The sequence below is a fragment of the Streptomyces sp. NPDC007991 genome, assembly GCF_042958445.1.
Classification (GTDB): Bacteria; Actinomycetota; Actinomycetes; order Streptomycetales; family Streptomycetaceae; genus Streptomyces.
Window position 1 is genome coordinate 169,595 of sequence record NZ_JBIBJD010000010.1, and the last position, 57,553, is coordinate 227,147.

The 57,553-nt window shown below is 71.4% G+C and carries 50 protein-coding genes and 1 pseudogene (1 of these 51 only partly in view); 39 read left to right on the forward strand and 12 right to left on the reverse strand.

Annotated features, from left to right (window positions below):
• Window positions 1-1,509: the 3' portion of an ABC transporter substrate-binding protein gene (locus tag ACFZDA_RS28245; RefSeq protein ID WP_391086781.1), read on the forward strand. 75 nt of this gene lie to the left of the window's left edge; only the last 1,509 of its 1,584 coding nucleotides appear in the window; its start codon lies off the left edge, out of view; it ends in the stop codon at window positions 1,507-1,509.
• 94 nt (window positions 1,510-1,603) lie between these two features.
• Here ACFZDA_RS28245 and ACFZDA_RS28250 read toward each other — a convergent pair whose 3' ends face one another.
• Window positions 1,604-2,275 carry a response regulator transcription factor gene (locus tag ACFZDA_RS28250; RefSeq protein ID WP_010045368.1) on the reverse strand — a complete coding sequence of 224 codons (672 nt, stop codon included), beginning with the start codon at window positions 2,273-2,275 and terminating at the stop codon, window positions 1,604-1,606.
• Between the two features lie 14 nt (window positions 2,276-2,289).
• A pseudogene (locus ACFZDA_RS28255) lies at window positions 2,290-3,325 on the reverse strand (RecB family exonuclease).
• Between the two features lie 632 nt (window positions 3,326-3,957).
• Here ACFZDA_RS28255 and ACFZDA_RS28260 point away from each other — a divergent pair.
• The 3 genes from ACFZDA_RS28260 (at window position 3,958) to ACFZDA_RS28270 (ending at window position 7,537) form a co-directional block, all read left to right on the forward strand.
• Window positions 3,958-5,667: a site-2 protease family protein gene (locus ACFZDA_RS28260; RefSeq protein WP_391087236.1), complete on the forward strand. Its 1,710-nt coding sequence runs from the start codon at window positions 3,958-3,960 to the stop codon at window positions 5,665-5,667.
• A gap of 49 nt (window positions 5,668-5,716) precedes the next feature.
• Window positions 5,717-6,619 carry a tRNA (adenine-N1)-methyltransferase gene (locus ACFZDA_RS28265; protein WP_010045361.1) on the forward strand — a complete coding sequence of 301 codons (903 nt, stop codon included), beginning with the start codon at window positions 5,717-5,719 and terminating at the stop codon, window positions 6,617-6,619.
• 339 nt (window positions 6,620-6,958) lie between these two features.
• A complete protein-coding gene (locus ACFZDA_RS28270; protein WP_391086784.1) occupies window positions 6,959-7,537 on the forward strand; it encodes a hypothetical protein in 579 nt (192 codons plus the stop codon).
• A 59-nt stretch (window positions 7,538-7,596) separates the two neighbouring features.
• Here ACFZDA_RS28270 and ACFZDA_RS28275 read toward each other — a convergent pair whose 3' ends face one another.
• A complete protein-coding gene (locus ACFZDA_RS28275; RefSeq protein ID WP_391086785.1) occupies window positions 7,597-7,902 on the reverse strand; it encodes a ferredoxin in 306 nt (101 codons plus the stop codon).
• Window positions 7,903-8,148: 246 nt separating this feature from the next.
• On the opposite strand from ACFZDA_RS28275, the gene arc reads away from it, so the two are divergent.
• The 5 genes from arc (at window position 8,149) to prcA (ending at window position 14,069) form a co-directional block, all read left to right on the forward strand.
• Window positions 8,149-9,915, forward strand: coding sequence for a proteasome ATPase (gene arc, locus ACFZDA_RS28280; protein WP_356925541.1), 1,767 nt, complete (start codon window positions 8,149-8,151; stop codon window positions 9,913-9,915).
• 234 nt (window positions 9,916-10,149) lie between these two features.
• Complete coding sequence (gene dop / locus ACFZDA_RS28285; RefSeq protein ID WP_355848667.1) at window positions 10,150-11,661, forward strand: depupylase/deamidase Dop; 1,512 nt, start codon at window positions 10,150-10,152, stop codon at window positions 11,659-11,661.
• Between the two features lie 178 nt (window positions 11,662-11,839).
• Complete coding sequence (locus ACFZDA_RS28290; RefSeq protein ID WP_010045349.1) at window positions 11,840-12,058, forward strand: ubiquitin-like protein Pup; 219 nt, start codon at window positions 11,840-11,842, stop codon at window positions 12,056-12,058.
• A gap of 335 nt (window positions 12,059-12,393) precedes the next feature.
• The gene (gene prcB, locus ACFZDA_RS28295) at window positions 12,394-13,239 is read left to right on the forward strand and encodes a proteasome subunit beta (protein WP_086564245.1); all 846 of its coding nucleotides are present in this window, start codon (window positions 12,394-12,396) and stop codon (window positions 13,237-13,239) included.
• Between the two features lie 68 nt (window positions 13,240-13,307).
• Window positions 13,308-14,069 (forward strand): proteasome subunit alpha, encoded by a 762-nt coding sequence (prcA, locus tag ACFZDA_RS28300; RefSeq protein WP_391086789.1) that lies wholly within the window; start codon window positions 13,308-13,310, stop codon window positions 14,067-14,069.
• 316 nt (window positions 14,070-14,385) lie between these two features.
• On the opposite strand, the gene ACFZDA_RS28305 is transcribed toward prcA, so the two are convergent.
• Window positions 14,386-15,402, reverse strand: a complete 1,017-nt coding sequence (locus ACFZDA_RS28305) for a substrate-binding domain-containing protein (RefSeq protein ID WP_391086791.1) — start codon at window positions 15,400-15,402, stop codon at window positions 14,386-14,388.
• A gap of 88 nt (window positions 15,403-15,490) precedes the next feature.
• On the opposite strand from ACFZDA_RS28305, the gene ACFZDA_RS28310 reads away from it, so the two are divergent.
• The 17 genes from ACFZDA_RS28310 (at window position 15,491) to ACFZDA_RS28390 (ending at window position 32,844) form a co-directional block, all read left to right on the forward strand.
• Entirely contained in the window at window positions 15,491-16,750 is a 1,260-nt protein-coding gene (locus ACFZDA_RS28310) for an MFS transporter (protein WP_391086793.1), read from the forward strand.
• Between the two features lie 9 nt (window positions 16,751-16,759).
• Entirely contained in the window at window positions 16,760-18,121 is a 1,362-nt protein-coding gene (gene pafA / locus ACFZDA_RS28315; protein WP_086564699.1) for a Pup--protein ligase, read from the forward strand.
• A 130-nt stretch (window positions 18,122-18,251) separates the two neighbouring features.
• On the forward strand, window positions 18,252-19,253 hold the full coding sequence (locus ACFZDA_RS28320) for an FKBP-type peptidyl-prolyl cis-trans isomerase (RefSeq protein WP_391086795.1): 1,002 nt from the start codon (window positions 18,252-18,254) through the stop codon (window positions 19,251-19,253).
• Window positions 19,254-19,314: 61 nt separating this feature from the next.
• Window positions 19,315-19,686 (forward strand): FKBP-type peptidyl-prolyl cis-trans isomerase, encoded by a 372-nt coding sequence (locus tag ACFZDA_RS28325; protein WP_391086797.1) that lies wholly within the window; start codon window positions 19,315-19,317, stop codon window positions 19,684-19,686.
• 129 nt (window positions 19,687-19,815) lie between these two features.
• A complete protein-coding gene (locus tag ACFZDA_RS28330) occupies window positions 19,816-20,793 on the forward strand; it encodes a WYL domain-containing protein (RefSeq protein ID WP_391086799.1) in 978 nt (325 codons plus the stop codon).
• Window positions 20,794-20,811: 18 nt separating this feature from the next.
• A complete protein-coding gene (locus tag ACFZDA_RS28335) occupies window positions 20,812-21,891 on the forward strand; it encodes a WYL domain-containing protein (protein ID WP_391086801.1) in 1,080 nt (359 codons plus the stop codon).
• 100 nt (window positions 21,892-21,991) lie between these two features.
• Window positions 21,992-22,285 (forward strand): hypothetical protein, encoded by a 294-nt coding sequence (locus tag ACFZDA_RS28340; RefSeq protein ID WP_391086803.1) that lies wholly within the window; start codon window positions 21,992-21,994, stop codon window positions 22,283-22,285.
• Between the two features lie 45 nt (window positions 22,286-22,330).
• Window positions 22,331-22,525 carry a hypothetical protein gene (locus tag ACFZDA_RS28345; RefSeq protein ID WP_059419435.1) on the forward strand — a complete coding sequence of 65 codons (195 nt, stop codon included), beginning with the start codon at window positions 22,331-22,333 and terminating at the stop codon, window positions 22,523-22,525.
• 259 nt (window positions 22,526-22,784) lie between these two features.
• Window positions 22,785-23,066 carry a Sec-independent protein translocase subunit TatA gene (tatA, locus tag ACFZDA_RS28350; RefSeq protein WP_020271424.1) on the forward strand — a complete coding sequence of 94 codons (282 nt, stop codon included), beginning with the start codon at window positions 22,785-22,787 and terminating at the stop codon, window positions 23,064-23,066.
• A gap of 47 nt (window positions 23,067-23,113) precedes the next feature.
• Window positions 23,114-24,076: a twin-arginine translocase subunit TatC gene (tatC, locus tag ACFZDA_RS28355; protein WP_391086806.1), complete on the forward strand. Its 963-nt coding sequence runs from the start codon at window positions 23,114-23,116 to the stop codon at window positions 24,074-24,076.
• Between the two features lie 31 nt (window positions 24,077-24,107).
• Window positions 24,108-24,998 carry a diacylglycerol kinase gene (locus tag ACFZDA_RS28360; protein ID WP_391086808.1) on the forward strand — a complete coding sequence of 297 codons (891 nt, stop codon included), beginning with the start codon at window positions 24,108-24,110 and terminating at the stop codon, window positions 24,996-24,998.
• A gap of 56 nt (window positions 24,999-25,054) precedes the next feature.
• Window positions 25,055-27,901 (forward strand): DEAD/DEAH box helicase, encoded by a 2,847-nt coding sequence (locus ACFZDA_RS28365; RefSeq protein WP_391086810.1) that lies wholly within the window; start codon window positions 25,055-25,057, stop codon window positions 27,899-27,901.
• 331 nt (window positions 27,902-28,232) lie between these two features.
• A complete protein-coding gene (locus ACFZDA_RS28370; protein ID WP_391086812.1) occupies window positions 28,233-29,873 on the forward strand; it encodes an ATP-binding protein in 1,641 nt (546 codons plus the stop codon).
• Entirely contained in the window at window positions 29,870-30,277 is a 408-nt protein-coding gene (locus ACFZDA_RS28375; RefSeq protein WP_086564691.1) for a roadblock/LC7 domain-containing protein, read from the forward strand. The genes ACFZDA_RS28370 and ACFZDA_RS28375 overlap by 4 nt, the downstream gene beginning before the upstream one ends.
• Window positions 30,274-30,666, forward strand: coding sequence for a DUF742 domain-containing protein (locus ACFZDA_RS28380; RefSeq protein WP_391086815.1), 393 nt, complete (start codon window positions 30,274-30,276; stop codon window positions 30,664-30,666). Before ACFZDA_RS28375 ends, ACFZDA_RS28380 begins: the two co-directional genes overlap by 4 nt.
• Entirely contained in the window at window positions 30,647-31,267 is a 621-nt protein-coding gene (locus tag ACFZDA_RS28385; RefSeq protein WP_391086817.1) for an ATP/GTP-binding protein, read from the forward strand. The genes ACFZDA_RS28380 and ACFZDA_RS28385 overlap by 20 nt, the downstream gene beginning before the upstream one ends.
• Window positions 31,268-31,329: 62 nt before the next feature.
• Window positions 31,330-32,844 carry a cytochrome P450 gene (locus ACFZDA_RS28390; RefSeq protein WP_391086819.1) on the forward strand — a complete coding sequence of 505 codons (1,515 nt, stop codon included), beginning with the start codon at window positions 31,330-31,332 and terminating at the stop codon, window positions 32,842-32,844.
• Here ACFZDA_RS28390 and ACFZDA_RS28395 read toward each other — a convergent pair.
• From ACFZDA_RS28395 to ACFZDA_RS28405, 3 genes are all read right to left on the reverse strand, one after another.
• Window positions 32,838-33,824, reverse strand: a complete 987-nt coding sequence (locus tag ACFZDA_RS28395) for a pseudouridine synthase (RefSeq protein ID WP_391086821.1) — start codon at window positions 33,822-33,824, stop codon at window positions 32,838-32,840. The two genes, ACFZDA_RS28390 and ACFZDA_RS28395, sit on opposite strands and share 7 nt — an antisense overlap.
• A gap of 72 nt (window positions 33,825-33,896) precedes the next feature.
• On the reverse strand, window positions 33,897-34,739 hold the full coding sequence (locus ACFZDA_RS28400; protein ID WP_391086823.1) for a siderophore-interacting protein: 843 nt from the start codon (window positions 34,737-34,739) through the stop codon (window positions 33,897-33,899).
• A gap of 125 nt (window positions 34,740-34,864) precedes the next feature.
• Complete coding sequence (locus ACFZDA_RS28405) at window positions 34,865-35,794, reverse strand: 5'-3' exonuclease H3TH domain-containing protein (protein WP_391087239.1); 930 nt, start codon at window positions 35,792-35,794, stop codon at window positions 34,865-34,867.
• Between the two features lie 169 nt (window positions 35,795-35,963).
• On the opposite strand from ACFZDA_RS28405, the gene ACFZDA_RS28410 reads away from it, so the two are divergent.
• The 5 genes from ACFZDA_RS28410 (at window position 35,964) to ACFZDA_RS28430 (ending at window position 42,290) form a co-directional block, all read left to right on the forward strand.
• Window positions 35,964-37,055 (forward strand): betaine/proline/choline family ABC transporter ATP-binding protein, encoded by a 1,092-nt coding sequence (locus ACFZDA_RS28410; protein ID WP_391086825.1) that lies wholly within the window; start codon window positions 35,964-35,966, stop codon window positions 37,053-37,055.
• Window positions 37,048-39,660, forward strand: coding sequence for a glycine betaine ABC transporter substrate-binding protein (locus tag ACFZDA_RS28415; protein WP_391086827.1), 2,613 nt, complete (start codon window positions 37,048-37,050; stop codon window positions 39,658-39,660). Before ACFZDA_RS28410 ends, ACFZDA_RS28415 begins: the two co-directional genes overlap by 8 nt.
• Window positions 39,661-40,031: 371 nt before the next feature.
• Entirely contained in the window at window positions 40,032-40,601 is a 570-nt protein-coding gene (locus tag ACFZDA_RS28420; protein ID WP_391086829.1) for a helix-turn-helix domain-containing protein, read from the forward strand.
• A complete protein-coding gene (locus ACFZDA_RS28425; protein ID WP_391086831.1) occupies window positions 40,598-41,317 on the forward strand; it encodes a helical backbone metal receptor in 720 nt (239 codons plus the stop codon). Before ACFZDA_RS28420 ends, ACFZDA_RS28425 begins: the two co-directional genes overlap by 4 nt.
• 43 nt (window positions 41,318-41,360) lie before the next feature.
• Window positions 41,361-42,290 carry a LysR substrate-binding domain-containing protein gene (locus ACFZDA_RS28430; RefSeq protein ID WP_391086833.1) on the forward strand — a complete coding sequence of 310 codons (930 nt, stop codon included), beginning with the start codon at window positions 41,361-41,363 and terminating at the stop codon, window positions 42,288-42,290.
• A gap of 678 nt (window positions 42,291-42,968) precedes the next feature.
• Here the strand turns inward: ACFZDA_RS28430 and ACFZDA_RS28435 are convergent.
• The 3 genes from ACFZDA_RS28435 to ACFZDA_RS28445 all read right to left on the reverse strand — a co-directional run bounded on the left by ACFZDA_RS28435 (window position 42,969) and on the right by ACFZDA_RS28445 (window position 46,017).
• Window positions 42,969-43,670, reverse strand: a complete 702-nt coding sequence (locus ACFZDA_RS28435) for a gamma-glutamyl-gamma-aminobutyrate hydrolase family protein (RefSeq protein WP_391086835.1) — start codon at window positions 43,668-43,670, stop codon at window positions 42,969-42,971.
• Between the two features lie 22 nt (window positions 43,671-43,692).
• On the reverse strand, window positions 43,693-45,138 hold the full coding sequence (gene eat, locus ACFZDA_RS28440) for an ethanolamine permease (RefSeq protein WP_391086837.1): 1,446 nt from the start codon (window positions 45,136-45,138) through the stop codon (window positions 43,693-43,695).
• Between the two features lie 144 nt (window positions 45,139-45,282).
• Window positions 45,283-46,017 (reverse strand): FCD domain-containing protein, encoded by a 735-nt coding sequence (locus tag ACFZDA_RS28445; protein WP_391086839.1) that lies wholly within the window; start codon window positions 46,015-46,017, stop codon window positions 45,283-45,285.
• Window positions 46,018-46,101: 84 nt separating this feature from the next.
• Between ACFZDA_RS28445 and ACFZDA_RS28450 the strand changes: the two genes are divergently transcribed.
• The 4 genes from ACFZDA_RS28450 to ACFZDA_RS28465 are packed head-to-tail and all read left to right on the forward strand — an operon-like array spanning window position 46,102 to window position 50,591.
• Window positions 46,102-47,466, forward strand: a complete 1,365-nt coding sequence (locus tag ACFZDA_RS28450) for a glutamine synthetase family protein (RefSeq protein WP_391086841.1) — start codon at window positions 46,102-46,104, stop codon at window positions 47,464-47,466.
• A 26-nt stretch (window positions 47,467-47,492) separates the two neighbouring features.
• Window positions 47,493-48,848 (forward strand): aldehyde dehydrogenase family protein, encoded by a 1,356-nt coding sequence (locus ACFZDA_RS28455; RefSeq protein ID WP_391086842.1) that lies wholly within the window; start codon window positions 47,493-47,495, stop codon window positions 48,846-48,848.
• Window positions 48,845-49,630: a 3-oxoacyl-ACP reductase gene (locus ACFZDA_RS28460; protein ID WP_391086845.1), complete on the forward strand. Its 786-nt coding sequence runs from the start codon at window positions 48,845-48,847 to the stop codon at window positions 49,628-49,630. The genes ACFZDA_RS28455 and ACFZDA_RS28460 overlap by 4 nt, the downstream gene beginning before the upstream one ends.
• Window positions 49,631-49,679: 49 nt before the next feature.
• On the forward strand, window positions 49,680-50,591 hold the full coding sequence (locus tag ACFZDA_RS28465) for a DUF2510 domain-containing protein (protein WP_391087242.1): 912 nt from the start codon (window positions 49,680-49,682) through the stop codon (window positions 50,589-50,591).
• 11 nt (window positions 50,592-50,602) lie between these two features.
• Here ACFZDA_RS28465 and ACFZDA_RS28470 read toward each other — a convergent pair whose 3' ends face one another.
• The gene (locus tag ACFZDA_RS28470; protein ID WP_391086847.1) at window positions 50,603-51,805 is read right to left on the reverse strand and encodes an alanine racemase; all 1,203 of its coding nucleotides are present in this window, start codon (window positions 51,803-51,805) and stop codon (window positions 50,603-50,605) included.
• 1,516 nt (window positions 51,806-53,321) lie between these two features.
• Here ACFZDA_RS28470 and ACFZDA_RS28475 point away from each other — a divergent pair.
• The 3 genes from ACFZDA_RS28475 to ACFZDA_RS28485 all read left to right on the forward strand — a co-directional run bounded on the left by ACFZDA_RS28475 (window position 53,322) and on the right by ACFZDA_RS28485 (window position 56,110).
• Entirely contained in the window at window positions 53,322-54,134 is an 813-nt protein-coding gene (locus ACFZDA_RS28475; protein ID WP_391087245.1) for a hypothetical protein, read from the forward strand.
• 8 nt (window positions 54,135-54,142) lie between these two features.
• Window positions 54,143-55,309, forward strand: a complete 1,167-nt coding sequence (gene mycP, locus ACFZDA_RS28480; protein WP_391087248.1) for a type VII secretion-associated serine protease mycosin — start codon at window positions 54,143-54,145, stop codon at window positions 55,307-55,309.
• Between the two features lie 72 nt (window positions 55,310-55,381).
• Window positions 55,382-56,110: an SseB family protein gene (locus ACFZDA_RS28485; RefSeq protein ID WP_391086849.1), complete on the forward strand. Its 729-nt coding sequence runs from the start codon at window positions 55,382-55,384 to the stop codon at window positions 56,108-56,110.
• Between the two features lie 34 nt (window positions 56,111-56,144).
• Here the strand turns inward: ACFZDA_RS28485 and ACFZDA_RS28490 are convergent, their stop codons facing one another.
• Window positions 56,145-56,501 (reverse strand): DUF1844 domain-containing protein, encoded by a 357-nt coding sequence (locus tag ACFZDA_RS28490; protein ID WP_082319848.1) that lies wholly within the window; start codon window positions 56,499-56,501, stop codon window positions 56,145-56,147.
• Between the two features lie 396 nt (window positions 56,502-56,897).
• On the opposite strand from ACFZDA_RS28490, the gene infC reads away from it, so the two are divergent.
• On the forward strand, window positions 56,898-57,536 hold the full coding sequence (gene infC, locus ACFZDA_RS28495; RefSeq protein ID WP_107118544.1) for a translation initiation factor IF-3: 639 nt from the start codon (window positions 56,898-56,900) through the stop codon (window positions 57,534-57,536).
• Window positions 57,537-57,553: the final 17 nt, after the last annotated feature.

The window sequence follows — 57,553 nt, forward strand, 5'->3', positions numbered from 1 at the left end:
ACGGAGACCGGAGACTCCGCGGGGGACGGCTCCAACGTGGTGGTGGGGATGTCCGACGACGTCCTGGCCACCGACCCGGCCTCCGGCTACGACCCAGGCTCCTGGCTGTTGTTCAACAACGTCTTCCAGTCGCTGCTCAGCTTCCCCAAGGGCGCAACGGAACCCCAGCCGGAGGCCGCCGAGAGCTGCGCCTTCAGCGACACGCAGACCACGGTCTTCAAGTGCACGCTGAAGGACGGCCTGAAGTTCAGCAACGGCGACGCGCTCACCTCCGAGGACGTCAAGTTCTCCTTCGACCGCATGCTGAAGATCAACGACCCCGACGGGCCCGCGATCATGTTCCCCACGCTGGAGAAGGTCCAGACGCCGGACGAGAAGACGGTCGTCTTCCGGCTCAACACGGCCGACGCCACCTTCCCGAGCAAGATCGCCTCCGGCGCCGGCTCCATCGTCGACCACCGCCAGTACGACGCGGACGGGCTGCGCAAGGACGGCAAGGCCGTCGGCTCCGGCCCCTACCGACTCGACTCGTTCGACGACAAGCAGGCCGTCTTCTCCGTCAACGAGAACTACAAGGGCACCGCCAAGGTGAAGAACGCCGGCGTGACCCTCAAGTTCTTCGACGGCGACCAGACCGCCCTGAAGCAGGCGATCCAGGCCGGGGACGTCGACATCGCCTACCGCGGCCTGACCGCCGGCGACATCGCGGACATGGAGAAGGCCGACGACGGCACCGGCGTCGAGGTCGTCGAGGGCAGCAGCGCCGAGGTCCAGCACCTGGTGTTCAACATGAACGACCCGGTCGCCGGAAAGGCCGGCGTACGCAAGGCCATCGCCCACCTGATCGACCGCGAAGCCCTCATCAAGAACGTCTACCAGGGCACCGCGACCCCGCTGTACTCGATCATCCCGGCCGGTATCGCTGGCCACAACACGGCCTTCTTCGACACCTACGGCGCCCGCCCCTCCCAGTCCAAGGCGGCCGACGCGCTGCGCGCCGACGGCATCACCGGCAAGGTCAAGCTGACCCTCTGGTCGACTCCGTCCCGCTACGGCCCCGCCACCGACCAGGAGCTGAACGCCATCGCCGGCCAGCTCAACGCGAGCGGCCTGTTCGACGCCACCGTCAAGTCCGTCCCCTTCGGCCAGTACGAGAAGGACATCGCCGCCGGCAAGTACGGCGTCTACGTGAAGGGCTGGGTGCCCGACTACCCGGACGCCGACAACTTCACGGCCCCCTTCTTCGGCAAGGGCAACGTGCTGGGCAACAACTACGACAACAGCACCATCACCGGCACGCTCATCCCGCGCACCGCCGCCGTGACCAACCGCGCCGCCACGGACCAGGAGTTCGGCGAGCTCCAGGACATCGTCGCCGACGAACTGCCCGTCCTGCCGGTGTGGCAGGCCAAGCAGTACGCGGTCGTCCGCGACGGCGTCTACGGACTGGAGTACTGCCTCGACGCGTCCACCGTGTTCCGCTTCTGGGAGCTGAGCAAGGACGCCTGACGCACCCGCGCGCGTGATGCAAGAGGGCGCGTGACGGAAGAGGGCGCTCCCTGCTGGGCAGGGGGCGCCCTCTGTGCGTCCGGTGCGCGGGTGGCTACTGCGCGCCGGGGCGCACCAGCCCGCTCTCGTACGCGTACACCGCGGCCTGTACGCGGTCGCGCAGGCCCAGCTTGGTGAGCACATGCCCGACGTGTGTCTTGACGGTGGTCTCGCTGACGAACAGGTCCGCGGCGATCTCCGCGTTGGACAGCCCGCGCGCCACCAGCTTCAGCACCTCCACCTCGCGGTCGGTGAGCGTGTGCAGGGTGTCCGGCACCGGCTCCTCGCCCGACGGCAGATGCGTGGCGTACTTGTCGAGGAGCCGCCTGGTGATGCTCGGCGCGAGCATCGCCTCGCCCGCGGCCACGACCCGGATCGCCTGCACCAACTCGTTGGCCGGGGCGTCCTTCAGCAGGAAGCCGCTGGCACCGGCCCGCAGGGCCTCCACCACGTACTCGTCGAGATCGAAGGTGGTCAGCACCAGGACCTTCGCCGGACCGTCCCGCCCGGGGCCGGTGATCTGACGGGTCGCCTCCACGCCGTCCATCCGCGGCATGCGGATGTCCATCAGGACCACGTCGGGCTGCAGTGCCCGCACCTGGTCCAGCGCCTGGAGGCCGTCTCCGGCCTCGCCGACGACCGCGAGGTCCTGCTCGGCCTCCAGGATCATCCGGAAGCCCGTACGGAGCAGTGGCTGGTCGTCGACCAGTAGGACGCGGATGGCCACGTAAGTCTCCTTCGCTAGTCCGGCCCCATTCTGCCCTGCGCGGGGCCGCCGGACTCAGCCGCCCTGGCCGGTCGCCGGCAGGGACAGCGGCAGCGGGTACGGCGGGGGAGTGCCGCCGAACTCCGGGCAGTGGGCCTGGTGGTCGCACCAGCCGCACAGCTTCGTGGGGCGCGGCCGCCAGTCACCCGTCTCGGTCGCCAGCCGGATCGCCTCCCACAGCGCGAGCAGCTTGCGCTCGACCCGCTCCAGGTCGGCGAGGACGGGGTCGTACGTCAGCACCTGGCCGCTGCCGAGATAGACCAGCTGGAGCCGCCTCGGGACCACGTTCTTCAGCCGCCAGACGACGAGGGCGTAGAACTTCATCTGGAACAGGGCGCCCTCGGAGTACTCGGGCCTGGGGGCCTTGCCCGTCTTGTAGTCGACGATGCGGACCTCGCCCGTGGGCGCCACGTCGACCCGGTCGATGATCCCGCGCAGCCGCAGCCCGGACTCCAGCTCGGCCTCGACGAACAGCTCCCGCTCGGCCGGCTCCAGCCGGCTGGGGTCCTCCAGGGTGAACCAGCGCTCGACGAGCTGTTCCGCCTCGCCCAGCCAGCGCGCCAGCCGCTCGCCCTGCGGATCGTCGGCGAACAGCTCCACGACTTCCGGCCGCGTCTCCCGCAGCCGGTCCCACTGGCCCGGGATCAGCGACTTCGCCCGGGGCGCCGTGCGCTCGGCCGCCGGGGCGTCGAAGAGGCGCTCCAGGACCGCGTGCACCAGCGTGCCCCTGGTCGCCGCCTCACTCGGTTTCTCCGGCAGCCGGTCGATCACCCGGAAGCGGTAGAGCAGCGGGCACTGCATGAAGTCACTGGCACGCGAGGGGGACAGCGAGGCGGGCGGTATGGCCGGGGGCGCGGTCCCGGCAGCCGTCTCGGCCGCCGTCTCCCCTGCCGTCTGCGCAGTCTCCGCGGTCTCGATGACCGCCCCCACGGGCCCGGCCGGGACCGGCGGATCCACCGCCGCGGCAGGACTGCTGTCGGGCTGCGCCGCGCCCTCGCTGCTCGTCTCCATGCCCCAGACCATACGGGCCGCCACTGACAGTGACGCAGCCGCGGTCACGCCGCGGGCAGGAGTGAGGAGGCGGGACCGAGGGAAACTCAGGGGTGCCGGGGCGGAAGGCGGCTCGACGGACGCATACCATCGACTCGAGACCCTCCCGTCCGGCAGGCGCGGGAGACGAAGCGAACGAGGGGACACCGGTGGACGAGAGCGGCGGGCGCGGGCAGCCGCGGTCCGGCAACGAGGAGTCGGCCGAGCGCCACGCAGGGCCTCCGGCCCGGGCCACCGACCCGACCCCCGCCGACGAACAGTCCACGGACGTACGGCGGTTCACCTCCATGAGCGACGACGACGCCCCTGCCACGACGCCGCCGACCCGACCGGCCGACAGCCCGTCCGGCCAGACCCCGGAACCGTCGGCGGACGAGCCCTCCGGCACCGACGGCCCGGCCGCGCGACCGACCCCCACCACCGACGACCCCCCGGAAGCGTCCCCCGACCCCGCCGAGGCCTCTACTGGCGGCGAGGACAACGGCAGCGGCCGTTCGCAGGGCGCAGCGGACGCGGACCGCCCCGGGGGCTCCGGTCACGACGCAGGCAGCCACCTTTCCGGGGGCGCCGCGGACCGCCGGGAGGCCGATGCCCTGCGCAAGGCCTCCGCCGGCGGCGAGGACAACGGCAGCCGGCCGGACGGGGACGCGCACCCGGCCGATGCCCGCGGCCACGACGGCAGTCGCCGGTCGGAGGCCACGGCGCCCCCGGACCGCCCGGAGGCCGATGTCCTCCGAGAGGCTGCCGCCCGCGGCGAGGGGGAGGGCAGTGGATCGGCGGACGAGGACGCGCACCCGGACCGCGCCCGGGCCGATGCCCGCGGCCACGACGGCAGCCACCGGCCGGAGGCCACCGCGCAGCAGGACGGCCCCGAGGCCGATGCCCGCGGTGACCACGACGGCAGCCACCGGCCGGAGGCCCCCGGCCACCCCGAGCCCGATGCCCTGCGCAAGGCCCCCGCCCACGGCGAGCACCACGGCAGTCGGGCGGCCGAGGGTGACGCGCACCCCGACCGTGCCTATGCCGCCGGTCCGTACTCGGACTCTGCCGCGGGCAAGCCCGAGGCGAGCAGCCGGCACGCCACCCCCGGCGCCGGTGAGCGCCACCTCGCGCACTCGGCCGACGGCAAGGGACCCGCGCCCCAGCGCCCGGAGCCGCGAGGCGGGCTGCTGATGGGGCGGCCGTTCGGCGTGCCCGTCTACGTCGCGCCCAGCTGGTTCCTCGTCGCCGCGTTGATCACCTGGGTGTTCGGCGGACAGCTGGAGCGCGTGCTGCCCGAGCTCGGCGCCGCCCGCTACCTGGTCTCCCTGTTCTTCGCGGTCGCCTTCTACGCGTCCGTGCTGGTGCACGAGCTGGCCCACACGGTCGCCGCCCTCCGCTTCAAGCTCCCCGTCCGCCGCATCCAGCTCCAGTTCTTCGGCGGCGTCTCCGAGATCGAGAAGGAGGCCGAGACCCCCGGACGGGAGTTCGTGCTCGCCTTCGTCGGACCGCTGCTCTCCCTCGTCCTGGCCGGCGTCTTCTACGCCGCCCTGCAGACCGTGGAACCCGGCACGGTTCCGGGCGTCCTGCTGGCCGGCCTGATGATCTCCAACCTGATCGTGGCCGCGTTCAACCTCCTGCCCGGCCTGCCCCTGGACGGCGGCCGCATGCTCCGCGCGGTCGTCTGGAAGATCACCGGCAGGCCCATGACCGGCACCGTCGCCGCCGCCTGGGTCGGCCGCGCCCTCGCCGTCTCCGTCCTGATCGGTCTGCCCCTGCTGACCCAGTCCGGCGCCCTGGGCACCGACGCCGTGGACAACGTCGGCATGGACACCGTCCTGGACGCCCTGCTCGCCGCCATCCTCGCCGCGATCATCTGGACCGGCGCCGGCAACAGCCTGCGCATGGCCCGCCTGCGCGAGCACCTGCCCGAGCTGCGCGCCCGCGCGCTCACCCGCCGTGCCGTCCCGGTCGAGACCCACACCCCCCTTTCGGAGGCCCTGCGCCGTGCCAACGCCGCCGGTGCCCGCGCCCTGGTCGTCGTCGACGCCCACGGCAACCCCGTCTCCCTCGTCCGCGAGGCCGCCATCGTCGGCGTACCCGAACACCGCCGCCCGTGGGTCGCGGTCAGCGGCCTCGCCCAGGACCTGACCGACGGCATGCGCGTCTCGGCGGAACTGTCGGGCGAGGAGCTCCTGGACGCGCTCCGGGCCACCCCCGCGACCGAGTACCTGGTGGTCGAGGAGACCGGCGAGATCTACGGCGTGCTGTCCGCGGCCGATGTGGAGCGAGCCTTCGTGAAGGCCATGGCCCGCCCCTCCTAGAGGGCGGACCGTGGTCGGCGGCCCTCTCAGGTGCCGGTAGGCTGGTCACATGTCCGAACCGACCGGTGCCGCCCGCAGGCGCGGGCCCTTCAAGGTCGGGGACCAGGTACAGCTGACCGACCCCAAGGGCCGCCACTACACGTTCACGCTCGAGGCCGGGAAGAACTTCCACACCCACAAGGGTTCCTTCCCGCACGACGAACTGATCGGCGCTCCCGAGGGCAGCGTTGTCCGCACCACAGGAAACGTCGCCTATCTCGCGCTGCGCCCCCTGCTCCCCGACTACGTCCTGTCCATGCCCCGCGGGGCAGCCGTCGTCTACCCGAAGGACGCGGGGCAGATCCTCGCCTTCGCCGACATCTTTCCCGGCGCCCGCGTCGTGGAGGCCGGCGTCGGCTCCGGCTCGCTCAGCAGCTTCCTGCTGCGCGCCATCGGCGACCAGGGCATGCTGCACAGCTATGAGCGCCGCGCGGACTTCGCCGAGATCGCCCAGGCGAACGTGGAGCGCTACTTCGGCGGCCCGCACCCCGCCTGGCAGCTCACCGTCGGCGACCTCCAGGACAACCTCTCCGACACCGACGTCGACCGCGTCATCCTCGACATGCTCGCCCCCTGGGAGTGCCTGGAGGCCGTCTCCAAGGCGCTGGTCCCCGGCGGCATCCTGTGCTGCTACGTGGCGACCACCACCCAGCTCGCCCGGACCGTCGAGTCCATCCGCGAGATCGGCTGCTTCAACGAGCCGACCTCCTGGGAGACGATGATCCGCAACTGGCACATCGAGGGCCTGGCCGTCCGCCCGGACCACCGGATGATCGGCCACACCGGCTTCCTGCTCACGGCCCGCCGCCTCGCCGACGGCGTCGAGCCGCCCATGCGCCGTCGCCGCCCCGCCAAGGGCGCCTACGGCGAGGACTACGCCGGCCCCAACGCCGACGGCGGCACCGGCCGCTGACCCGGCCCGCCGTCCCGCACAACGCACAGGCGCCGTGGCGGAGTTCCCCGACCCACTGTGGGAACTGCGCCCCGGCGCCTTCCTGTTGCCGCGGGCCGCCGCCGCGGGTGAACCGGCGCATGTCCCCCTTGACCCGAAACAGGCTCCCGGCGACCCCCCTTGCCGACATGGCGCGGGGGCCCAGCGGTCCGCGACCGCACCTGTGCGCTGACAGCGGCAGGGACCGCAACCCTTCCGGCTTCCCCGGCACAGGACCTGCCCACCCCGCCGTTCCCTCGCGGTGTGACGTGTGGCACCATCTTGGCCACCCACCGGCACAGCCCTCAGGAGACACTCCTAGTGCAGCCTTCCGCCGTCCCGGAGCTCGCCCACACCCACACCCGCCCCATCCACTGGCTCGCCACCGCGACAGCCGTCGCCGGCGTCGTGGCCCTCTCCTCGCTCTTCCAGCCGGGAGCGGCCACAGCGGCCCAGCCGTCCGCACCCGAGACCAGAAGCGCACCGGCGAACGTGGCCGCGCCCGACCCGGCCGCGGTGGACTTCCCCATCGAGTGCGGCCCCGTGAAGGCAGTGGTGGAGAAGAAGGCCTCGGGGGACCTCGACGGCGACGGCATCCCCGAGACGGTCGCCGTGGTCCACTGCGACTCCCCGATGGGCACCCCGCCGGACGGCGTGTACGTCCTCACCCGGGGCCGGGACGGCGGCGCGCCGCGCGTGGTGGCGACCCTGCTCGACCCCAAGGACGGCACCACCGTCAGCGGCTTCGCCGTACGTGACGGCGCCGTCACGGCCGCGCTCCTCGGCTACTCGTCGTCCGATGTGCCGCGTTGCTGCCCCGATGTGCACAGCGACGCGAAATGGCGTTGGCAGAAGGGCGCGTTCGTGCGTTCCGCACCGGCCGGTGCCCGCAGCGTGTGAGGCTCCTGCGCCACCACGTGTGAGATATCAGACAGTAGTAACGGAACGTAGAGAAGTAGTCACTCCGCGTCCGGTCCGTAGACCTCGGTCCTGTCCGAAACTCGACGTACGTGGATGCAGTCGCCCGGACACTCCTTCGCCGAGTCGATCACGTCCGTGAGAAGCGGCAGCGGAACGGGCGTTGTCGCGCCCTTGTCCTGGAGCAACTCGTCGTCGGGGCTCTTCACATAGGCCAGACCGTCGATGTCCAGCTCGAACACCTCGGGCGCGTACTGGGCGCAGATGCCGTCACCGGTACACAGGTCCTGGTCGATCCAGACCTCCAGCGCCTCGCCGTCGACCCCGGCCTCCTGCTGCACGCTCATGTCTCCTGCCGTTTCCTGCGTCGAGCCGTACCGGGAATCCGGCCAGCTCTGACGGGTGTTGAACGCTTCGACCCTACCCCCGGCTGGGTTCCAATCATGTTCGCTGGGTATTCCCCTGGCGTGAGGGAGAGCGCAAGGGTGAAGATCGGACACACCCCGACCGTCTTTGTGATCTAGGGGTTTCAATCGACACCCGCCCAGGTAGGGTCTGGAAGCGTCCAGCTCCCCTTGGAGGAGGTGAGGACCGTGGCAGCCCACGACGACGACATGAACCGCGGCATCCGCCCGGGACGCGGGTCCGACGACCCGGCCGGGCAGATCGCCTACCTTGAGCAGGAGATCGCCGTCCTGCGACGCAAGCTCGCCGACTCTCCGCGACACACGAGGATTCTCGAAGAGCGGATCGTCGAGCTGCAGACCAATCTGGCCGGCGTGTCCGCGCAGAACGAGCGGCTCGCCAACACGCTCCGTGAGGCTCGTGACCAGATCGTGGCCCTCAAGGAGGAAGTCGACCGGCTCGCGCAGCCGCCGGCCGGCTTCGGTGTCTTCCTGACGGCCAACGAGGACGGCACCGCCGACATCTTCACCGGCGGCCGCAAGCTCAGGGTGAACGTCAGCCCCAGCGTCGAGCTCGACGAGCTCCGGCGCGGCCAGGAAGTGATGCTCAACGAAGCGCTCAACGTGGTCGACGCCATGGAGTTCGAGCGCGTCGGCGACATCGTCACACTCAAGGAGATCCTCGAGGACGGCGAGCGGGCCCTGGTGCTCGGGCACACCGACGAGGAGCGGGTGGTACGGCTCGCCGAGCCGCTGCTGGACGTCACCATCCGCCCCGGCGACGCCCTCCTGCTCGAACCCCGCTCCGGCTACGTCTACGAGGTCGTGCCCAAGAGCGAGGTCGAGGAGCTCGTCCTCGAAGAGGTCCCCGACATCGGCTACGAGCAGATCGGCGGTCTGGGCGGCCAGATCGAGGCCATCCGCGACGCCGTCGAGCTCCCGTACCTCTACCCGGACCTGTTCAAGGAGCACGAACTGCGGCCGCCGAAGGGTGTCCTGCTGTACGGGCCCCCCGGATGCGGTAAGACCCTGATCGCCAAGGCCGTGGCCAACTCGCTGGCCAAGAAGGTCGCCGAGGTGACCGGCCAGGCCGCCGGCAAGAGCTTCTTCCTCAACATCAAGGGCCCCGAGCTGCTGAACAAGTACGTCGGTGAGACGGAGCGGCAGATCCGCCTCGTCTTCCAGCGGGCCCGTGAGAAGGCCAGCGAGGGCACCCCCGTCATCGTCTTCTTCGACGAGATGGAGTCCCTCTTCCGCACCCGTGGCTCCGGTGTCAGCTCGGACGTGGAGAACACCATCGTCCCGCAGCTGCTCGCCGAGATCGACGGCGTGGAGGGCCTGCAGAACGTGGTCGTGATCGGTGCCTCCAACCGTGAGGACATGATCGACCCCGCCATCCTGCGTCCCGGCCGGCTGGACGTGAAGATCAAGATCGAGCGTCCGGACGCCGAGGCGGCCAAGGACATCTTCGGCAAGTACCTCACCGAGCGCCTCCCGCTGCACAGCGAGGACCTCGCCGAGCACAGCGGATCCAAGGCGGCCACGGTCCAGAGCATGATCCAGACGGCTGTCGAACAGATGTACGCCGAATCCGAGGAGAACCGCTTCCTGGAGGTCACCTACGCCAACGGTGACAAGGAAGTCCTCTACTTCAAGGACTTCAACTCCGGCGCCATGATCGAGAACATCGTGGGCCGCGCCAAGAAGATGGCGATCAAGGACTTCCTCGAGAAGAACCAGAAGGGCCTCAGGGTCTCCCACCTCCTCCAGGCCTGCGTGGACGAGTTCAAGGAGAACGAGGACCTGCCCAACACCACCAACCCGGACGACTGGGCCCGGATCTCCGGAAAGAAGGGCGAACGGATCGTGTACATCCGTACGCTCATCACCGGAAAGCAGGGCGCGGACACCGGACGCTCCATCGACACGGTGGCGAACACCGGTCAGTACCTGTAAAAGGCAGGGCGGCTGCGGGTGCCCTCGGCGGGTACCCGCAGCCGACTGTTTTTCAGGCCACGGCTGGAGCAACGCAATGACGCAAATGATCTCCCCACCAGCGCAAAGGCGTTCTAGGCTCTTGCGTACCGCCACGTCGCACAGTGCGGGGACGGGCACCGCACACGCAACCGAGCGCCAGCGGTATCTGAGTGGCGCCCACGACCGAGGGCGCCGCCGGGCAAGGAGGGCCGCATGACCGTACGGCGAGTAATGGGCATCGAGACGGAGTACGGAATCTCCGTCCCCGGCCACCCCAACGCCAATGCCATGCTCACCTCGTCCCAGATCGTGAACGCCTACGCGGCGGCGATGCACCGGGCCCGCCGGGCCCGCTGGGACTTCGAGGAGGAGAACCCGCTGCGGGACGCCCGAGGCTTCGACCTCGCCCGCGAGGCCGCCGACTCCAGCCAGCTCACCGACGAGGACATCGGCCTGGCCAACGTGATCCTCACCAACGGCGCACGGCTCTACGTCGACCACGCACACCCCGAGTACAGCGCGCCCGAGGTCACCAACCCGCGGGACGCCGTCCTCTGGGACAAGGCCGGCGAGCGGATCATGGCGGAGGCCGCGGAACGGGCCGCCCAGCTACCCGGTGCCCAGCCGATCCACCTGTACAAGAACAACACCGACAACAAGGGCGCGTCCTACGGCACGCACGAGAACTACCTGATGAAGCGGGAGACCCCCTTCTCGGACATCGTGCGCCACCTGACGCCGTTCTTCGTCTCCCGCCAGGTCTTCACCGGCGCGGGCCGCGTCGGCATCGGCCAGGACGGGCACGAGCACGGCTTCCAGCTCAGTCAGCGGGCCGACTACTTCGAGGTCGAGGTCGGCCTGGAGACGACGCTCAAGCGCCCGATCATCAACACCCGCGACGAGCCGCACGCGGACGCCGAGAAGTACCGCCGGCTGCACGTGATCATTGGCGACGCGAACCTCTCGGAGATCTCGACCTACCTCAAGCTGGGGACGACCTCCCTGGTCCTGTCGATGATCGAGGACGGCTTCATCGCCGTCGACCTGGCCGTCGACCAGCCCGTCCGCACCCTCCACCAGGTCTCGCACGACCCGTCCCTGAAGCGCCTGGTCACGCTGCGCAGCGGCCGTACGCTCACGGCGGTCCAGCTTCAGATGGAGTACTACGAGCTCGCGCGCAAGTACGTGGAGGAGCGGTTCGGCGCGGACGCCGACGACCAGACCAAGGACGTCCTCTCGCGCTGGGAGGACACCCTCACCCGTCTGGAGCACGACCCGATGAGCCTGGCCGGCGAGCTGGACTGGGTCGCCAAGCGGGAGCTCATGGAGGGCTACCGGCGCCGGGACAGCCTCGACTGGGACGCGGCGCGGCTGCACCTGGTCGACCTGCAGTATGCCGACGTACGGCCCGAGAAGGGCCTGTACAACCGTCTGGTGGCCCGCGGGCGCATGAAGCGGCTGCTGGACGAGGCGGACGTCGAGCGGGCCCGTACGGCGCCGCCGGAGGACACGCGCGCCTACTTCCGCGGCCGCTGCCTGGAGCAGTACGCGGACGACGTTGCGGCGGCCTCCTGGGATTCGGTGATCTTCGACCTGCCGGGCCGCGATTCCCTCCAGCGCGTTCCAACCCTGGAACCGCTTCGCGGAACGCGTAATCACGTCAAGGAGCTTCTGGACCGCTGCCGCACCGCGGAAGACCTGGTCAGGGTCCTTTCGGGAGGGTGAGCGCGGTCAACGGGTACTCGGGTGGAGCCCGCCGGACAGGGTGGAAAATCCCAGGTCCGGGAATCATCGAGGTGGTCCCCGTACGTTGGAGCAACAGCGGGGCCATTGTCAGACCCGGCGAGTAGGGTCTGATCTTGACCGAGCAACTGTGTCGGGCGAACCGAGCGGGGTGAGGGATATGGCGACCAAGGACACCGGCGGCGGACAGCAGAAGGCCACCCGGTCCACCGAGGAGGTCGAGGAGCAGGCGGCAGAGGCGCAGGCTTCGGAGGACGTCAAGGAGCGTCACGAGAAGCTGAGCGACGACGTGGACTCGGTTCTGGACGAGATCGACGACGTCCTCGAGGAGAACGCCGAGGACTTCGTGCGTTCCTTCGTTCAAAAGGGTGGTCAGTAAGGCGCCTGAGCCTTCATTCCGAAGGTGAGCGGGGTGTCGTGAGTGAGGGACGAGCCGAGCGCGGAGCGCTGCGCGCGGGGCACCGCAGGACCTGATGCCCCCGTGTGCGGCGCTCCGGGCGTCGGTGGCGCCCGGAGCCGGTGGCCCGCCGGGTGGGAGGGCCGGCAAGTGCGGCGAGGCTCCCGCGGAGTTGGTCCCGCCGGGCATGTGGATCACCGCCGAAGGACGGGTAGGGTCCGTGGCATACCAAGCCCCCGGCCGCGACCGGACCGGGGTTGTTCCAAGGATCGGCCCGACGTCACAGGGCGGGCTGTCGCATACGTGGAAGGAATCGCGTGGAAGCCAACACTCGTAGCACCGGGCGTCTACCAGCTGCCTTCCTGACGCCAGGGTCTTCCTCCTTCATGGATTTCCTCTCCGATCACCAGCCCGAACTGCTGCCGGGCAACAAGAAGTTGCCGCCGGTGCAGGGCGCCATCGAGGCGCCGCACGGCACGACGATCGTGGCCGTGACGTTCCCAGGCGGCGTCGTCCTCGCCGGTGACCGGCGGGCCACCATGGGCAACGTCATCGCGCAGCGGGACATCGAGAAGGTCTTCCCGGCCGACGAGTACTCGGCCGTGGGCATCGCCGGTACGGCGGGTCTGGCCGTGGAGATGGTGAAGCTGTTCCAGCTGGAGCTGGAGCACTTCGAGAAGGTCGAGGGCGCGCAGCTGTCGCTGGAGGGCAAGGCGAACCGGCTGTCGACGATGATCCGCTCCAACCTCGCCATGGCCATGCAGGGGCTGGCCGTCGTCCCGCTGTTCGCCGGGTACGACGTGGACCGGGAGAAGGGCCGGATCTTCTCCTACGACGTCACGGGCGGGCGCTCCGAGGAGCAGAACTTCGCGGCCACGGGTTCCGGGTCGATCTTCGCTCGCGGCGCCATGAAGAAGCTCTTCCGGGACGACCTGAGCGAAGCCGAGGCCACGACGCTCGTGGTCCAGGCGCTCTACGACGCGGCAGACGACGACTCGGCGACCGGCGGTCCCGATGTCGCCCGCCGGATCTATCCCATCGTCACCGTGATCACCGAGGACGGCTTCCGCCGGCTCTCCGAGAACGAGTCGTCCGAGATCGCGCGGTCGGTTCTGGAGCGGCGGCTGGAGCAGCCCGACGGTCCGCGGGCCGCGCTGCTGTGAGCGGCGGCTGTCTTCATGAGGGTGGTCCAGTGAACCGACGGAATCTTCAAGAGAGGGACGGATAACCGGTGTCGACGCCGTTCTATGTCTCACCCCAGCAGGCGATGGCCGACCGGGCGGAGTACGCCCGCAAGGGCATCGCGCGTGGTCGCAGCCTGGTCGTGCTGCAGTACGCCGACGGCATCGTGTTCGTCGGGGAGAACCCGTCCCGTGCGCTGCACAAGTTCAGCGAGATCTATGACCGGATCGGCTTCGCGGCCGCCGGCAAGTACAACGAGTACGAGAACCTGCGGATCGGCGGCGTGCGCTACGCCGACCTGCGGGGTTACACCTACGACCGGGGCGATGTGACGGCCCGGGGCCTGGCGAACGTGTACGCGCAGACGCTGGGCACGATCTTCTCCAGCGCGGCGGAGAAGCCGTACGAGGTGGAGCTGGTCGTCGCGGAGGTCGGGGAGACGCCCGAGGGCGACCAGATCTACCGGTTGCCGCATGACGGCTCCATCGTGGACGAGCACGGCTCGGTCGCGGTCGGGGGCAACGCGGAACAGATCAGCAGCTATCTGGACCAGCGGCACCAGGACGGTATGACGCTGGCCGAGGCGCTGAAGCTGGCGGTGCAGGCGCTGTCGCGCGACACGAACGGCAGCGAGCGGGAGATTCCCGCGGAGCGGCTGGAAGTGGCGGTGCTGGACCGGACGCGGCCGCAGAAGCGCAAGTTCAAGCGGATCAGTGGGCGCCAGCTGGGCCGGCTGCTGGAGGCGGACGGGGCGACCACGGCGTCGGAGGCCGAGGCGGACACCGCGGCGGAGGCGTCTGACGACGAGTGATCTCCACTGCCGCGCGCCCCTCGCCGTTGTGCGGCTGGGGCGCGCGGTCTTGTGCCTGCGGCGGCCTGCGGCTGCTTCGGTGGGGGTGCGCGTAGCGCCTGCGCGGCGGTAGTGGGTCGGGGCCGCGCCGGGGGGTGTCCGTCCTCGGAACGGCGCGATGGGGTCGGGGACCGGCTGACTGTCCGTTGACGCGCCAACCGCTGCGGGCGGACACCCCCCGACACGTCCCCTTCGCGCCGTGCGCGGGTGCGGGTGCGTCTCGCCGTACTCCGCTCCGCCGGGTTGCGCAGTGCCCCGGCCCGGACACCAACGGCCGTTACGCCGCTCCCGGCGGTGCCGTGGAGGCCCGTACGACCAGCCGCACGGGGATGTCCCCGCCCTCGGGCTCGCGGCCCTCCAGGACGGCCAGGAGCGCCGCCATGCCCCGTTCTCCGAACAGCTCGGCGTCCAGGCGGACCGTCGTCAGCTCCGGGTCGATCGCCGTGGCCAGGGCCAGATCGTCCAGGCCGGTGACCGACAGGTCGTCCGGGACGCGCAGGCCCAGGCGGCGGGCTGCCTTGTACGTGCCGGCGGCCAGGAGATCGTCGTCGCAGACCACCGCCGTGGGGCGGGGGCCGGGCGCCGAGAGGGCGGTTTCGGCCGCGGTCACCGCGCCCTTGATGGAGATCGGTGAGCGAGCCGTACGGACGGACGTGCCGGGCACCCCGGCCAGGCGGGCCGCCAGCTCCCGGGCGCGTACCTCGAAGGTCCAGGACGGTACGTCCGCCGCGAGGTGGAGGAACCGGCGATGGCCCAGGGACAGAAGGTGTTCCGCGACCTGGCGGACACCGTCGGCGATGTCCAGGTTGACCGTCGCCGCCCCCAGGCTGCCCCCCGGGTCACTGTCCAGCATCACCAGCGGCAGCGCCTCCCCGCGGATCGCGCTGAGCGCGTCCGCGGCCATGGAGGACGCGATGACGCCGTCGAGGGCGGCCTGCGCGGAGGCGAAGGGGTCCCGGGCGGGGCCGATGCCCTCGGGGGAGGGGTAGAGGACCACGCCGAAGCCGTGCGCGGCGGCGACGCGGGTGGCGCCCGTGTAGACACCGGCGAAGAACTCGGTGGTCAGGGCCGGGACCACTAGGAGGACCGTGCGGGTACGGCCCAGGCGCAGGTTGCGGGCGGCCAGGTTCGGGCGGTAGCCCAGCTCGCGGGCCGCCTCGCGGACCCGCTGAGCGGTTGCCTCCGAGACGCGGCCGTGCCATTTGTCCCCCAGGACCAGGGAGACCGCCGCCTGGGACACGCCGGCGGCCTGGGCGACGTCCCGGCTCGTGGGGCGGGTGCTGCCTCGTGCCACCGTCGGGATGCTCCTTCGTCTGGACGCGTGAACAGCGGCCATGGTACGTATGGAGGCAGACGTTATACGTAAAACTTGGGCGGGGGACATGGTCACGGGATACCTGGAGATCCTTCGGGCGCGACACGCCGCCCGGCTGCTCGTCGGCACGCTCGTCGGCCGGCTGCCCAACGCCACGGCGGCCATCGCGATCCTGCTGTTCGTACGGGCCGAAGGCGGTTCGTACAGCCTCGCCGGGGCGCTCGCGGGCGTGTACGGCGTCGCCAACGCCGTGGGGCAGCCGGTGCTGGGCCGGCTCGTGGACCTGCGCGGGCAGCCGCGCGTGCAGCTGCCGGCGGCCGTCCTCTCCGCGCTCGCCATGGCCCTCTTCGCCTTCGCCGGGATCGGATCGCTGCCGCTCGCGTATGCCGCCGTGGCCGCTGCCGGGCTCTTCACGCCGCCCCTGGAAGGCGGGCTGCGGGCCCTGTGGTCGTCCGTCCTCCGCAAGGAGGAACACGTGCACACCGCGTACGCCATGGACGCCGTGGCCCAAGAGGTGATGTTCACCGTCGGGCCGCTGCTCGTGACGCTGTGCGTGTCCCTGTGGTCCGCCCAGGCCGCGCTGCTCGTGCTGAACGCGGCCGGGGTGCTGGGTGCGCTGTCCGTGGTGGTGTCGCCGCCCTCGCGCGCGTGGCGGTCGGCGCCGCGTGAGGCGCACTGGCTGGGCGCGCTGCGCTCGGCGGGGCTGCTGGCGCTGCTGGCGGCGTTCCTGTTCATCGGGATGGCGCTCGGGTCCATCACGGTCGCCTCGGTGCCCTACGCGGACGACCACGGGGGTGACGTCGTGTACGGCTGGCTGATGGCGGCCCTGGGGTTCGGGGCGCTGGTCGGCGGCGCGGTGTACGGGGCCCGGCAGTGGGCCGGTGAGCCCGCCCGGCGACTGCGTGTGCTGGTGGCCCTTCTGGTGGTGTGTTACCTGCCGTTGATGCTCATGCCGGACGCGGTGCCGATGGTGGCGCTGACCGCGCTCGCCGGGGTCTTCCTCGCGCCCGCAATCGCCTGTGCGTTCGTCCTGGTCGACCGGCACGCGCCGCGCGGCACGGTCACCGAGGCGTTCTCCTGGCTGGTGACGACGTTCACCGTGGGCCACTCGGCCGGAACGGGCGTCGCGGGGCCCGTGGTAGAGACGGGCGGGGCCCTGTGGGGCTTCGTCCTGCCGGGTGCCGCGGGTGGCGTGTCCCTGCTGGTTTTGACGGCCACGGGGCGGGTACTCGCAGCTCCCGGCGGGGGAGCGGTGGTTGCCGCCGGTTCGGAAAATGATCCAAACCGTGCCGTCGAACCCCGTTTCAGTTCAGGGGATCGGGCGTAATGTTCCCTCATGGACCGCCGCATTTTCGGGCTGGAGAACGAGTACGGCGTCACGTGCACGTTCAGGGGACAGCGCCGCCTGTCTCCTGACGAGGTGGCGCGGTACCTCTTCCGCCGTGTCGTGTCATGGGGCCGCAGCAGCAATGTCTTTCTGCGAAACGGCGCCCGCCTCTATCTCGACGTGGGTTCACATCCGGAATACGCCACACCGGAATGTGACAACGTGATCGAACTGGTCACCCACGACAAAGCGGGCGAGCGCATTCTCGAAGGACTCCTGGTGGACGCCGAACGACGCCTGCACGAGGAGGGAATCGCGGGCGACGTCTACCTCTTCAAGAACAACACCGATTCGGCGGGCAACTCCTACGGCTGCCACGAGAACTATCTGGTCGCCCGGCACGGGGAGTTCTCCCGGCTCGCGGACATTCTGATTCCGTTCCTGGTCACACGGCAGTTGCTGTGCGGCGCGGGCAAGGTGCTCCAGACGCCGCGCGGTGCCGTGTACTGCGTCAGCCAGCGGGCCGAGCACATCTGGGAAGGCGTCTCCTCGGCGACGACCCGCTCCCGGCCGATCATCAACACGCGTGACGAGCCGCACGCGGACGCCGAGCGCTACCGCCGCCTGCACGTGATCGTGGGCGACTCCAACATGTCCGAGACGACCATGCTGCTCAAGGTCGGCGCCACCGACCTGGTGCTGCGCATGATCGAGGCGGGCACCGTGATGCGGGACCTCACCCTGGAGAACCCGATCCGGGCGATCCGCGAGGTCAGCCACGACATCACCGGCCGCCGCAAGGTCCGCCTGGCCAGCGGCCGCGAGGCCTCCGCCCTGGAGGTGCAGCGCGAGTACTACGAGAAGGCCGTGGACTTCTGCGAGCGCCGCGGCATCCGCACCGGCACCGTCGAGCAGGTCCTGGAGCTGTGGGGCCGCACCCTGGACGCGATCGAGACCGAGGACCTCGACCGCATCGGCACCGAGATCGACTGGGTCATGAAGTACAAGCTCCTGGAGCGGTACCGGGCCAAGCACAACATGACCATGTCGCATCCGCGTGTCGCGCAGATAGACCTCGCCTACCACGACATCCACCGCCGTCGTGGCCTGTACTACCTGCTCGAGAAGAAGGGTCAGGCAGCACGCGTCTGCAACGACTTGAAGATCTTCGAGGGCAAGTCCGTTCCGCCGCAGACCACTCGGGCCCGGCTGCGCGGCGACTTCATCCGGCGCGCGCAGGAACAGCGCCGTGACTTCACGGTCGACTGGGTGCACCTCAAGCTCAACGACCAGGCCCAGCGCACCGTGTTGTGCAAGGACCCGTTCCGTTCCGTGGACGACCGGGTGGAGAAGCTGATCGCCGGAATGTGAGGAAATGCGCCGGCGGGGAAATCGCCGGAACGCCACACAGGCGCCGTACGTTACAAGTACGGCGCCCTTCTCACGCCGTAGAGTTGCGCGCACGCCATCAACGAGATCGACCGATTACGAGGCCCCCACAGTGCGCCGACGCTCACTTCTCATCTCCGTACCCGCCGGACTGGCCACGCTCGCCGCATGCGGTGACGACAAGTCCGAGTCGAGCAAGGCCAGCGACAGCCCGTCGCCCTCGGCGTCGGCCCCGTCCGCGGCCCTGCCGCCGAAGATCGTCGACGGTCCGCTGCCGGCGGTCACCGCGGGCACGAAGTTCGACGAGAAGCCGACGATCGCCAAGGGCAGCGGCGAGCCGTCGAAGCAGCTCGCGGTGAAGACCCTGATCGCGGGCAGCGGCAAGACCGTCGCGGAGAACGACTTCGTCGTCGCGAACTACCTGGGCCAGGTCTGGAGCACCGCCAAGGTCTTCGACAACTCCTACGACCGCAAGGCCCGCCTGGCCATCCAGCTCACCCAGGGCCAGATCATCGACGGCTGGCGGTACGCGCTGACCGGCAAGAAGGCCGGCAGCCGTGTCGAGATGGCCGTCCCGCCCACCTGGGGGTACGGCTCGCAGGGCAACCCGCAGGCGGGCATCAAGGGCACCGACACCCTGGTCTTCGTCGTCGACGTGCAGGACACGTTCAACGCCAAGAGCTCCGCCCAGGGCAAGAAGGTCCCGCAGGACGACGCGGACCTGCCCAAGGTCGGCACCAACACCGACGGCAAGGCGCCCTCCATCGAGGTGCCCAAGGCGGCCGCCCCGAAGAAGCTCGTCGCGGAGTACGTCCTGGAGGGCGACGGCGAGGAGGTCGCCGCCGACAACAGCGTCCTGGTGCAGTACAAGGGCGTGCTGTGGGACGGCGGCAAGGAGTTCGACTCGTCGTACGCCAACAAGCAGCTGGTGTCGTTCTCGCTCCAGCAGGTCGTCAAGGGCTGGGCGCAGGGCCTGACCGGCAAGAAGGTCGGCAGCCGCGTGCTCATCGTCATCCCGCCGAAGCTGGGCTACGGGGACAACCCGCCGCAGGGCAGCGGCATCAAGAAGGACTCCACGCTGGTCTTTTCCGTGGACATCCTCGCGAAGCTGTGACGCGCCCGGGATGTAAGACTGTGCGTGTTCGCCTTTCCGCAGACAAGCAGGAGCTACAGACGTGAGCATCGACAAGCCCGAGGTCGACTTCCCGGGCGGCGAGCCCCCGGCGGACCTCGAGATCAAGGACATCTGGGAAGGCGACGGCCCGGTCGCGCAGGCGGGCCAGACCGTCACCGTGCACTACGTCGGTGTCGCTTTCAGCACGGGCGAGGAGTTCGACGCCAGCTGGAACCGCGGCACCCCCTTCCGCTTCCCGCTGGGCGGCGGCCGGGTCATCAAGGGCTGGGACCAGGGCGTGCAGGGCATGAAGGTCGGCGGCCGCCGCCAGCTGATCATCCCCGCCCACCTCGCCTACGGCAACCAGAGCCCGTCCCCTCTGATCAAGCCGGGCGAGACGCTGATCTTCGTGGTCGACCTGCTCGGCGTCTGAGCAGGATCCGGACAGACTCGATCACGTGGGGCCCATGCCTGTTCGGGCATGGGCCCTCGGCTTTTGCCGTACCACCGTGTGGCGGTACGGTCATCGCTCGTAAGCACCATAGGGAGGCGAAGCGCGTCGATGGCCATTGCCAAGGCCGAGCGGCTGATGAACCTGGCGCTGTGTCTGCTGGGGACGCGGCGGCCGCTCAGCAAGCGTGAGCTGCGCGACTCCATCGAGGCCTACGTCGAGGCCTTCGGGCCGGGCAACGGCGCGGGCGGCAACGACGACTCCTTCAACCGCATGTTCGAGCGCGACAAGGACGACCTGCGCGAACTCGGACTGGTCATCGAAACCGTCGAGAGCCTCGACGGCGAAGTCGGCTATCTGGCCCGCCGCGACAGCAACCGCCTCCCGCCCATCACCCTGGACGCCGAGGAGGCCGCCGCGCTCGGGCTCGCCGCCAAGGTGTGGCAGCAGGCCCGGCTCGCCGGTGCCGCCAGCGGCGCCCTCCAGAAGCTGCGCGCGGCCGGACTCCCCGAGGACGTCGACCCGTACGGGGCGCACGGCGCGCTGGAGCCGCGCATCCCCGTGCACGAGGCGGCGTTCGAGCCGCTGATGCTCGCCTGCCGGGACCGCCGGCCCGTCGTGTTCGACTACCGCAAGGCCACCGCCGCCCGCCCGGAGCAGCGGCATGTGGAGCCATGGGCGCTGGAGTGCTGGCGGGGCCACTGGTATCTGGCGGGCTGGGACCGCGACCGGGGCGCCGAGCGGGTCTTCCGCCTGTCCCGGATCACCGGCAAGGTCCGCTCGCGCGGCGGCCGGTACACCGCTGACGTTCCGGACGTCGTCACCGTCCGTGAGACCGTCGCGCGCTGGGCCGGGGAGATCACCGACCGCTCGGCGCGGATCCGGCTGCGCTCGGCCGCGGGGTACCCCCTTCGGGCGAAGGCCACCTCGGTCCGGGAACTCGGTGACGGCTGGGACGAGTTGGAGATTCCGTACGGGCACGGGCTGGACGCCTGGCTGGTGGAGTTCGGGCCGGACGTGGTCGTCCTGGAGCCCGCCGAGCTGCGGGCCGACGTGGTGGACCGGCTACGGGCCGTGGCCAAGGGCTGAGGGGGAGCGGACGAGACAGTGGCAGGCAAACCGGTCAGGCCCGTGAACGCCATCGACCAGACCAGACGGATGCTCTCCCTGGTGACGTATCTGAGGGAGCGCCCGGGGGCCCGGGTCGAGGACGTCGCGCGCGCCTTCGGCATCACCGAGGACGAACTGGTCTCCGACCTCGACGTGCTGCCCATGTGCGGCACCAGCTTCCGCGGCGGTGACCTGCTCGACATCGACACCGACGGCGAGCGCATCTGGTGGCACAACCCGGCCGCCCTGGCGGCGGAGGCGGCCGAGCCGCTCAGGCTCGCCGCCGACGAGGCCACCGCCCTGCTCGTCGCCGCCCGGGCCGTGGCCACCCTGCCCGGACTGCGCGAGAGCGACCGGCAGGCCCTGTTGCGAGCCACGGCCAAGGTGGAGACCGCGGCCGGCGAGGCGGCGGGCGCCAGCTCGCGGCTGTCGGTGACCTTCGAGTCCGAGGGCGGGGTCTTCGCGGACGTCGACCGGGCGATCGCCGAGCGCCGCCGGCTGTGGATCCGCTACTACTCGCCCGCGCGCGACGAGGTCACCGAGCGGGAGATCGACCCGATCCGCCTGGTCAGCGTCGGGCACACCTATGTCGAGGCCTGGTGCCGCCGCTCGGAGGCGCGCCGCACCTTCCGGCTCGACCGGGTCGCCGAGATCAAGATCCTGGACGAGCCGTCGGCACCGCCGGAGATCGAGCTGCGGGACCTGTCCGAGGCGCTGGTGCAGCCCGCGGCCGAGGACCCGGAGGTGGTGGTCGAGGTCGGGCCCGGCGGTCGCTGGGTCGCCGAGTACTACCCGCACGACAGCGCGGATGAGCTCGCGGACGGCGGCCTGCGTATCACTCTGCGGACCCCTGATCCGGCGTCGCTGCGGCGCCTGGCGCTGCGGCTCGGGCGGGACGGCCGCATCGTGTCGCCGCCCGAGCTGGCGGACAGCGCCCGGCAGGCGGCCCGCGAGGCGCTGGCGGCGTACGACGGGATCGAGGCCGTGGCGGCGGCCGGCGGGGCGGAGGCCGCCGGCGCGGGCGGGCCGCGTGCGGTGCCCGCCGTGGCGGACGGGCCGGACGGCAGACGCGAGTGAGCCGTGGGCGCCACCGGCGTCGAGGGCCGGAGACCGCCGTCCCGTGACACCGGCCGTGGCGCCCCGGAGGCGAACGACCCGAGAAAGAGGAGCCAGGGCTGTGAGCGAGTCGGTGACGTCCGGTGCGATGGGCATGACGGTGGAGTCCGCGTTCGCCGGGATGAGAAGCGTGGCCCCCGTGATGTTCCGGGCGGGCTGCCCGGACTGCCGGGAGCGTTTCGAGCTCACCGCGGGCGCCCTGCGCCTGGCCATCGGCGCGACGAGCCGCACCACCTTCTACTCCTTCACCTGCCCGCAGTGCGGCGCCTGCGTCCGCAAGCCCGCGGGGGAGCGGATCGTGGAACTGCTCACCGACGGCGGTGTGCGCACGCTGCGGCTGCACTCCACGGTCTAGTGGGCCGGGGCATCGGCCTCGTCAGGAGGGTCTAGGCTCGGCGTCATGTTCTGGCCGATGTTCGCGATTGCCGTGGGATTCGTGGGTCTCGCCGTGCTCGGGGTGCTCGCCGTGCGGGTCTTCGTCGAGGCACAGCGCCTGGGCAGCCAGGTCACGGACTCGGCGCGCCGTATCAACCGGGCCGCGGAGGACCTGGAACGGGCGGCGGAGAGTGCGGCCCGGTCCGTCGACGCCCTCTGAGCTGTCCGGCATGTGGCTGTGAGTCCGGCACGGGGACACTTCGCCCTGTCACCCCGGCGGTTCGGACAGGTACGCTGCTGGTCGCGGCCCGGTTAACGAGGCACTGGCCGCGGACGGGAGTACGCACAGGGGATGCAGAGGGATTGCCCCACGTTTACCCCTGAGCGTTACGATCGCTGTCAACACGGTCGTTCGGACACATGTCCGACCGGTCGGACAGCACCCCACCACAGCCGCCTCGGTGAGAAGGTAAAGACTTATGTTCGGAAGGCTCGGAGCTCCCGAGATCATTCTCATCCTCGTCGTCATCATCCTGCTGTTCGGCGCGAAGAAGCTTCCGGACATGGCTCGGTCGCTCGGCAAGTCGGCCCGCATCCTCAAGAGCGAGGCCAAGGCCATGAAGGATGAAGGCAAGTCGTCCACCACTCCGGCCGGCCCGCCCAACACCGACGAGCCCTCGCAGCGCACCATCCAGGCCGCCCCCGGTGATGTGACCAGCTCGCGCCCGGTCAACGAGCCGACGGACACGACCAAGCGCTGACGCAGGGCCGGTGACCTCCGGCCCGCCGCACGAGATGGGAACGTGGGTTGCTGAAGTCTGCCCGCAAAAAGGAGAGGGATCCCGAGGGGCGGATGCCCCTCGCGGAGCACCTTCGCGAGCTCCGCAACCGGCTCGCCAAGGCGATGCTGGCGATCGTCATCGTCACGGTCTTCGCCGCCTTCTTCTACAACGACATCATCAACTTGATCACCAAGCCGATCCTCGACTCGGTCGGCTGTGACAAGACCTTCGCGGAACTGGCCAGGTCGCAGCCGGGCTCCAAGCCGTGCGCGCAGATCACCATCAACGGCCTGCTCACCCCCTTCACGCTGGCGTTGAAGGTGTCCCTGATGGCCGGTGTCGTGCTGGCCTCGCCCATCTGGCTCTACCAGCTGTGGGCCTTCGTCGCGCCCGGTCTGCACCGGCACGAGAGGAAGTACGCCTACGCCTTCGTCGGCACGGGCGCACCGTTGTTCGTCGCCGGTGCCTACTTCGCGTACACGGTCCTGCCCACCACGGCGAAGGTGCTCCTCGAGTTCACCCCGGGCGGCACGTCCAACCTCCTCCCGCTGGACGACCTGCTCGACCTGGTCATGCGGATGGTGCTCGTCTTCGGCCTCTCGTTCGAGCTGCCCCTGCTGCTGGTCATGCTCAACCTCACCGGGGTGCTCACCGGCAAGCGCATGCTCGGCTGGTGGCGCGGCATGATCATGGCCATCACGGTCTTCGCGGCCATCGCCACACCCAGCACCGACCCGCTGACCATGCTGGCGCTCGCCGGGCCGATCTGGCTTCTGTACTTCGCCGCCGTCGCCTTCTCCCTGCTCAACGACCGCCGTCGCAGCCGCCGCGACGCCCTGGGCCCCGCCGACGACGAGGCCTCCGAGCTGGATCTCACCCCCGAGGACATCGGCGAGATCGAGCCCGTGACGACCGGGCGCGCCGCCCTGCCCGAGCAGGCGAGCGGAGACCGCACGGACCGGGTCAACGGTTATGACGACGTGACCTGAAGACCGCCGAACAGCTCATAGGGTCGGTCGCGTGACCAGCGAGATCACCCTCTTCGTCAACCCCACCGCGGGTCGCGGCCGGGGCGCCCGCGCGGCGCAGCCGGCCGCTTCCGCGTTGCGGGCGGCCGGTTTCTCGGTGCGTACGGTGCTCGGGGAGGACGCCGCGGACGCCCTCACCCGGGCGCGGTCCGCCGTCGCCGGCGGCACCGGAGCGCTGATAGCCGTCGGCGGCGACGGCATGGCCCATCTCGCGCTGCGGGCGGTCGCGGGCACGAGCACCCCGCTCGGCCTGGTCGCGGTCGGCACCGGCAACGACTTCGCCCGCGCTCTCGGTCTGCCCGTGCGCGAGCCGGCCGCCGCGGGCCGCATGATCGCCGACGCCCTCAAGTGCGGCCGGCTCCGCGACATCGACCTCGGTCGGGTGGGGGACCGCTGGTTCGGCACGGTCCTCGCCTCCGGCTTCGACTCCCGGGTCAACGACCGGGGCAATCGCATGCGGTGGCCCTCCGGCCGCTTCAAGTACGACCTGGCGATGATCGCCGAACTCGCCGCGTTCCGGCCCGTCCCGTACCGGATCCGCCTCGACGACGGTGAGGTGCGCGAGGTCGAGGCGACCCTCGTCGCCGTCGGCAACGGCTCGTCGTACGGCGGCGGCATGCGGATCTGCCCCGGCGCCGACCTGACCGACGGGCTGTTCGACATCACCGTGGTAGGGGACTGCGACCGTACGACGCTGCTGCGGGTGTTTCCGCGGGTGTACCGGGGGAGGCATGTCGAGCATCCGAAGGTGACCGTGCTGCGGGCGGCCCGGGTCGAGATCGCCGCGGAGGGGATCACCGGGTACGCGGACGGGGAACCGCTGGGCCCGCTGCCGCTGACCGCGTGTTGTGTGCGTGGGGGCGTGCGGGTCGTCGGCCCCTGAGCAGCGCTGCCCCTGAGCTGCGCCGATCCCTGGTTTCACAGGAACGGATCCGGATAATGATCGTCCTGTTGTCAGTGCGGCCCGGTACGCTCGAAAGCACGATGACAGAGGACCTCTCACCGGCCGAGCGGTACGCGGCAGCCCGTAAGCGTGCTGCCGAGCAGGCCACCGCGCTCGCCTCATTCCGCGAGATGTACGACTTCGGCCTCGACCCCTTCCAGATCGAGGCCTGCCAGGCCCTTGAGGCGGGGAAGGGCGTGCTGGTCGCGGCGCCCACCGGATCCGGCAAGACGATCGTCGGCGAGTTCGCCGTCCACCTCGCCCTCCAGCAGGGCAAGAAGTGCTTCTACACGACACCCATCAAGGCGCTGTCGAACCAGAAGTACGCCGACCTGTGCCGCCGCTACGGCACGGACAAGGTGGGCCTGCTCACCGGCGACAACAGCGTCAACTCCGGCGCCCCGGTGGTCGTGATGACCACCGAGGTGCTGCGGAACATGCTGTACGCCGGTTCCCAGACCCTCCTGGGCCTCGGCTACGTGGTCATGGACGAGGTGCACTACCTCTCCGACCGGTTCCGCGGCGCCGTCTGGGAAGAGGTGATCATTCACCTCCCCGAGTCGGTCACGCTCGTCTCCCTCTCGGCGACCGTGTCGAACGCCGAGGAGTTCGGCGACTGGCTCGACACGGTCCGCGGCGACACCGAGGTGATCGTCTCCGAGCACCGGCCCGTGCCGCTGTTCCAGCACGTGCTGGCCGGACGGCGGATCTACGACCTGTTCGAGGAGGGCGAGGGCCACAAGAAGGCCGTCAACCCCGACCTCACGCGCATGGCGCGCATGGAGGCGACCCGGCCGTCGTACCAGGACCGCCGGCGCGGCCGGCTGCGCGAGGCCGACCGCGAGCGTGAGCGCAGACAGCGGTCCCGGGTGTGGACGCCGAGCCGGCCCGAGGTCATCGAGCGGCTCGACGCCGAGGGGCTGCTGCCCGCCATCACCTTCATCTTCAGCCGCGCCGCCTGCGAGGCCGCCGTCCAGCAGTGCCTGTACGCGGGTCTCCGGCTGAACGACGAGGAGGCACGCGAGCAGGTCCGCTCCCTCGTCGAGGAGCGCACGGCCTCCATCCCGCACGAGGACCTGCACGTCCTCGGTTACTACGAGTGGCTGGAGGGCCTGGAGCGCGGTATCGCCGCCCACCACGCGGGCATGCTGCCGACCTTCAAGGAGGTCGTCGAGGAGTTGTTCGTACGCGGCCTGGTCAAGGCCGTGTTCGCGACCGAGACCCTCGCCCTCGGCATCAACATGCCCGCCCGTTCGGTGGTGCTGGAGAAGCTCGTCAAGTGGAACGGCGAGCAGCACGCGGACATCACCCCGGGCGAGTTCACACAGCTGACCGGGCGGGCCGGGCGGCGCGGCATCGACGTCGAGGGCCACGCCGTGGTGCTGTGGCAGCGCGGCATGAACCCCGAGCACCTGGCGGGCCTGGCCGGCACGCGCACGTACCCGCTGCGGTCCAGCTTCAAGCCGTCGTACAACATGGCGGTCAACCTGGTCGAGCAGTTCGGCCGGCACCGCTCGCGCGAGTTGCTGGAGACGTCCTTCGCGCAGTTCCAGGCGGACAAGTCGGTCGTCGGGATCTCCCGGCAGGTGCAGCGCAACGAGGAGGGCCTCGAGGGCTACAAGGCCTCCATGACCTGCCACCTCGGGGACTTCGAGGAGTACGCGCGGCTGCGCCGCGAACTGAAGGACCGGGAGAACGAGCTGGCCCGGCAGGGCGCCGCACAGCGCCGCGCGGAGGCCGCGGTCGCGCTGGAGAAGCTGAAACCCGGCGACGTCATCCATGTGCCCACCGGCAAGTACGCGGGCCTGGCCCTGGTGCTCGACCCGGGCCTGCCCGCGGGCCGTTCGAACGGCCATCGCGGATTCGAGCACCACGACGGGCCGCGCCCGCTGGTGCTGACCGCCGAGCGGCAGGTGAAGCGGCTGGCGGCCATCGACTTCCCGGTGCCGGTCGAGCCGCTGGAGCGGATGCGGATCCCGAAGTCCTTCAACCCCCGTTCCCCGCAGTCCCGTCGGGACCTCGCGTCCGCGCTGCGCACCAAGGCCGGGCACATCCCGGCCGACCGGCACCGGGGGCGGCGCTCGCAGGCGGCCGACGACCGCGAGATCGCCCGGCTGCGGACCGCGCTGCGCGCGCACCCCTGCCACGGGTGCAACGACCGCGAGGACCACGCCCGTTGGGCCGAGCGCTACCACCGGCTGCTGCGGGACACCTCGCAGCTGGAGCGGCGCATCGAGGGCCGTACGAACACGATCGCGCGGACGTTCGACCGGATCGTGGCGCTGCTGACCGAGATGGACTACCTGCGCGGTGACGAGGTCACCGAGCACGGCAAGCGGCTCGCGCGGCTGTACGGCGAGCTGGACCTGCTCGCCAGCGAGTGCCTGCGCGAGGGCGTCTGGGAGGGGCTCGGCCCGGCCGAACTGGCCGGTTGCGTCTCGGCGTTGGTCTACGAGGCGCGGGTCGGCGACGACGCGCTGGTGCCGAAGCTGCCGTCGGGCAAGGCCAAGGCCGCGCTGGGCGAGATGGTGCGGATCTGGGGGCGGCTCGACGCGCTGGAGGAGGAGTTCCGGATCAGCCAGACCGAGGGGGTCGGGCAGCGGGAGCCGGACCTCGGGTTCGCCTGGGCCGCGTACATGTGGGCCTCCGGCAAGGGGCTCGACGAGGTGCTGCGCGAGGCGGAGATGCCGGCGGGGGACTTCGTGCGGTGGTGCAAGCAGGTCATTGACGTGCTGGGGCAGATCGCGGCGGCTGCGCCGCAGGGGTCTTCTGTGGTGAAGAACGCCCGTAAGGCCGTTGACCTGTTGCTGCGGGGAGTTGTCGCCTACTCGTCGGTGGGGTAATTGCCGCTGCGCGGGTGCCGGTGAGGCTTCCCTGGAGCCCCTCACCCGATGGGGTGAGGGGCTTTCGTATGCCCGTACGCCATCACTCGTCGTGTTCGAACGATTTCGCAGCGTGTAAATGGCCGAGCATACTATCCCTTCGCGTCCGGTTTCCGGCAGTTGCTGAATATGACACGGCGATGATCCGGTCGGACTAAGCTCGCCCGCAGCGCACCGGCTTGAGCTGAATTCGTGCGCTTGTTCCCCAATGTGCGGAAGAGTCCTACAGCTTCGTGACATACCCCCTCGCAAGTCCTCCCGAACCCCAGCCGATCTTTTTCAGAAGGCCCACATGGTGAGTGTTCAATCCCCACCCGGTCGCGGTGAACTTCCTTACGCGCGCGTGCTGCTGCTGCCGGCCATAGTGATGGCCGCGGCGACCGGAGCCGCTGCCGCCCTGGTGACGGCGCCGGCCCGGCTCGCCGTCGGCTGGTGCGGTGGTATCGCCACCGTGCTGGTGATCGCGACGGCGGCCGAGGCGGTGCGCCGTGGCCGTGCCCTGCGCAGGCAGCGGGGCGAGCACGCCCGTCACACCGCGCATCTCGAACAGCGGATCGCGGCCCACGAGAACGAGTTGGTCCGCTTCTCGCGGGACATCGTCCCCGCGGCGCTCCGGCTGCTGAGCACCGGGGAATCCCCCAGGGAGGTGATCCGCAAGCTCGGCCTCGCCAACCCCCAGTACCGCAACCTGCCCGCGCCGCAGGCGGAGACGCTGCTGACGGTGCTGAAGATCGTCGACCGCGAAGTGACCATGCGTGACGCCGCCGCGCGCTCCTTCGTCAGTGTCGCCCGCCGCGTCCAGGCGATCATCCATCAGCAGGCCGAGGAACTGAGGGAGATGGAGGAGGACCACGGCCGCAACCCCGAGGTCTTCGACGACCTGCTGCGCATCGACCACGGCAACGCCCTGATCGGCCGCCTCGCCGACTCCGTCTCCGTCCTCGGCGGCGGCCGTCCCGGACGGCAGTGGCCCGAGCCGGTGTCCCTCTACAGCACGCTGCGCGGCGCCATGTCGCGCATCCTGGAGTACCGGCGCATCCAGTTGTCCTCCATCGCGAAGGTCAGCGTCAAGGGCATCTACGTCGAGCCGGTCATCCACGCCTGCGCCGAACTCCTGGACAACGCCACGCGCTACTCGCCGCCGCAGACCAAGGTGCACGTCACCGCCACCGAGGTGCAGACCGGCGTCTGCATCGAGATCGAGGACGGCGGTGTCAACCTCAACGAGGAGGCACGCGCCCGGATCGAGGGCATGCTGGAGGCCGCTAAGGCGGGCGTCGACCTCCAGGACATCGGTGAGCACCCGCGCCTCGGCCTCGCCGTCGTCGGCCGCCTCTGCGCGGCGTACAGCATGCAGGTTTCGCTGCGCGCCTCCGCGTACGGCGGTGTCCGCGCCATCGTCATCGTGCCGAGCGAGATGATCACTCACGAGCGCGGTGTCGGACTCGCCCACGGCATCGGCGCCACCGGCATCCCCATGCCGGTCGGCCTTCCCGAGGGGCCGAAGCGCACGCCGAAGAAGCGCCGCCCCACCAACCCCCGCATCCCGGAGACGGTCTCTCTGGAGGACGACGATGTCCCCGTGGTCACCGAGTGGACGCCGAACGGCCTGCCGCAGCGCCGCAGCCGGGTGAAGACCTCCCTCACCGAGCGGATCGCCCAGCAGGCCGCCTACGACCGGGAAGACCGGGAGGCCGCGGCACGGGGCGAGGCGAACCCCTGGGCGACACCCGAGCCCGAGCCCAAGCCCCTGCGCGACATGAACGCCCCCGACGCCCCCGGTAAAGGCCTCGAGGCGTTCTGGGAGGGGCTCAAGCAAGGCATCGAGCCCGGCACCCATCCCACCGACTTCATCCGGAACCCGACCAAGTACCTGCACCTGCTCAACGACCCGGCCCCCACCGAGGCCGACGACGAGGGGGAACTCAAGTGATCCAGCAGCGAGGCAACTTCGACTGGATGCTCAAGCAACTCGCCGACGGCGTGCCGGGCATCGAGATGATCGTGGTCCTCTCGGCCGACGGTCTGCGCATCGCCCGCTACGGCGGCGAGCCCGACGCGGCCGACCGGGTCGCCGCGGCCTGCGCCGGCCTGCAGTCCCTCGCGGGCAGCGTCTGCCAGGAACTCACCGTCGGTGACGGCGAGATGAAGCTCGTGATGATCGAGATCGACCGCGGCTACTTCTACCTGATGAACGCCGGAGCCAACGCCTTCCTCGCGGTGCTCTCCGACGTGCGGTGCGAACCCGGCCGGATGAGCGCGATGATGCGCGACCTCGTCGTCCGTATCGGCGGCCACCTGACCAGTCCGCCCCGGCGGAACGGGCAGATCGTATGACGCCTCCCCAACGCCAGCGGCGCGACCCCGCCCCGGAACCGCCCAAGCCCCAGGAGGGCGAGGTCAGGAACCCGGAGCGCATGTACGTGGTGGCCGGCCCGGACGGTGAGCGGGCCGAGCTGGACCTGGTGACGTTAATCGTGGCGCGTGCCGCGGACCCGCCGCCCACCGCCTCGCCCGAGCAGGCGGCGTTGCTCCGGCTGTGCGCCGCCCCCCTGTCCGTGGCCGAGCTGTCGGCCTACCTCAGCCTGCCGTTCAGCGCGATGGGCGTGCTGCTCACCGAGTTGCTGACGGCGGATCTGGTGACGGCGCGCTCCCCGATCGTCCGCCAGGCGCTCCCCGACCGTTCCCTCCTCGAAGCGGTGATGAATGGACTTCAAAGGCTCTGACACCATCCCGGGCCCCCGGGCCGAGGACCAGCTGCCACACACGGCACAGGCCGCGGCCAAGATCGTGATCGTGGGGGGCTTCGGTGTCGGAAAGACGACCATGGTCGGCTCGGTCAGCGAGATCAAACCGCTGACCACCGAGGAGACCATGACGCAGGCCGGCATCGGTGTCGACGACGACTTCGGTTCCGCGTCCAAGACGGCCACCACCGTGGCGATGGACTTCGGCCGGATCAGCATCACCGACCAGCTCGTGCTGTACCTCTTCGGCACCCCCGGCCAGCAGCGCTTCTGGTTCCTGTGGAACGGCCTGTTCGAGGGTGCGCTCGGCGCGGTCGTGCTGGTCGACACCCGCCGCCTGGAGGTCAGTTTCGACGTCATGGGGCGCCTGGAGGAACGCGGCGTGCCGTTCGTGGTCGCCATCAACTCCTTCCCGGACGCGCCCCGTTACCCCATCGAGGAGCTGCGTACGGCGCTCGACCTCTCCCCGGACATCCCGATCATGGAGTGCGACGCGCGGCGGCGGGCCTCCAGCCGCGACGTCCTGATGACCCTCATGCGCTTCCTGCACTCGCTCGCCATGACGGGTTCGCTCACCTGATCCGTGTCCGTCCCACCCCACACCTCCCCCCAAGCCACCTGGAAAGTTCCGGAGCGACCACTGTGATGCCTGAATCCCACGCCTCGACGGGTACGGACACCCCCCTGCCCGGCCCGCCCCCCGGCTGCCCCGCGCACGGCCTCGGGCCCGGTGGGCTGCACCGGCTGCACGAGTCGGAGGACCTGGCAGGGCTGTACGAGCAGCTGCGGAAGGAGCACGGCCCCGTGGCGCCCGTGCTGCTCCACGACGACGTACCGATCTGGATCGTTCTCGGCCACGCCGAGAATCTGCACATGGTGCGCTCGCCCACGCAGTTCTGCCGGGACAGCCGGATCTGGACCCCGCTCAAGGACGGTCTGGTCAAGCCCGACCACCCGCTGATGCCGCACATCGCCTGGCAGCCCATCGCCTCGCACGCCGAGGGCGACGAGCACAAGCGGCTGCGCGGCGCGGTCCAGGGCGCCATCTCCACCATCGACTTCCGCAGCCTGCGCCGCTACATCAACCGCAGCACGCAGGCCATCGTCAACCGGTTCTGCGAGGAGGGCGAGGCCGACCTCGTCGGCCAGTTCGCCGAGCACCTGCCGATGGCGGTGATGTGCGAGATCCTCGGCATGCCCGACGAGTACAACGACCGTCTCGTCGAGGCCGCCCGCGACGCGCTCAAGGGCACCGAGACGGCGATCGCCAGCCACTCCTACGTCATGGACGCCCTGAGCCGGCTCACCGCCCGGCGCCGCGCCCAGCCGGAGGAGGACCTGGCCAGCTACCTGATCACCCACCCGGCCCGGCTGACCGACGACGAGGTCAGGGAGCACCTGCGCCTGGTGCTCTTCGCCGCCTACGAGGCCACCGCCAACCTGCTGTCCAACGTGCTGCTGACGGTGCTGATCGACCCGCGCTTCAGGGCCCAGCTCAACGGCGGCCAGATGACGGTGCCGGAGGCGGTGGAGCAGTCGCTGTGGAACGAGCCGCCGTTCAGCACGGTCTTCGCCTACTTCGCCAAGCAGGAGACCGAACTGGGCGGGCAGCGCATCCGACGGGGCGACGGGCTGCTCTTCGCCCCGCTGCCGGCCAACGTCGACCCCAGGGTGCGGCCGGATCTGAAGGCCAGCATGCAGGGCAACCGGTCGCACCTCGCCTTCGGCGGCGGCCCCCACGAGTGCCCCGGACAGGACATCGGCCGTTCCATCGCGGACGTGGGCGTCGACGCGCTGCTGATGCGGCTGCCGGATGTCGAACTCGACTGTGATGTGCACGAGTTGAGCTGGACGGCGTCCATCGCCTCCCGGCACCTCGTGTCACTGCCGGCGGTGTTCGCGCCCAAGCCGCCGCAGGACGTGACCGAGACGCCGAACCACAACCACGTCCCCGCCCAGCGCTCCGACTGGCAGATCGGTATCACACAACCGCAGCCCCAGCCGCAGTCCGTACCGGTCGCCGCCGCGCAGCCGCAGCCGGCCCCCGCGCAGCCCCAGCCGGCACCCGTACCGCCGCAGTCGCAGCCGGTGGCGGAGGAACCCGCCCGGCCCAGGGGTGTCTGGCAGCGCTTCCTGAGCTGGTGGCGCGGTTACTGACCGTCCGACGGGCCGTCGCACGTCCCGGCGGCCCACCGGTCGTACGACGCCCAGGCCGTGAGCACCCGGCCACTGCGCAGCCGGTGCTCCTCGCCCGTGACCGGGTCGGTGAACTCCATGGCCCGGGCCAGCAGTTGCAGCGGGCGCCGGAAGTCACCGGCCGGCACGGGAGCGGTGACCTCGGGGTAGAGCGGGTCGCCGAGGATCGGCACGCCCAGCGCGGTCATGTGCACCCGCAGCTGGTGGGTCTGCCCGGTGCCGGGCACGAGCCGGTACCGGGCGAGTCCGCCGGCCCCGTCCGGGCGGTGGTCGACGAGCTCGACGCGGCTGACGGCGTTGGGCTCGCCCGCCACCTCCCGGGCGGTGAGCTCGCCGCGCTCCTTCACGATCCGGCTGCGCACGGTCCGGGGGAGTGCGAGACCGGGAGCGTACGGGGCGACGGCCTCGTACTCCTTGCGCACGAGCCGGTCGCGGAAGAGCGTCTGGTACGCGCCGCGCTCCTCGGGGCGCACGGTGAACAGCACGAGTCCGGCGGTGAGCCGGTCCAGACGGTGCGCGGCGGCGAGCGCGGGGATGGCCAGCTCGCGGCGCAGCCGGGCCAGTGCGGTCTCGGCGACATGGCTGCCGCGCGGGGTGGTGGCGAGGAAGTGCGGTTTGTCGACGACGACGATGTGCTCGTCCCGGTACACGACCTCCAGCGGGAACGGCACCGGCACCTCGTCGGGCAGTTCCCGCTGGAACCACACGAACATCCCGGGTACGTAGGGCGCGTCCGCCGGCACGGCTCGCCCGTCCGCCGCGACGACGAGCCCCGCGTCGAACATCCCGTCGACGACCCCGTCACCGGCGCCCGAGAGCCGCTCCACCAGGTGTTCACGCACCGTGGCCCACGCTCCCGCGGCGGGCAGGCGCACCCGCACCGGGTCCACCCCGTGGCGCTGCGGCAGGGGAGCGGGCGGGATGCGTCTCTTCCGTCTCATCGCGGCCCAGCGTACGAGGCGGGCGGGCACCGGCGGAAAGCCGCTGCGGCCGCCCGTCGCCCCCCTGGTCGGTCAGGCGGCAGGGGTGTTCTCCTGTTCCGCCTCGATGCGCGCGTTCCACTCCCGCTTCGAGGCCTGCCAGCCGTCCTCGTTGTGGCCGCGGCGCCAGTAGCCGGAGATCGACAGGTCCTCGCGCGCGATGCCGCGCTCGACGCGGAGCAGCCGGCGCAGTTCCTTGACGAAGTGCGCCTCGCCGTGGACGAAGGCGTGCACCCGGCCCTCGGGGAACGCGAGGCCCCGCACGGCCTCGACGAGTGCCTCGCCGAGCGGCCGGTCACGGCGGTGCAGCCAGACGACCTCCACATCGGAGTCGATCTTCTGCTCCTCCTCGGGGCCGGAGACCTCGATGAAGGCGTGGGCCTTCGCCCCGCGCGGCAGTGCCTCCAGGGAGCGGGCGATCGCGGGCAGTGCGCTCTCGTCGCCCACGAGCAGGTGCCAGTCGGCGTCCGGGTCCGGCGCGTACGCCCCGCCGGGGCCCATGAACCACACGGTCTCGCCCGGCTGGACGCGCGCCGCCCACGGGCCGGCCAGGCCCTCGTCGCCGTGGATGACGAAGTCGAGCGTCAGCTCGCGATGCTCGGCGTCCCACTGGCGCACCGTGTAGGTCCGGGTCACCGGCCACTGGTCGCGCGGCAGCTCGTCGCGGACGCGCTGCATGTCGAAGGGTTCCGGATAGGTCACGCCCTCCGGCGGGAACAGCAGCTTCACATAGTGGTCGGTGCACGTGTCCGCCGCGAAGCCGGTGAGGCCCTCGCCGCCGAGCACCACGCGCTGCATGTGCGGGGTCAGCCGCTCGGTGCGGACGACCTGAGCGGAGTGCGGCCTGCGCGGCTGGCGTCCCGGTCGCTCTGCCATGGGGACCTCCCTGATTTGCATAGTTAGGTTTACCTAAGCTAGCACCTCGCCCCCGTCTGACACCTCTCGGACGGCGAGTTGCCGGGGGTCACCGGACTCAGGAGGCCCATCGGCTTCCGCACGGGTCACGCCGCGAGCGTCGTCAGCAGGCGTTCCAGTGACCCGCCCAGTCCCCAGCGGGCCGCCAGTGCCTCCAGCTGCGCGGGGTCGCGCGGCGTCCGGGGCACCGCCGTCGTGACGTCCGGCAGCGGCACGTCGGCCGCGACCCGGACCACCTTCGGCGCGACCGCGAGATACGGGCGCGCCTCGTCCAGCCGCCTGCGCTGCGTCGGCGTCAGCTTCGACCCCCGGTCTTCCGCCGCCGCCAGGATCCCGGCCAGATCCCCGAATTCCGCCAGCAGCTTGGCGGCCGTCTTCTCGCCGATGCCCGGCACGCCCGGCAGGCCGTCGCTGGGGTCGCCGCGCAGCAGGGCCAGATCCGCGTACCCGCTGCCGTCGACCCCATACTTCCCGCGGAGCCATGCCTCATCGGTGAGCTGCAATGTGCCCACGCCCTTCAGCGGGTACAGCACGCGCACCCCGCGCGCGTCGTCCACCAGCTGGTACAGGTCGCGGTCGCCCGTGACGATGTCGACCGGGCCCTTCGCCCGCGCCGTGAACGTGCCGATCACGTCGTCGGCCTCGTATCCGGCGACACCCACGCGCGCGATACCCACCGCGTCCAGCACCGCCTCGATGACCGGGACCTGCGGCGACAGCGTGTCCGGCACCTCCTCCTCGTCCGGGCCGGCCGCGCGCTCCTCGGCGACGCGGTGGGCCTTGTAGGAGGGGATCAGCTCCACCCGCCAGTGCGGCCGCCAGTCGGCGTCCATGCAGGCCACGAGGTGGTCCGGCCGGTGGTCCCGGACCAGGCGGTCGATGAAGTCGAGCAGCCCGCGCACGGCGTTCACCGGCGTGCCGTCCGGAGCCTTCACCGAGTCCGGGACGCCGAAGTAGGCGCGGAAGTACAGGGAGGCGGTGTCGAGGAGCATCAGTCGTCCGGTCACGTCACGCATCATGCCGTACGCCACCGACAGCGACCCGTCTCCTGTGTGACGCGCCCCACTTGTGCGTTTGGGATCCGGAATCGGGGGGAGGCGCCGCCCCGCAGCGAGGCTGGTTGCGTAATTCAACTTTTGCGCCCTGCCCTCGCTCTGTTCCATTGCCGTCCAAATTGAGGTGCACGTGTCAGCAAGGCTTCAGGCAGAGAGCCTGTACAAGGTGTTCGGCAGGAGACCGGACCAGGTGGTCGAGCGGCTCCGCGCCGGGGCCGGGCGGGAGGAACTGCGCGCCGAGGGCGCGACCGCCGCCGTCATCGACGCGTCCTTCACCGTCGAGCCCGGCCAGATCTTCGTCGTCATGGGCCTGTCCGGTTCCGGCAAGTCCACCCTGCTGCGCATGCTGAACGGCCTGCTGGAGCCGACCGCCGGACATGTGCGCTTCGACGGCCAGGACCTGACCACGCTCGGCGACCGCGAGCTGCGCGAGGTCCGCTCCAAGAAGATCAGCATGGTGTTCCAGCACTTCGCGCTCTTCCCGCACCGCAGCGTCCGCGAGAACGCCGCCTACGGCCTGGAAGTGCAGGGCGTGCCCCGCGCCGAGCGCGTACGCCGCGCCGACGAGGCGCTCGCCCTGTGCGGCCTGGCCGGCTGGGAGAAGTCCTGGCCCGACGAGCTGTCCGGCGGCATGCAGCAGCGCGTCGGTCTCGCCCGCGCCCTCGCCACCGACGCCGACCTGCTGCTGATGGACGAGTCCTTCAGCGCCCTGGACCCGCTGATCCGCCGCGACATGCAGGACCAGCTGCTGGAACTCCAGCAGAAACTGAAGAAGACGATCGTCTTCATCACCCACGACCTGAACGAGGCCATGCGCCTGGGCGACCGCATCGCCGTCATGCGCGACGGCGAGATCGTGCAGATCGGCACCGCGCAGGACATCCTGCTGCGGCCCGAGAACGACTACGTCGCCTCCTTCACGCAGGACGTCGACCGCTCCCGCGTGCTGACCACCGGCGAACTGATGGACACTTCGGTCACCGGCGACGACCCCGGCTGCCACTGCGAGACCGCCACGGCCGACACCCCGTTCACGGAGCTGTGCGCGATCAGCGCCCGGCTCTCCCACCCCGTCTCGGTCGTGGACGCGGACAACAAGCTCATCGGCGTCGTCCCCCGACAGCGCCTGGTCGGCTTCCTCGGCGACGAGCAGGACACCACCCCGGAGCCCTGCGACTCCCCGCGGGACACGGGCGGAGAGAAGGTGACCGCCCGTGCCTAGAATCCAGCTCGGCACCTGGGTCAACGACGCCGTCGACTGGCTCACCACCCACATGGGGTGGCTGTTCGACTTCTGCAAGACCGTCTTCCTCGGCCTCTACGACGGCATCAACGCCGTCCTCCAGGCCCCCGAACCGCTGCTCCTCGCGGGCATCTTCGCCGTGATCGCCTTCTGGCTGCGCGGCACCCTCGCCGGTGTCCTCACCTTCGTGGGCTTCGCGTTCATCGTCTCCCTCGACCTGTGGGAGAACGCGATGATCACCCTGACGCTCGTCCTCGTGGCGACCGTCATCGCGCTGGTGATCTCCATACCGGTGGGCATCTGGGCGGCCCGCTCGGACCGCGTCAGCGGTCTGGTCCGGCCCGTCCTGGACTTCATGCAGACGCTGCCCGCGATGGTCTACCTCATCCCGGCGATCCTCTTCTTCGGCACCGGCGCCTCCGCCGGCATCGTCGCCACCCTGATCTTCGCGCTCGCCCCGGGCGTGCGCATGACCGAGCTGGGCATCCGCCAGGTCGACAGGGAACTGGTCGAGGCCGCCGACGCGTTCGGCACCACACCCCGCAACATCCTGCTGCGCGTCCAGCTGCCCCTCGCCCTGCCCACGGTCATGGCAGGCGTCAACCAGGTCATCATGCTCGGGCTGTCCATGGCCGCCATCGCCGGCATGGTCGGCACCGGCGGTCTCGGCGGCGACGTCAACCAGGCCATCGGCCAGCTCAACGTCGGCCTGGGTGCCGAGGCCGGTGTCGGCATCGTGATCCTCGCGATCTACCTCGACCGCATGACCAGCGCGCTGGGCACCCAGGTCTCCCCGCTCGGCCGCCGCGCCGCCGCCCGGCTGCGCGCCGCCCAGGGGCTGAAGATCTGGTCGTACCGGCCCCGCCCGGCCGTCGCCGTGATCGGCGTCGTCGTGCTCGCCCTCGTCTCCGGCGGCATGGGCGTCTTCGGCGGCGGCACCGGCACCACCGCCGCGGCCGGCGGCAAGGACGTCGGCCAGGGCAAGAAGATCAGCATCGGCTACATCCCCTGGGACGAGGGCGTCGCCTCCACCTTCCTCTGGAAGGAGGTCCTGGAGCAGCGCGGCTACCAGGTGGAGGCCAAGCAGCTCGACGCCGGTCCGCTCTACACCTCCCTCGCCCAGGGCGACGTCGACTTCCAGACGGACGCCTGGCTGCCCACGACCCACGCCCAGTACTGGAAGAAGTACGGCAAGCAGCTCGACGACCTGGGCGCCTGGTACGACAAGACGTCCCTGGAACTCTCCGTGCCCTCCTACATGAAGGGCGTCGATTCCCTGGCGGACCTCAAGGGCAAGGCGTCCGAGTTCGGCGGCAAGATCACCGGCATCGAGTCCAGCGCGGGCGAGATGGCCCTGCTCAAGAGCAAGGTCCTCAAGGAGTACGGCCTGGACAAGGAGTACAAGGTCGTCGACAGCTCCACGCCCGCGATGCTGGCCGAGCTGAAGCGCGCGTACGCCAAGAAGGAACCGATCGTCGTCACGCTCTGGTCGCCGCACTGGGCGTACAACGACTACAAGCTGACGAAGCTCAAGGACCCCAAGGGCGCCTGGGGCGCAGGCGACGGCGTGCACACCCTGGCCCGCAAGGGCTTCGCGGACGACGACCCGACGGTCGCCGGCTGGCTGAAGAAGTTCAAGATGAGCGAGAAGGAGCTCACCAGCCTCGAAGCCGAGATCAACAAGGCCGGCAAGGGCAACCAGCAGCAGGCCGTCCGCGCCTGGCTGAAGCAGCACCCCGGCTACGTCGACAAGCTCGCCCCCGTGAAGGGCGCCGGCGGCACACCCGCCGAGGCGAAGCGACCGCTGGACGTGGCGTGGTTCCCCTGGGACGAGGACATCGCCGTCACCTACCTCTGGAAGAACGTCCTGGAGCGGCGCGGCTACAAGCTGGACCTCAAGCAGATGGACGTCGGCCCCGTCTACACGGGTCTGGCCTCGGGCGATCTCGACCTCAACTTCGACGCCTGGCTGCCCTACGCCCAGAAGAACTACTGGGACAGGAACAAGGACCGGCTCAAGGACCTCGGCACCTGGTACGAACCGACCTCCCTGGAGATCGCCGTGCCGTCCTACGTCAAGGGCGTCGACTCCCTGGCGGACCTCAAGGGCAAGGCCGGCACCTTCGACGGGAAGATCATCGGCATCGAGCCCGGCACGGGCGAGATGGACCTGCTGAAGAACAAGGTCCTGCCCGGCTACGGCCTGGACAAGGAGTACGAGGCCGTCGACGGCTCCACCCCGGCCATGCTGGCCGAGCTGAAGCGCGCGTACGCCAAGAAGGAGCCGATCGCCGTCACCCTCTGGTCGCCCCACTGGGCCTACAGCGACTACGAGCTGACCAAGCTGAAGGACCCCAAGAAGGCCTTCGGCGAGGGCAACACGATCCGCACCATCTCCAGCGAGAAGTTCCCCGAGCAGTACCCGCAGCTCACGAAGTGGATCAAGAACTTCAAGATGAGCGAGGACGAGCTCGGCAGCCTGGAGAGCGAGATCAAGAACCGCGGCCAGGGCCATGAGGAAGAGGCCGTCGCCGCGTGGCTGAAGCAGCACCCCGACATGGTGGAGCGCATGACGCCGCAGTGAGGCCCGGTACGGGGCGGGACGCGACACACCGCGTCCCGCCCCGTACGCGTACCCTCATCCGTACCCGGACCAGCAACCGGGGCCCGGACCCACGAGCAGGATCCGGACAACCACAGAGCGCTACGGCACCCCCCGAACCCGTTCTCCCCGCCTGTTCCTCCCGTAGGAGGAATCCGCGCCCCGCCCCCGGGAGCGGCGCATCCCCTGGCGCGAAGTATGAGGTGGCACACCACCCGGTCCGGCGTCGATGTGACAGGCGCATGCACCGGTTTGCCGAACATGCGTAGGGTGCAGACAACTCAACAGAAGCAGTGCGCCGGACCCCCGGCGCACCAGGAGCGGATCGACGGGCGAAGGAGGGAGCCGGAGCGATGGGCGACCACAAAGAACAGCCCCTTCGGGTGGGCGCGGCCGTGCGGCGGCGGCGCCGCGCGCTGCAGCTCACCCTCGCCGTCGTGGCCGAGCGCAGCGGCCTGTCGGTCCCGTTCCTCAGCCAGGTCGAGAACGATCGGGCGCGGCCCAGCACCAGTTCCCTGGAGAAGGTCGCCGACGCCCTGCGCACCACGGCGGTCGAACTCCTCGCCGCGGCCGACCCGGCGTGCAGCGTGGACGTCGTACGCGCCGACGGCACTGAACCGCTGCCCCACCCCCAAACCCGGTCCCTGGTGCGCGGCCACCACCAGATGCACGCCTCCGAGTTCACCGGCGACCACGACGCCGGACGTGAATTCCAGTACCGCAACGACCAGTTGATGTACGTCGCTGACGGCGCGGTGGAGATCGAGGCGGAGGGCCGCGCCTACCGGCTCGGCCGCGGCGACACGCTGTACCTCACCGGCGGTGTGCGGCACCGCTGGCGGGCGGCGGAGTCCGACACCCGGGTGATCGTCGTCGCCGTGGCCGAACACATCGAGGCGGTCCGGGACCGGCCCCGCCGGTGAGGGTCGTCTCGCTGGTCCCGTCGCTGACCGAGGCCGTGGCCCGGTCCGCGCCCGGCGCCCTGGTCGGCGTCACCGACTGGTGCACGCACCCGCCCGGCCTCGACGTCGTACGCGTCGGCGGCACGAAGAACCCCAAGACCGACCGGATCGTCTCCCTCGCCCCCGACCTGGTGATCGCCAACGAGGAGGAGAACCGCGAACCCGACCTCGCGGCCCTGCGCGCGGCGGGAGTCGAGGTCCTGGTCACGGAGATCCGCGAGGTGCCGCAGGCCTTCCGGGAACTGGCCCGGGTCCTGGACGCCTGCGGGGTGGCGGCCCGCCCGCGCTGGCTGGACGAGGCGGAGGAGACCTGGTCGTCCCTGCCGGGCCCGGTCGCCCGGCTGACTGCGGTCGTGCCGATCTGGCGCCGCCCCTGGATGGTCCTGGGCCGCGACACCTTCGCGGGCGACGTCCTGGCCCGTCTCGGCGTCGACCACGTGCACGCGAGGCACCCCGACCGCTACCCGCGCGTCCCGCTGGAGGAACTCCGCGCCGCCGCGCCGGACCTGGTGGTCCTCCCGGACGAGCCGTACCGCTTCACCGCCGACGACGGGCCCGAGGCCTTCCCCGGCCTGCCCTGCGCGCTCGTCAGCGGACGGCACCTGACGTGGTACGGGCCGTCGCTGGCCGAGGCGCCACGGGTACTGGGCAGGGCCCTGCGAGCAGCTCGCTCCTGAGCAGCCCGCGGAGCATGTCTTCATAGCGACATAAGCTGGCTTTATGAGCAGGACGGAAGAGCAGGGCGAGGTCCCGGCCGGCGGGTCTCTCGCGCACCGGGTGCCGGATCTGGGCGGACTTGAGCTGCTGCTGGCGGTGGCGCGGCTCGGCAGCCTCGGCGGGGCGGCGCGGGAACTCGGCATCACCCAGCCCGCGGCCAGCAGCCGGATCCGGTCGATGGAGCGGCAGCTCGGCGTGGCGCTGGTCGACCGCTCACCGCGCGGGTCCCGGCTCACGGACGCCGGTGCGCTGGTGACGGACTGGGCGCGGCGGATCGTCGAGGCGGCGGAGGCGTTCGACGTGGGGGCGCAGGCGCTGCGGGACCGGCGCGACTCGCGGTTGCGGGTGGCGGCGAGCATGACGATCGCCGAGTATCTGCTGCCGGGCTGGCTGCTCGCGCTGCGCGCCCAGCGGCCCGACACGGCGGTGTCCCTGCATGCCGGGAACTCGACGGTGGTGGCGGAGCGGCTGCTGGCGGACGAGGCGGACGTGGGGTTCGTCGAGGGGCTGACGGTGCCGACGGGGCTGGACTCCGTGGTCATCGCCCATGACCGGCTGATCGTGGTCACGGCTCCTGCCCATCCGTGGGCGCGGCGACGGCGGTCCCTGGCGGCGGCGGAACTGGCGTCGACGCCGCTGATCCTGCGCGAGAAGGGCTCCGGCACCCGGCAGGTCCTGGACGCGGCGTTGGGCGGGCTGGCCCGGCCGCTGATCGAGCTGTCGTCGACGACGGCGGTCAAGGCGGCGGCGGTGAGCGGGGCGGGGCCGGCGGTGCTGAGCGAACTGGCGGTGGGGGAGGAGTTGGCGATGCGGCGGCTGGTGCGGGTGCCGGTGGAGGGGGTCGCGCTGGCGCGGGACCTCCGGGCGGTGTGGCCGACGGGCCATCGCCCCACCGGGCCGGCCCGGGATCTGCTGTCGCTGACACGGGGGTAGTGTCCTCGCCCCCACCGCCCCTACCCGACCCATCCCCAGGGGCTCCGCCCCTTCACCCCGGCTGGGGGCTGTGTTCCCGGGCCTGCGGGGGGTTCGCTCCTTGGCCCCGGTTGGTGGCTGTGCTCCGAGGCCTCGGGGGGTTTCGCTCCTTGGCCCCGGTTGGTGGCTGTGTTCCCGGGCCTGCGGGGGTTTCGCTCCTTGGCCCGGCTGGTGGCTGCGCCCAGGCCCCCTGAGGGCTGTGCTCCCAGGCCCCCGGGGGCTTCGGCTCCGGGCCCCTCTGGGGGCTTCTGGCTCCGGGCTTCTGCGGGGCTTCGCCTCCGGGTCTCTGAGGGCTGCGGCTCCAGGGACCCGCGGGGCCGCGTCTCCGGGCCGCAGGCGGGGCTGCGTCTCTGGGCACAGGCGGGGCTGCGCCCAGACCCCCGGGGGCGCTTCGCCTCCAGGCCTCCGCGGGGGCTTCGCCTCCAGGCCTCCGCGGGCGCTTCGCCCCCAGACCTCCGCGGGGGCTTCGCCCCCCCCCGCACCCCCACCGGGGCGGCCGCCCCAGGCCCCGTCGGTCCGAACGGCCTCGTCCTCAAACGCCGGACGGGCTGGGGGCCCGGCTGCTTGGCCGACCGCTTCGGGGGGGTGGGTGGGCATAGGTCGGGGGTCCAGGGGGCGGAGCCCCCTGGGGCCTTGCGCTCACCGGGTCAGGCGACCCAGTGCCGCCTCCACCAACGCCCGCATCACCCGGACATCCTCGCCCATCTCCGGATGCCACTGCACCCCAAGCACCCACCCCTTCCCGGACGGCAGTTCCAGCGCCTCCACCGTGCCGTCGCCCGCGTAGGCCGACGGCACGAGTCCCTCGCCCAGGCGGTCCACGGCCTGGTGGTGGTACGACGGCACCGTCGTCTCCTCCGGCACGGCACCGGCGTACAGACTCCCCGGCACCGGCTTGACCGCATGGCTGCCGAAGACGCCCACGACCTCCGCATGACCGTCCAGGTGCTGCACCAGCGTCCCGCCCAGCGCGACGTTCAGCAGTTGCATGCCCCGGCAGATGCCGAGCAGCGGAACCCGCGCCGTGAGGGCCGCGTCGATCAGCGCCAGCTCCCAGGCGTCCCGCTCTCGCGCGGGCGGCCCGGTGCGGGGATGCGGCTCGGCGCCGTACCGCACGGGCTCCACATCCGGTCCGCCCGCGATGACCAGCCCGTCCAGCCGGGCCACGGCCTCGGCCGCGTACGCCGGGTCGTCCGGCGGAAGCATCGCCGCAAGGCCGCCCGCCCGCTGCACGAGCCGGGGATAGCCGGCCGGCAGCAGCGCGGCCTCCAGTTCCCACACCCCCCAGCGCGCACCGGACTCCAGATAGGTGCTGACACCGATCAACGGCCTGGCCACCACAACTCCCTCACCGATCGACGCCTCAGTCCCGTGTCAACTCTGCCTCGGCCGCGGCCAGCGCCGCGAACTCCTCCTCCGGCGCCTTCGCCACCAGCCGCTTGCGGCTGTACAGGCCGAAGTACGCGAGAGCCACGACGTACACCGCGAGCGCGATGACCGCCGCCGTCACATCCACCAGGAACGTCGCCACCAGCGCCGCGCAGGCCAGCACCAGGGCGACGGAGGAGGTCAGCACCCCGCCGGGTGTGCGGTACGGCCGCGGCAGCTCCGGCTCGCGGCGGCGCAGCACGATGTGCGACAGCGACATCAGCGCGTAGGAGATGGTCGCGCCGAAGACCGCGATGTTCAGCATCCGCGCGCCGTTCCCGGACACCGCCGCCAGCAGGAAACCGATCGTGCCGGGCACCAGCAGGCCCAGGTAGGGCGCCTTGCGGCGGCTGGTGAGGGACAGGAAGCGCGGCAGATAGCCCGCGCGGGACAGCGCGAACAGCTGCCGCGAGCCCGCGTAGATCAGGGAGAAGAACGACGCCACCAGACCGGCCAGGCCCGCGTAGTTCACGATCCGGCTCAGGGTCGTCGCCCTGCCGTCCGGCTGGAGCGCCTCGACGAGCGGGTTGCCCGCCTCCTGGATTGCGGCGGAGCCGCGCGCACCGGCGGCCGCCACGAAGGTCACCACCGCCAGCACGACCAGGATGCCCATCGACCAGCGGATCGCCTTCGGCAGCGTGCGGGCCGGATCCCTGGTCTCCTCGGCGGCCAGCGGCACGCCCTCGACGCCCAGGAAGAACCACATGCCGAACGGGAACGCCGCCCAGATGCCCAGCAGACCGAAGGGGAGCCAGGAGCTCGACCCCGCGGCGGCGGTGTCGACCGGGATGTCGTCCAGCGAGGCCATCGAGAAGTCGGGCAGGGCCGCCAGCGCGAACACGATCAGCGCGGCCACCGCGATGCCGGTGACGACGAAGCTGAAGCGCAGCGCCTCGCCCACACCCCACAGGTGGATGCCGAGGAAGATCGCGAAGCAGACCAGGTACATCGGCCAGCCGGACTCCAGGCCGAACAGGCCCAGCGACTCGACGTAGTCGCCGATGAAGATGACGATGGCGGCGGGCGCGAGCACGTACTCGATGAGGATCGCCGTACCGGTCAGGAAGCCGCCCCACGGGCCCAGCGCCCGGCGGGCGAAGCCGTAGCCGCCGCCCGCCGTCGGCAGGATCGAGGACAGCTCGGCGAGCGCGAAGACCATGCACGCGTACATGGCGCCCATCAGCACCATGGCGATCGCCAGGCCCCCGAAGCCGCCCTCGGCCAGGCCGAAGTTCCAGCCCGAGTAGTCACCGGAGACGACGTAGGCGACGCCGAGTCCGGTCAGCAGCACCCAGCCGGCGCTGCCGCGGCGCAGTGCCCTGCGTTCCAGATAGTCGTCCGCCTGCGCGGCGGCGGGTGGGCTGGTGGATTCCTGGGACATGGGCAGACTCCCGAGCTCCGGCTCAATGGAATGGATCCATACCTTTTCGGTGCCGACCCGGGGATGGCAAGACCCGTGCGTTAATCGCCCGTAAATCCTCACGCCGCCCACGGCTCGGCACGGCTCGGCACTGCTCAGCACTGCTCAGCCGAGGAAGCCGCGCAGCAGCGCCGCCGTCCCCGCGCAGTGCTCGCGCGTGATCTCCCGCGCCTGGTCGGCGTCGCCCTCGATCACGGCCTCCACCAGGGCGGTGTGCTGCCGCTGCGAGTGCTCCAGGTTGCGCACGAGCAGCGGGATGCAGTCGAGCAGGTCGTTCACCGTGGCCCGTACCGCCGCGTACTGCGCGGTCAGCGTCGGCGAGCCGCACAGCTCGGCCAGTGTCAGGTGCAGCAGCGTGTCCAGGCGGCGGTAGTCGGCGAGCGGGGCGTCCTGTGTGCGCGCCAGGGCCTCCCGGAGCCGCCGCGCCTGCTTGTCGTCCAGCCCGTGCGCCGCGCACAGCCCGGCCGCGCCCACCTCCAGGACCTCCCGGAAGCGCAGTACGTCCTCTATGTCGACCTCGGCGATCCGGCGCCGCAGCTCGTCCTCGCCGCCGGCGTCCGTGCGGGGGAGCACGAACGTGCCGCCGTACCGGCCCCGCCGCGACTCCACCAGCCCCTGGTCCTGGAGCACCTTCAGCACCTCGCGCAGCGTCACCCGGCTGATCCCCAGCCGCTCCGCCAGCTCCCGCTCGGCCGGCAGCCGCTCACCCCCCGGCACCAGGCCCAGCCGTACGACCTGGAGGATCTGCTCCAGCGCCTCCTCGAAGCCGTTGCCCGCGCGCACCGGCCGCAGTACCGGCGTCAGCCCGTCCCGCATCTCGCCGTCAGCTTCCTCCGGCATGTGGCCGTACCCCCTTCCCAAGCAATGGTTCTCAGGAATACCTTATGGCTCCCGGCGGACCCAAGGAGCCAAGGAGGCCCTCCCGTGGCAGACCGCACACCCCCGCTGAGCGTCGAGGAACTGCACGCCCTCGTCGCCGGCGGTGAGATCGACACTGTCGTCCTGGCCTTCCCCGACATGCAAGGGCGGCTCCAGGGCAAGCGGTTCGCCGCGCGCTTCTTCCTCGACGAGGTCCTCCAGCACGGCACGGAGGGCTGCAACTACCTGCTCGCCGTCGACACCGAGATGAACACCGTCGACGGCTACGCGATGTCCTCCTGGGACCGCGGCTACGGCGACTTCGCCATGCACCCGGACCTGAGCACCCTGCGCCGCGTCCCCTGGAACGAGGGCACGGCCATGCTCCACGCCGACCTCGCCTGGAACGACGGCTCGCCCGTGGTCGCCGCACCCCGCCAGATCCTGCGCCGCCAGCTGGAGCGCCTCGCGGACCTCGGCTACACCGCCCAGGTCGGCACCGAGCTGGAGTTCATCGTCTTCAAGGACACCTACGAACAGGCCTGGGACGCGGGCTACAGAGGCCTGACCCCGGCCAACCAGTACAACATCGACTACTCCGTCCTCGGCACCGGCCGCATCGAGCCCCTGCTGCGCCGCATCCGCAACGAGATGGCGGCCGCCGGCCTCACCGTGGAGTCCGCCAAGGGCGAGTGCAACCCCGGCCAGCACGAGATCGCCTTCCGCTACGACGAGGCCCTGGTCACCTGCGACCAGCACGCCGTCTACAAGACCGGCGCCAAGGAGATCGCCGCCCAGGAGGGCATGTCGATCACCTTCATGGCCAAGTACAACGAGCGCGAGGGCAACTCCTGCCACATCCACCTCTCGCTCGCCGACGCCGACGGCGCCAACGCCATGGCGGGGGACGGCGAGGACGGCATGTCGGACGTCATGCGCCACTTCCTCGCCGGCCAGCTCGCCGCCCTGCGCGACTTCTCCCTCCTCTACGCCCCCAACATCAACTCCTACAAGCGGTTCCAGCCCGGCTCCTTCGCCCCGACCGCCGTCGCCTGGGGCCATGACAACCGCACCTGCGCGCTGCGCGTCGTCGGCCACGGCCGCTCGATGCGCTTCGAGAACCGGCTGCCCGGCGGCGACGTCAACCCCTACCTCGCCGTGGCCGGGCTGGTCGCGGCCGGACTGCACGGCATCGAGCAGAAGCTGGAACTGCCCGAGCCCTGCCCCGGCAACGCCTACACGGCCGACTTCGCCCACGTCCCCACCACCCTGCGCGAGGCCGCCGAGCTCTGGGAGAACAGCCCCATCGCCCGGGCCGCCTTCGGGGACGAGGTCGTCGCGCACTACCGCAACATGGCGCGCGTCGAACTGGACGCCTTCGACGCCGCGGTGACCGACTGGGAGCTGCGCCGCTCCTTCGAACGCATGTGAGGCCCTCGTTGTCTTCCGAGCACGTGATGGACGTACTGAACCCCGCGACCGAGGAGGTCATCGCCGCCATCGCGGCGGCCGGCCCCGCCGACGTCGACACGGCCGTCGCCCGCGCCGCCCGGGCCCAGACCGCCTGGGCCGCCCTCGCCCCGGGCGACCGCGCCCGGCTGCTGCGCCGCTTCGCGGCCACCGTCGACGAGCACCTGGAGGAACTGGCCCGCCTGGAGGTCCGGGAGGCCGGCCACACCCTCGGCAACGCCCGCTGGGAGGCGGGCAACGTCCGGGACCTGCTGGACTACGCGGCCGGGGGCGTGGAGCGGCTCACCGGCCGGCAGATCCCGGTGCCCGGCGGGCTCGACGTCACGATCCTCGAACCGCTCGGCGTCGTCGGCGTGATCGCGCCCTGGAACTTCCCCATGCCGATCGCCGCCTGGGGCACCGCCCCCGCCCTCGCGGCCGGGAACGCGGTCCTCCTCAAGCCCGCCGAGACCACCCCGCTCACCGCCCTGCGCCTCGCCGAACTCGCCCTGGAGGCCGGGCTCCCCGAGCACCTCTTCCAGGTCCTGCCCGGACACGGCGCCGTCACCGGCGACGCGCTGGTACGCCACCCCGGCGTCGCCAAGATCGTCTTCACCGGCTCCACCCGGACCGGCCGGCGGGTCGCGGCGCTCGGCGCCGAGCAGGTCAAGCCGGTCACCCTCGAACTCGGCGGCAAGAGCCCGAACATCGTCTTCGCCGACGCCGACCTGAAGGCCGCCGTCGACCCCTTCTCCTTCCTGGACAACGCCGGCCAGGACTGCTGCGCCCGCACCCGCATCCTGGTCCAGGAGCCGGTGTACGACGAGGTCCGCGAGCTGCTCGCCGAGGCGCTGGCCGCCGTGGTGGTGGGCGATCCGGCCGACGAGAAGACCCAGATGGGCCCGCTGATCTCGCGGCAGCAACTCGACCGCGTCAAGGGCTTCGTGCCCGAGGACGCCCCGGCACTGCGCGGCAGCGCGCCCGAGGGGCCCGGCTTCTGGTTCCCGCCGACCGTGCTCACCGGGGAGCGGCCCGACTCGGCGGCGGCCTGCGAGGAGATCTTCGGCCCGGTCGCCGTCCTGCTGCCCTTCACCGACGAGGCCGACGCGATCCGCCTCGCCAACGACACCCCGTACGGCCTCTCCGGCTCCATCTGGACCCGGGACGTCGGCCGCGCCCTGCGCGTCTCCCAGGCCGTCCGCGCCGGCAACCTGTCCGTCAACTCCCACGCCAGCGTCCGCTACTGGACCCCCTTCGGCGGCTACAAGCAGTCCGGCGTCGGCCGTGAGCTCGGCCCCGAGGCCCTGGCCGCCTTCACCGAAACCAAGAACGTCTTCATCAGCACGGAGGGCCCCGCACTGTGACCGCTCAGGAAAGCATCTGCCGCCGGCTGGTCGGCCGCACCGCCGTCGTCACCGGAGCCGGCAGCGGCATCGGCCTCGCCGCCGCCCGCCGCCTCGCCTCCGAAGGAGCCCACGTCGTCTGCGGCGACGTCGACGAGGTCCGCGGCAAGGCCGCCGCCGAGGAGACCGGCGGCATCTTCGTGAAGGTGGACGTCACCGACCCCGAGCAGGTCGAGGCCCTCTTCAGGGCGGCCCACGACACCTACGGCAGCGTCGACATCGCCTTCAACAACGCCGGCATCTCCCCGCCCGACGACGACTCCATCCTGGAGACCGGCCTGGAGGCCTGGAAGCGCGTCCAGGAGGTCAACCTCACCTCCGTCTACCTCTGCTGCAAGGCCGCCATCCCGTACATGCGGCGCCAGGGCAAGGGCTCGATCATCAACACGGCGTCCTTCGTGGCCAGGATGGGCGCCGCCACCAGCCAGATCTCGTACACGGCCTCCAAGGGCGGCGTCCTCGCGATGTCCCGTGAGCTGGGCGTGCAGTTCGCCCGGGAGGGCATCCGGGTCAACGCCCTGTGCCCCGGCCCGGTCAACACCCCGCTCCTCCAGGAGCTGTTCGCCAAGGACCCGGAGCGCGCCGCGCGCCGCCTGGTGCACATCCCGCTGGGCCGGTTCGCCGAGGCCGAGGAGATCGCCGCCGCCGTGGCCTTCCTCGCCAGCGACGACTCCTCCTTCGTGAACGCCACCGACTTCCTGGTCGACGGCGGGATCGCGGGGGCGTACGTCACACCCCTGTAGAAGCCGTGCCCGGACGGCCGGGCTCGCGCTCTACAGTGCCGGGATGAGCATGACGCCACCGCCCGGCTGGTACCCCGACCCGCACGGCCCCCATCTGGAACGCTGGTGGGACGGCACGGCCTGGACCGAGCACCGCCGTGCGCCCGGGGCCCAGGCGGGCCCGGTGCCCCCGCCCCCGGGCGGCGGCACCGGGCGCGCGAAGGCCGTCGCCCTCGTCGCCGCCGGAGCCGTCCTCGTCGCGGCGATCGTCACCGGAGCCGTCGTGCTGAGCCACGACGGGGAGGATGCCAGGACGCGGACGGCTCCGACGTCCGCGCCCCCGGACCCGGACGGCCCGTCGGCGACGACCCCCGAGGCGTCCCCGTCCCCGTCCGAGCCGTCCGCCGACGACCCGGCCGTCGTCGAGGACCAGCTCAACGGCGTCACCTTCCCGCTGCTCGACGGCTGGGTCCGCCCGCAGTACGTGGCGCAGGACGACGTCGTCATGACGACGGACGGCACCTACGACTGCCCCGGCGGCGTCGGCCTGTGCCGCCACGGCATGGTCTTCTCCCGCACGGTGACCGAGAACGACGAGAAGTCCCCCGAGGCCCTCGCCAAGGCGGACATCAAGGACGCGGCCGACGAGGCCTACGACCGCGACACGCTCGGCCGCGAGCTCTACGGGGGGATGACATCCCACCAGGTCGTGAAATCCGGGCCGGTCGCGGTGGCGGGCCGCGCCGGGTACCTCGTGCGCTGGCGTGTCGAGACCGCCAAGGGGCCGGGCGGCTACGTCCAGTCGCTCGTCTTCCCGTCCAGCGTCGGCACCGAGTCACCGGTGCTCGTCCGCTACGTCTTCGACGCGGGCGAGGACGGACCGCCGCTCGCCGACATGGACCGCATCACCAAGGGCATCCGGCCGTTCGGCGACGCGGACACCGGCGGCGGCGTGGGCAGCAGCATCGGCCCGCCGGACTGACGCCTAGGGCCCTAGAGGAACGTAAGGCCCTCGCCGCGGTATGTCGGCACGGTCGCCGTCACGGCGTCCCCCTCGACCAGGTGCAGCACGTCGAACCGCTCGCACAGCTCACCGGCCTTCGCGTGCCGGAACCACACCTTGTCACCGATCAGCAGGTCGTCGGCGGGCGAACCGAGCAGCGGCGTCTGCACCTCACCGGCCCCCTCCTGAGGGTCGTAGCGCAGCCCCTGCGGCAGATACGGCACGGGCAGCCGGTCGGGCCCGGCCGCGCCGGAGGCGGGATACCCGCCACCGAGGACCGTCACCACCCCCACCCCCGGCCGCCGTACGACGGGCTGGGCGAACAGGGCCGCCGGACGGCCGCTGAACGACGTGTAGTTGTCGAACAGCCGCGGCACGTACAGTCCCGACCCGGCGGCGATCTCGGTGACGGCGTCCTCGGCGGCCGTGTGCTGCACCGAGCCGGTGCCGCCGCCGTTGACGAACTCCAGCCCCGGCACGACGGCCCGCACCGCACGCACCACCTCCGCGCGCCGCTCGGCGAGTTCACGCCTGGCGGCGGCCTGCATCAGCCGGATGGCACGGGACCGCAGCGGACGCCCGGCCACGGCGTCCCCGACACCGGCGACATGCCCCTCGTACGCCATGATCCCCACGACCTCGAAACCCGGCCGGCGGGCCACGGCCCGGGCCACGGCCGCGACCTCGGCGGGGGAGTGCAGCGGCGAACGCCGGGCGCCCACGCGCACCCGCCCGCCGAGCAGCTTCAGGGAGGTGTCCAACTCCAGGCAGACCCGCACGACTTCACGCCCACCACCCCGTGAGGCGTCGATCAGATCCAGCTGGGCGACGTCGTCGACCATCACGGTCACGGCGGCGGCGAGCTTGGGATCACCGGCGAGTTCGGCGTACCCGGCCCGGTCGGCGGACGGGTAGGCGAGCAGCACGTCGTCGAACCCGGAGCGCGCCAGCCACAGCGACTCGGCGAGGGTGAACGACATGATCCCCGCGAAACCGTCCCGGGCCAGGACGCGTTCCAGCAGCGCCCGGCACCGCACGGACTTGCTGGCGACCCGGACGGGCTTGCCCCCGGCGCGACGGACCAGGTCGGCGGCGTTGGCGTCGAAGGCGTCCAGGTCCACGATCGCGAGGGGGGCGTCGAGATGGGCGGTGGCCCGGTCGTAACGGGCCCGGTCGGAGGCGCGCGCAGTCATGAACGCAGCCTGCCAGACTGGATTACCGCAGGGTAGGGGGACGTTCCGGGCAGATGCCCCGGGCTCGTGGACTGGTTCCCGTTCACGCAGGAACAAGCCGTAGAGTGACGCGCACGTACGGCGGAGCGGCGCCGGCCGGACTTCCGCGCCGGGATGACGCTCCCTCCGTGCGGGTATGTGTGCCCGGGACGACTCAGTGCCGGGCCTCGGGCAGGACGACACCGGCCCGCGCGGTACGCAGCGGCCCGGGTGAGGAAACGGGGGGTGCATGAGCACGGAAGCGCAGCGTGCCTCTTTCCCTCCACGCCCCTCACACCCCCCGGCCCCGCCCGAGAACACCCAGGCGGCACCTTCCGACCCGGCCTCGGCGCCGGAGCGAGACACGGACTCGTCGGATCCTGCCGCCCGAGGCGACACCTCCAACCCCGGCCCTCGTTTCCCCAACTTCACCACCACGACGTCCCGCCGCACGGAACCTGCCACGCCCTGGCGTGGTGAGTCCGCTGCTCCTCGCGGCAGTGAGCCTGCTCCGCCCTGGCGTGGTGAGTCCGTTCCTCCCCGCGGTGATGAGTCCGCTGCTTCCCGGCGTGGTGAGATCGGTGCTCCGCGCGGTGGTGATGCCGCCGGATCCCGCCGTGGTGAGCCGGCCGCGCCCGGCAGTGGCGAGTCGGCTGTGTCCTGGCGTGGTGAGTCTGTTCCTCCCCGTGGCGATGAGTCCGCTGCTTCCCGGCGTGGTGAGATCGGTGCTCCGCGTGGTGGTGATGCCGGCGGATCCCGCCGTGGTGAGCCGGTCGCGCCCGGCAGTGGCGAGTCGGCTGTGTCCTGGCGTGGTGAGTCTGTTCCTCCCCGCGGCGATGAGCCTGCTGCTTCCCGCCGTGACGAGACCGCCGCACCCCGCCGTGGCGATGCCGCCGGATCCCGCGGTGGCGAGCCCGCCGCACCCCGGCGTACCGAGCCCACTACCCCCCGCGGCGGCGAACCCACCGTGTCCCGGCGTACCGAGCCCACTACCCCCCGCGGCGGCGAACCCACCGTGTCCCGGCGTACCGAGCCCACAACCCCCCGCCGTACCGAACCCACCGCCCCGCCCCCACCCCGCGCCTCCGACCGGTTCCCGGACGGGCAGAGCGGTGTCGGGCGTGTGACGCGACCAGGGGCGAACAGGTCGTCCACGCCGCCCGACGTCCCGCCGCGACCGCGGCACCTGCCCACACAGGGCTTGTCCGGCCGGCCGGGGTACACCCCTACGTCACGCCGTACCGGCGCCCCTGGCGAGAACTCCTCCGAGACGACCGCACGCCTGCGACCGGTCCCCGGCGACCCGTCGCCCTCCGGGCCTGCTGAATCCTTCGGCCGTCCCGGTTCCGCGCGGCCCGGTGTTCCGCCGCGCCCCTCGCGGGAGCCGCAGGCCGCCGCCGGCACCACCACCGGGCGTGGCATGCGGATGCCCGCCGACGTCTCTCCCGACCCGTCCCTCTCCTGGAACGCACCTGCGCCCTCCGGCATGCGCCCCGTCGTGTCGTTCGGGGAGCCCGAGGGGTACGACGGCGACGCGCGGCCCCGGCCGCTCGGGCGGCGCGGGGCGTCCCAGGCCGCCGCTGCCGCCGTCTGTCTCGTCCTCGGGCTGGGACTCATCTCGGGCGCGGTCACCGGGAGCTGGCTCGTGGGGGACTCCGGGGAGGAGGGCACGCCCAGCACCTTCGCCGCGGCCGGCAGCCTCTGGCACAGCGTGCCCGTCGACCAGCTGTTCCCGCCCACCGTGCAGGGCCAGGGCGCCGGCCCCGGCGGAGCCGACCGCACCTGGACCCGGATCGCCGTCGCCCCGGACAGCGGCTGCGCGGACGCCTTCGACCCCCTGTTGCGCAAGGCCCTCGCCCCTGTCGGCTGCGAGCGGCTCCTGCGCGCCACCTACACCGACGCCACCGAGAGCTACGTGACCACCGTCGGCCTGCTCTTCACCACGGCCGACGCCCCGGGCATGACCTCCCTCGCGAACCGTTTCCGCAAGGAGCGCCTGGACCGCCGCAGCGACCTGATGCCCCTGCCGTACGCCGCGAAGGACACGCCTGCCGCCCGCTTCGGCCCGGAGCAGCGCGCCGCCTGGACCGTCTCCGTGCTGACCGACGCCCCGGTCGTCGTCTACGCCGTCTCCGGCTGGGCCGACGGCCGTACCGTCGACGACCCGCAGCCCGCCGGGGACGCCGCGCAGCCCGGTGCCACCACCGCCCCCGCCCAGGCCGGCCTCGGCCACGAGGCCCAGGGCCTCGCCGACCGCGTCGAACGCGGCCTGCGCAAGAACGTCCGCTCGGCCACGGAGCAGCCGTCGTGAAACCCGTCATGTCCCGCGCGGGCGGGTTCCTGAGTGTTCTCCTCGCCGCCGGCCTGGTCCTGGCCCCCGCCGCCACCGCCCACGCCGACGGCATCCGCGCCCAGCAGTGGGCCCTGGAGGCCATGCACACCCAGGAGGCCTGGCGGACCACGAAGGGCGAGGGCGTCACCGTCGCCGTCCTGGACACCGGCGTCGAGGCCGACCACCCTGACCTGATCGGCAACGTCCTCACCGGCAAGGACCTGGTCGGCTTCGGAGCCGAACCCGGCGACCGCGCCTGGGCCCGGCACGGCACCGCCATGGCCGGCATCATCGCCGGGCACGGCCACGGCCCGGGCGGCGCCGACGGCGTCATCGGCATCGCTCCCGAGGCGAAGATCCTCCCCGTCCGCGTGATCCTCGAGGACGGCGACCCCTCCCGCGCCAAAGCCCGCAGCACCCGCGGCAACGCCCTCGCCGACGGCATCCGCTGGGCCGCCGACCACGGCGCCGACGTCATCAACCTCTCCCTCGGCGACGACTCCGCCTCCGCGCATCCGGAACCCGCCGAGGACCAGGCCATCCAGTACGCCCTGAAGAAGGGCGTCATCGTCGTCGCCTCCGCCGGCAACGGCGGCGAGAAGGGCGACCGCATCTCCTACCCGGCCGCCTACCCGGGCGTCATCGCCGCCACCGCCGTCGACCGCGCCGGAACCCGCGCCCCCTTCTCCACCCGCCGCTGGTACGCCACGGTCAGCGCCCCGGGCGTCGACGTCGTCATCGCCGACCCCGACCACAAGTACTACGAGGGCTGGGGCACCAGCGCCGCCGCCGCCTTCGTCTCCGGCGCCGCCGCCCTGGTCAAGGCCGCCCGCCCCGATCTGACCCCGGCCCAGGTCAAGTCGCTCCTGGAGGACACCGCCCGCAACGCCCCGTCAGGGGGCCGCGACGACTCCCGCGGCTTCGGCTTCGTCGACCCGGCCGCCGCCATCAAGGCCGCCGACCGGCTGAAGCCGCAGGGCCTCCACTCGGCGGCGTACGGCGCGAAGTACTTCGGCAGCGGCCCGGACGCCACCGGCTCCGGCGACGACACAGCCGACTGGGCCGCCCCCCTCGCGGGCAGCGCGGGCGGCGTCCTGCTGGTCGCGGCCGTGGTCCTGTGGCGCGGCCGCCGCGCCGGCCACGACGAGTTCTGACCCCCGGGCACTTTGCCGGCCGGCAGGGCCGCCCGCCGGAGGGGCGGCATCCGGCCGATAGGGTCGACGACCGTGGCGAACAAGAACATCCCCGACTCCGGCTTCTCCGACGACGACGGCTCCGCCGACCCCCGGCTGAGCGCGGCACTCGCCGCCTGGTCGGAAGACCGGGGTGCCGTGGGCCCGGTCCTCGAGGCCCTCAAGGGCGCCCGGCTGCTCGTCCCCGTCGTCGCCGTGCTCGGCGAGGTCGAACAGGACGAGCGGGGGCTGCGCCGCGAGAAGACCAGCGACATGGCCGTACCGACCCTGAAGGCCGGGAACCGCACCGCGCTGCCCGCCTTCACCTCCACCGACTCCCTCGCCCGCTGGGACCCGGCGGCCCGCCCCGTCGCCGTACCCCTGCACCAGGCCCTCCAGGCCGCCGCGCACGAGAAGGCGGACACGGTCGTGCTCGACCTGGCCGGGCCCGTGCCCTTCGAACTGACCGGGCCCGCCCTGCTCGCCCTCGCGGAGGGCCGTGCGACCACCGACCCGCTCGCCGACCCGGCCGTCGTCGGGGCCGTACGCGACGCCGTGGCCGCCGAGCCCGCCGTCCTGCGGGCCCACCTCGGCCCGGGCCAGGCCGACGGCACCCTCGCCCTGGTCCTGGACCCGGCCGCCGCCCCCGCCGAAACGGCCCAGGCGGTCGCCCGGCGGCTCGCCGCCGACGAGACACTGAGGGCCCGCCTGGTGCGCGGCCTCGACCTGGCACTGCTGCCGGCCGGGGCGACGCCACCGGGCGAGCCCTTGTACGAACGCTGAGGCGGGATCTGTCGGACGCGACCTAGCCGTAGACCTAGCCGTAGACCGGGCCCGTGTACTTCTCGCCCGGCCCCTTGCCCGGCTCGTCCGGGACGAGCGACGCCTCGCGGAAGGCCAGCTGGAGCGACTTCAGGCCGTCGCGCAGGGGCGAGGCGTGGAAGGAGCTGATCTCGGTCGCGGACGCGTCCAGCAGACCGGCCAGCGCGTGCACCAGCTTGCGGGCCTCGTCCAGGTCCTTGTGCTGGGCGCCCTCCTCGGTCAGACCGAGCTTCACCGCGGCGGCGCTCATCAGGTTGACGGCGACCGTCACGATCACCTCGACGGCCGGGACCTCGGCGATGTCACGGGCCATGGCGTCGAAGTCGGGGGACTCAGGAGGGGTCTCACTCATGCCCCACACGATAGGCGCAGGCCGGGCGGGCGCCGTACCAGGGCCCGGGGCGCCGCGATTAGCCGTTCCTGGCCGTTGCTGGTAATCTCGGTTAACGACCGGTCGGACCCGTATGCCTCGCGGCCCGCGAGCCCGACCCACAAGTGGAGGCTTTCGAACTCCCACCTGACCGCCCCCAGGGTGGCGGGTCACCGGTCAGGCGGTCCCGCCCCAGCGGCGGCGATCCGTCCGAAATCGCGCCCCGCGGCTCCCCGCGGCGGTGCTCCGGTAGTTCGAGGAGCCCCGCCTGGGAATCGTCCGGGGCATTTTTTGTGCTTCGACGCGGTTAGGTCTATCGAACAGAGACGTTACGCGGCCGTCCGCCAGACCGTCGCGTGGTGCTACCGAGGAGGATCCATCAGCGCCGAGCCCCGCATCAACGACCGGATTCGCGTTCCCGAGGTGCGACTTGTCGGTCCCAGTGGCGAGCAGGTGGGCATCGTCCCCCTGGCCAAGGCACTGGAGCTTGCGCAGGAGTACGACCTGGACCTGGTCGAGGTCGCGGCGAACGCCCGTCCGCCCGTGTGCAAGCTCATGGACTACGGGAAGTTCAAGTACGAGTCGGCCATGAAGGCCCGTGAGGCGCGCAAGAACCAGGCGCACACGGTCATCAAGGAGATGAAGCTCCGGCCGAAGATCGACCCGCACGACTATGACACCAAGAAGGGTCACGTCGTTCGGTTCCTCAAGCAGGGCGACAAGGTCAAGATCACGATCATGTTCCGTGGTCGCGAGCAGTCCCGGCCCGAGCTGGGCTACCGACTGCTCCAGCGGCTCGCGGAGGACGTCCAGGACCTCGGTTTCGTCGAGTCGAACCCGAAGCAGGACGGCCGGAACATGATCATGGTCCTCGGTCCGCACAAGAAGAAGACCGAGGCGATGGCCGAGGCTCGCCAGGCGCAGGAGGCCCGCAAGGCGGAGGCGAAGGCCAACCCCGGCCGCTCGCAGAACGCCGCGGAAGCCGAGGCGCCGGCTGAGGAGCCCGCCGAGGCGTGACTCCCGGGACGCAAGTC

What these genes read in the sequence shown, in the direction of transcription:
- ACFZDA_RS28490 (WP_082319848.1), bottom strand. Translation starts at nt 56,501, where the DNA reads ATGAGTGAGACCCCTCCTGAGTCCCCCGACTTCGACGCCATGGCCCGT.
- ACFZDA_RS28290 (WP_010045349.1), top strand. Translation starts at nt 11,840, where the DNA reads ATGGCGACCAAGGACACCGGCGGCGGACAGCAGAAGGCCACCCGGTCC.
- ACFZDA_RS28400 (WP_391086823.1), bottom strand. Translation starts at nt 34,739, where the DNA reads ATGGCAGAGCGACCGGGACGCCAGCCGCGCAGGCCGCACTCCGCTCAG.
- ACFZDA_RS28265 (WP_010045361.1), top strand. Translation starts at nt 5,717, where the DNA reads ATGTCCGAACCGACCGGTGCCGCCCGCAGGCGCGGGCCCTTCAAGGTC.
- mycP (WP_391087248.1), top strand. Translation starts at nt 54,143, where the DNA reads ATGTCCCGCGCGGGCGGGTTCCTGAGTGTTCTCCTCGCCGCCGGCCTG.
- ACFZDA_RS28330 (WP_391086799.1), top strand. Translation starts at nt 19,816, where the DNA reads ATGGCCATTGCCAAGGCCGAGCGGCTGATGAACCTGGCGCTGTGTCTG.
- ACFZDA_RS28445 (WP_391086839.1), bottom strand. Translation starts at nt 46,017, where the DNA reads ATGCCGGAGGAAGCTGACGGCGAGATGCGGGACGGGCTGACGCCGGTA.
- dop (WP_355848667.1), top strand. Translation starts at nt 10,150, where the DNA reads ATGACCGTACGGCGAGTAATGGGCATCGAGACGGAGTACGGAATCTCC.
- ACFZDA_RS28310 (WP_391086793.1), top strand. Translation starts at nt 15,491, where the DNA reads ATGGTCACGGGATACCTGGAGATCCTTCGGGCGCGACACGCCGCCCGG.
- ACFZDA_RS28420 (WP_391086829.1), top strand. Translation starts at nt 40,032, where the DNA reads ATGGGCGACCACAAAGAACAGCCCCTTCGGGTGGGCGCGGCCGTGCGG.
- ACFZDA_RS28405 (WP_391087239.1), bottom strand. Translation starts at nt 35,794, where the DNA reads ATGCGTGACGTGACCGGACGACTGATGCTCCTCGACACCGCCTCCCTG.
- ACFZDA_RS28345 (WP_059419435.1), top strand. Translation starts at nt 22,331, where the DNA reads ATGTTCTGGCCGATGTTCGCGATTGCCGTGGGATTCGTGGGTCTCGCC.
- ACFZDA_RS28395 (WP_391086821.1), bottom strand. Translation starts at nt 33,824, where the DNA reads ATGAGACGGAAGAGACGCATCCCGCCCGCTCCCCTGCCGCAGCGCCAC.
- eat (WP_391086837.1), bottom strand. Translation starts at nt 45,138, where the DNA reads ATGTCCCAGGAATCCACCAGCCCACCCGCCGCCGCGCAGGCGGACGAC.
- ACFZDA_RS28380 (WP_391086815.1), top strand. Translation starts at nt 30,274, where the DNA reads ATGACGCCTCCCCAACGCCAGCGGCGCGACCCCGCCCCGGAACCGCCC.
- ACFZDA_RS28470 (WP_391086847.1), bottom strand. Translation starts at nt 51,805, where the DNA reads ATGACTGCGCGCGCCTCCGACCGGGCCCGTTACGACCGGGCCACCGCC.
- tatA (WP_020271424.1), top strand. Translation starts at nt 22,785, where the DNA reads ATGTTCGGAAGGCTCGGAGCTCCCGAGATCATTCTCATCCTCGTCGTC.
- pafA (WP_086564699.1), top strand. Translation starts at nt 16,760, where the DNA reads ATGGACCGCCGCATTTTCGGGCTGGAGAACGAGTACGGCGTCACGTGC.
- ACFZDA_RS28275 (WP_391086785.1), bottom strand. Translation starts at nt 7,902, where the DNA reads ATGAGCGTGCAGCAGGAGGCCGGGGTCGACGGCGAGGCGCTGGAGGTC.
- ACFZDA_RS28465 (WP_391087242.1), top strand. Translation starts at nt 49,680, where the DNA reads ATGACGCCACCGCCCGGCTGGTACCCCGACCCGCACGGCCCCCATCTG.
- ACFZDA_RS28430 (WP_391086833.1), top strand. Translation starts at nt 41,361, where the DNA reads ATGAGCAGGACGGAAGAGCAGGGCGAGGTCCCGGCCGGCGGGTCTCTC.
- ACFZDA_RS28370 (WP_391086812.1), top strand. Translation starts at nt 28,233, where the DNA reads ATGGTGAGTGTTCAATCCCCACCCGGTCGCGGTGAACTTCCTTACGCG.
- ACFZDA_RS28365 (WP_391086810.1), top strand. Translation starts at nt 25,055, where the DNA reads ATGATCGTCCTGTTGTCAGTGCGGCCCGGTACGCTCGAAAGCACGATG.
- ACFZDA_RS28455 (WP_391086842.1), top strand. Translation starts at nt 47,493, where the DNA reads ATGGACGTACTGAACCCCGCGACCGAGGAGGTCATCGCCGCCATCGCG.
- ACFZDA_RS28385 (WP_391086817.1), top strand. Translation starts at nt 30,647, where the DNA reads ATGGACTTCAAAGGCTCTGACACCATCCCGGGCCCCCGGGCCGAGGAC.